The 56,144-nt window shown below is 72.4% G+C and carries 49 protein-coding genes and 3 pseudogenes (2 of these 52 running past the window's edge); 26 read left to right on the top strand and 26 right to left on the bottom strand.

The window, feature by feature from the left end; translation table 11 throughout:
* Nucleotides 1-1,123, bottom strand: the 5' portion of a protein-coding gene (locus OOJ91_RS30420; protein WP_266250383.1) for a family 16 glycosylhydrolase. It extends 134 nt beyond the left edge of the window; the window shows 1,123 of its 1,257 coding nt (coding positions 1-1,123); it begins with the start codon at nt 1,121-1,123; the stop codon falls past the left edge of the window.
* 277 nt (nt 1,124-1,400) lie between these two features.
* Between OOJ91_RS30420 and OOJ91_RS30415 the strand changes: the two genes are divergently transcribed.
* Nucleotides 1,401-1,799 carry a hypothetical protein gene (locus tag OOJ91_RS30415; protein ID WP_266250382.1) on the top strand — a complete coding sequence of 133 codons (399 nt, stop codon included), beginning with the start codon at nt 1,401-1,403 and terminating at the stop codon, nt 1,797-1,799.
* Between the two features lie 65 nt (nt 1,800-1,864).
* Here the strand turns inward: OOJ91_RS30415 and OOJ91_RS30410 are convergent, their stop codons facing one another.
* Both OOJ91_RS30410 and OOJ91_RS30405 read right to left on the bottom strand, forming a co-directional pair.
* The gene (locus OOJ91_RS30410) at nt 1,865-3,313 is read right to left on the bottom strand and encodes an aminotransferase class V-fold PLP-dependent enzyme (protein WP_266250380.1); all 1,449 of its coding nucleotides are present in this window, start codon (nt 3,311-3,313) and stop codon (nt 1,865-1,867) included.
* Nucleotides 3,303-5,051, bottom strand: a complete 1,749-nt coding sequence (locus OOJ91_RS30405; protein ID WP_266250379.1) for an ABC transporter ATP-binding protein/permease — start codon at nt 5,049-5,051, stop codon at nt 3,303-3,305. Before OOJ91_RS30405 ends, OOJ91_RS30410 begins: the two co-directional genes overlap by 11 nt.
* 162 nt (nt 5,052-5,213) lie before the next feature.
* Here OOJ91_RS30405 and OOJ91_RS30400 point away from each other — a divergent pair, with 162 nt between their 5' ends.
* From OOJ91_RS30400 to OOJ91_RS30375, 6 genes are all read left to right on the top strand, one after another.
* Nucleotides 5,214-5,606, top strand: coding sequence for a PPOX class F420-dependent oxidoreductase (locus OOJ91_RS30400; protein ID WP_266250377.1), 393 nt, complete (start codon nt 5,214-5,216; stop codon nt 5,604-5,606).
* A gap of 533 nt (nt 5,607-6,139) precedes the next feature.
* Nucleotides 6,140-7,687, top strand: a complete 1,548-nt coding sequence (mmsA, locus tag OOJ91_RS30395) for a multiple monosaccharide ABC transporter ATP-binding protein (protein WP_266250376.1) — start codon at nt 6,140-6,142, stop codon at nt 7,685-7,687.
* Entirely contained in the window at nt 7,684-8,982 is a 1,299-nt protein-coding gene (gene mmsB / locus OOJ91_RS30390; protein ID WP_266250374.1) for a multiple monosaccharide ABC transporter permease, read from the top strand. Before mmsA ends, mmsB begins: the two co-directional genes overlap by 4 nt.
* A 52-nt stretch (nt 8,983-9,034) precedes the next feature.
* Nucleotides 9,035-10,138: a substrate-binding domain-containing protein gene (locus tag OOJ91_RS30385; protein ID WP_266250372.1), complete on the top strand. Its 1,104-nt coding sequence runs from the start codon at nt 9,035-9,037 to the stop codon at nt 10,136-10,138.
* 170 nt (nt 10,139-10,308) lie between these two features.
* The gene (locus OOJ91_RS30380) at nt 10,309-11,514 is read left to right on the top strand and encodes an ROK family transcriptional regulator (RefSeq protein ID WP_266251493.1); all 1,206 of its coding nucleotides are present in this window, start codon (nt 10,309-10,311) and stop codon (nt 11,512-11,514) included.
* A gap of 73 nt (nt 11,515-11,587) precedes the next feature.
* Nucleotides 11,588-11,803 (top strand): hypothetical protein, encoded by a 216-nt coding sequence (locus tag OOJ91_RS30375; RefSeq protein WP_266250370.1) that lies wholly within the window; start codon nt 11,588-11,590, stop codon nt 11,801-11,803.
* Nucleotides 11,804-11,851: 48 nt separating this feature from the next.
* On the opposite strand, the gene OOJ91_RS30370 is transcribed toward OOJ91_RS30375, so the two are convergent.
* The 3 genes from OOJ91_RS30370 to OOJ91_RS30360 are packed head-to-tail and all read right to left on the bottom strand — an operon-like array spanning nt 11,852 to nt 14,144.
* Complete coding sequence (locus tag OOJ91_RS30370; protein ID WP_266250367.1) at nt 11,852-12,832, bottom strand: transporter; 981 nt, start codon at nt 12,830-12,832, stop codon at nt 11,852-11,854.
* Complete coding sequence (locus OOJ91_RS30365; RefSeq protein ID WP_266250365.1) at nt 12,829-13,719, bottom strand: ABC transporter ATP-binding protein; 891 nt, start codon at nt 13,717-13,719, stop codon at nt 12,829-12,831. Before OOJ91_RS30365 ends, OOJ91_RS30370 begins: the two co-directional genes overlap by 4 nt.
* A gap of 20 nt (nt 13,720-13,739) precedes the next feature.
* Entirely contained in the window at nt 13,740-14,144 is a 405-nt protein-coding gene (locus tag OOJ91_RS30360) for a GntR family transcriptional regulator (protein ID WP_266250362.1), read from the bottom strand.
* A gap of 179 nt (nt 14,145-14,323) precedes the next feature.
* On the opposite strand from OOJ91_RS30360, the gene OOJ91_RS30355 reads away from it, so the two are divergent.
* A complete protein-coding gene (locus tag OOJ91_RS30355; RefSeq protein WP_266250360.1) occupies nt 14,324-15,592 on the top strand; it encodes an Nramp family divalent metal transporter in 1,269 nt (422 codons plus the stop codon).
* Nucleotides 15,593-15,754: 162 nt separating this feature from the next.
* Here OOJ91_RS30355 and OOJ91_RS30350 read toward each other — a convergent pair whose 3' ends face one another.
* Together OOJ91_RS30350 and OOJ91_RS30345 are read right to left on the bottom strand one after the other, a co-directional pair.
* A complete protein-coding gene (locus tag OOJ91_RS30350) occupies nt 15,755-15,958 on the bottom strand; it encodes a hypothetical protein (protein WP_266250358.1) in 204 nt (67 codons plus the stop codon).
* A 430-nt stretch (nt 15,959-16,388) separates the two neighbouring features.
* A complete protein-coding gene (locus OOJ91_RS30345; protein ID WP_266250356.1) occupies nt 16,389-16,598 on the bottom strand; it encodes a helix-turn-helix transcriptional regulator in 210 nt (69 codons plus the stop codon).
* 507 nt (nt 16,599-17,105) lie between these two features.
* Here OOJ91_RS30345 and OOJ91_RS30340 point away from each other — a divergent pair.
* Nucleotides 17,106-17,303, top strand: a complete 198-nt coding sequence (locus tag OOJ91_RS30340) for a hypothetical protein (protein WP_266250353.1) — start codon at nt 17,106-17,108, stop codon at nt 17,301-17,303.
* 137 nt (nt 17,304-17,440) lie between these two features.
* Here OOJ91_RS30340 and OOJ91_RS30335 read toward each other — a convergent pair whose 3' ends face one another.
* The 7 genes and pseudogenes from OOJ91_RS30335 to OOJ91_RS30310 form a co-directional block, all read right to left on the bottom strand.
* Complete coding sequence (locus OOJ91_RS30335) at nt 17,441-17,713, bottom strand: hypothetical protein (RefSeq protein ID WP_266250350.1); 273 nt, start codon at nt 17,711-17,713, stop codon at nt 17,441-17,443.
* Between the two features lie 66 nt (nt 17,714-17,779).
* A complete protein-coding gene (locus OOJ91_RS30330) occupies nt 17,780-20,632 on the bottom strand; it encodes a DUF5682 family protein (RefSeq protein WP_266250349.1) in 2,853 nt (950 codons plus the stop codon).
* Nucleotides 20,629-21,741, bottom strand: a complete 1,113-nt coding sequence (locus OOJ91_RS30325) for an ATP-binding protein (protein ID WP_266250346.1) — start codon at nt 21,739-21,741, stop codon at nt 20,629-20,631. Before OOJ91_RS30325 ends, OOJ91_RS30330 begins: the two co-directional genes overlap by 4 nt.
* Before the next feature lie 14 nt (nt 21,742-21,755).
* Nucleotides 21,756-22,817, bottom strand: a pseudogene (locus OOJ91_RS30320) (VWA domain-containing protein); the annotation flags it as partial.
* A 204-nt stretch (nt 22,818-23,021) separates the two neighbouring features.
* A pseudogene (locus OOJ91_RS34445) lies at nt 23,022-23,279 on the bottom strand (VWA containing CoxE family protein); the annotation flags it as partial.
* Nucleotides 23,276-24,667 carry a hypothetical protein gene (locus tag OOJ91_RS30315; RefSeq protein WP_266250343.1) on the bottom strand — a complete coding sequence of 464 codons (1,392 nt, stop codon included), beginning with the start codon at nt 24,665-24,667 and terminating at the stop codon, nt 23,276-23,278. The gene OOJ91_RS30315 and the pseudogene OOJ91_RS34445, both read right to left, overlap by 4 nt.
* Nucleotides 24,667-25,134 carry a hypothetical protein gene (locus tag OOJ91_RS30310; RefSeq protein ID WP_266251491.1) on the bottom strand — a complete coding sequence of 156 codons (468 nt, stop codon included), beginning with the start codon at nt 25,132-25,134 and terminating at the stop codon, nt 24,667-24,669. The genes OOJ91_RS30315 and OOJ91_RS30310 overlap by 1 nt, the downstream gene beginning before the upstream one ends.
* A 336-nt stretch (nt 25,135-25,470) precedes the next feature.
* Here OOJ91_RS30310 and OOJ91_RS30305 point away from each other — a divergent pair, with 336 nt between their 5' ends.
* The 4 genes from OOJ91_RS30305 to OOJ91_RS30290 all read left to right on the top strand — a co-directional run bounded on the left by OOJ91_RS30305 (nt 25,471) and on the right by OOJ91_RS30290 (nt 29,505).
* Nucleotides 25,471-26,595 (top strand): hypothetical protein, encoded by a 1,125-nt coding sequence (locus OOJ91_RS30305; protein WP_266250342.1) that lies wholly within the window; start codon nt 25,471-25,473, stop codon nt 26,593-26,595.
* Between the two features lie 45 nt (nt 26,596-26,640).
* Nucleotides 26,641-27,690: an NAD(P)H-dependent flavin oxidoreductase gene (locus OOJ91_RS30300; RefSeq protein ID WP_266250341.1), complete on the top strand. Its 1,050-nt coding sequence runs from the start codon at nt 26,641-26,643 to the stop codon at nt 27,688-27,690.
* Nucleotides 27,691-27,757: 67 nt separating this feature from the next.
* Nucleotides 27,758-28,858 carry a cellulose binding domain-containing protein gene (locus OOJ91_RS30295; RefSeq protein ID WP_266250340.1) on the top strand — a complete coding sequence of 367 codons (1,101 nt, stop codon included), beginning with the start codon at nt 27,758-27,760 and terminating at the stop codon, nt 28,856-28,858.
* Between the two features lie 14 nt (nt 28,859-28,872).
* Nucleotides 28,873-29,505 carry a CG0192-related protein gene (locus OOJ91_RS30290; protein ID WP_266250339.1) on the top strand — a complete coding sequence of 211 codons (633 nt, stop codon included), beginning with the start codon at nt 28,873-28,875 and terminating at the stop codon, nt 29,503-29,505.
* A gap of 40 nt (nt 29,506-29,545) precedes the next feature.
* Here OOJ91_RS30290 and OOJ91_RS30285 read toward each other — a convergent pair whose 3' ends face one another.
* On the bottom strand, nt 29,546-31,582 hold the full coding sequence (locus OOJ91_RS30285; RefSeq protein WP_266250337.1) for a glycosyl hydrolase family 28-related protein: 2,037 nt from the start codon (nt 31,580-31,582) through the stop codon (nt 29,546-29,548).
* Nucleotides 31,583-31,800: 218 nt separating this feature from the next.
* Here OOJ91_RS30285 and OOJ91_RS30280 point away from each other — a divergent pair, with 218 nt between their 5' ends.
* Together OOJ91_RS30280 and OOJ91_RS30275 are read left to right on the top strand one after the other, a co-directional pair.
* Nucleotides 31,801-32,901, top strand: a complete 1,101-nt coding sequence (locus OOJ91_RS30280) for a PIN domain-containing protein (RefSeq protein ID WP_266250335.1) — start codon at nt 31,801-31,803, stop codon at nt 32,899-32,901.
* A 111-nt stretch (nt 32,902-33,012) separates the two neighbouring features.
* Nucleotides 33,013-35,679: an AAA family ATPase gene (locus tag OOJ91_RS30275; protein ID WP_266250333.1), complete on the top strand. Its 2,667-nt coding sequence runs from the start codon at nt 33,013-33,015 to the stop codon at nt 35,677-35,679.
* Between the two features lie 65 nt (nt 35,680-35,744).
* Here OOJ91_RS30275 and OOJ91_RS30270 read toward each other — a convergent pair whose 3' ends face one another.
* On the bottom strand, nt 35,745-36,689 hold the full coding sequence (locus OOJ91_RS30270; protein ID WP_266250331.1) for a hypothetical protein: 945 nt from the start codon (nt 36,687-36,689) through the stop codon (nt 35,745-35,747).
* A 4-nt stretch (nt 36,690-36,693) separates the two neighbouring features.
* Between OOJ91_RS30270 and OOJ91_RS30265 the strand changes: the two genes are divergently transcribed.
* From OOJ91_RS30265 to OOJ91_RS30255, 3 genes are all read left to right on the top strand, one after another.
* Nucleotides 36,694-37,761: a hypothetical protein gene (locus tag OOJ91_RS30265; RefSeq protein ID WP_266250329.1), complete on the top strand. Its 1,068-nt coding sequence runs from the start codon at nt 36,694-36,696 to the stop codon at nt 37,759-37,761.
* A gap of 158 nt (nt 37,762-37,919) precedes the next feature.
* Entirely contained in the window at nt 37,920-38,141 is a 222-nt protein-coding gene (locus tag OOJ91_RS30260; RefSeq protein WP_030335934.1) for a hypothetical protein, read from the top strand.
* 281 nt (nt 38,142-38,422) lie between these two features.
* A complete protein-coding gene (locus OOJ91_RS30255; protein WP_266250316.1) occupies nt 38,423-38,590 on the top strand; it encodes a hypothetical protein in 168 nt (55 codons plus the stop codon).
* 17 nt (nt 38,591-38,607) lie between these two features.
* Here OOJ91_RS30255 and OOJ91_RS30250 read toward each other — a convergent pair whose 3' ends face one another.
* The 3 genes from OOJ91_RS30250 to OOJ91_RS30240 form a co-directional block, all read right to left on the bottom strand.
* On the bottom strand, nt 38,608-39,117 hold the full coding sequence (locus OOJ91_RS30250; protein WP_266250314.1) for a pyridoxamine 5'-phosphate oxidase family protein: 510 nt from the start codon (nt 39,115-39,117) through the stop codon (nt 38,608-38,610).
* Nucleotides 39,118-39,240: 123 nt separating this feature from the next.
* Entirely contained in the window at nt 39,241-39,768 is a 528-nt protein-coding gene (locus OOJ91_RS30245) for a DUF1062 domain-containing protein (RefSeq protein ID WP_266250312.1), read from the bottom strand.
* 275 nt (nt 39,769-40,043) lie between these two features.
* On the bottom strand, nt 40,044-40,559 hold the full coding sequence (locus OOJ91_RS30240) for a hypothetical protein (protein WP_266250310.1): 516 nt from the start codon (nt 40,557-40,559) through the stop codon (nt 40,044-40,046).
* A 97-nt stretch (nt 40,560-40,656) separates the two neighbouring features.
* On the opposite strand from OOJ91_RS30240, the pseudogene OOJ91_RS30235 reads away from it, so the two are divergent.
* Nucleotides 40,657-40,833, top strand: a pseudogene (locus OOJ91_RS30235) (IS5-like element ISMt1 family transposase); the annotation flags it as partial.
* Here OOJ91_RS30235 and OOJ91_RS30230 read toward each other — a convergent pair.
* Nucleotides 40,793-41,761, bottom strand: coding sequence for a hypothetical protein (locus tag OOJ91_RS30230; protein WP_266250308.1), 969 nt, complete (start codon nt 41,759-41,761; stop codon nt 40,793-40,795). The pseudogene OOJ91_RS30235 and the gene OOJ91_RS30230 overlap by 41 nt on opposite strands.
* Before the next feature lie 108 nt (nt 41,762-41,869).
* On the opposite strand from OOJ91_RS30230, the gene OOJ91_RS30225 reads away from it, so the two are divergent.
* Complete coding sequence (locus tag OOJ91_RS30225) at nt 41,870-42,430, top strand: PadR family transcriptional regulator (RefSeq protein WP_266250306.1); 561 nt, start codon at nt 41,870-41,872, stop codon at nt 42,428-42,430.
* Between the two features lie 136 nt (nt 42,431-42,566).
* On the opposite strand, the gene OOJ91_RS30220 is transcribed toward OOJ91_RS30225, so the two are convergent.
* From OOJ91_RS30220 to OOJ91_RS30210, 3 genes are all read right to left on the bottom strand, one after another.
* A complete protein-coding gene (locus tag OOJ91_RS30220) occupies nt 42,567-43,628 on the bottom strand; it encodes a Gfo/Idh/MocA family oxidoreductase (RefSeq protein WP_266250304.1) in 1,062 nt (353 codons plus the stop codon).
* A 100-nt stretch (nt 43,629-43,728) separates the two neighbouring features.
* Nucleotides 43,729-44,394, bottom strand: coding sequence for a response regulator transcription factor (locus OOJ91_RS30215; RefSeq protein ID WP_266250302.1), 666 nt, complete (start codon nt 44,392-44,394; stop codon nt 43,729-43,731).
* On the bottom strand, nt 44,382-45,671 hold the full coding sequence (locus tag OOJ91_RS30210; RefSeq protein ID WP_266250300.1) for a sensor histidine kinase: 1,290 nt from the start codon (nt 45,669-45,671) through the stop codon (nt 44,382-44,384). Before OOJ91_RS30210 ends, OOJ91_RS30215 begins: the two co-directional genes overlap by 13 nt.
* A gap of 164 nt (nt 45,672-45,835) precedes the next feature.
* Here OOJ91_RS30210 and OOJ91_RS30205 point away from each other — a divergent pair, with 164 nt between their 5' ends.
* The 3 genes from OOJ91_RS30205 to OOJ91_RS30195 are packed head-to-tail and all read left to right on the top strand — an operon-like array spanning nt 45,836 to nt 48,986.
* Complete coding sequence (locus OOJ91_RS30205; protein ID WP_266250298.1) at nt 45,836-46,531, top strand: SDR family NAD(P)-dependent oxidoreductase; 696 nt, start codon at nt 45,836-45,838, stop codon at nt 46,529-46,531.
* Entirely contained in the window at nt 46,525-48,159 is a 1,635-nt protein-coding gene (locus OOJ91_RS30200) for an MFS transporter (RefSeq protein WP_266250296.1), read from the top strand. Before OOJ91_RS30205 ends, OOJ91_RS30200 begins: the two co-directional genes overlap by 7 nt.
* A gap of 59 nt (nt 48,160-48,218) precedes the next feature.
* The gene (locus OOJ91_RS30195; RefSeq protein WP_266250294.1) at nt 48,219-48,986 is read left to right on the top strand and encodes a TetR/AcrR family transcriptional regulator; all 768 of its coding nucleotides are present in this window, start codon (nt 48,219-48,221) and stop codon (nt 48,984-48,986) included.
* Between the two features lie 12 nt (nt 48,987-48,998).
* Here the strand turns inward: OOJ91_RS30195 and OOJ91_RS30190 are convergent, their stop codons facing one another.
* A complete protein-coding gene (locus OOJ91_RS30190; RefSeq protein WP_266250292.1) occupies nt 48,999-49,361 on the bottom strand; it encodes a cupin domain-containing protein in 363 nt (120 codons plus the stop codon).
* 16 nt (nt 49,362-49,377) lie between these two features.
* Nucleotides 49,378-50,217 carry an MmyB family transcriptional regulator gene (locus OOJ91_RS30185; protein ID WP_266250291.1) on the bottom strand — a complete coding sequence of 280 codons (840 nt, stop codon included), beginning with the start codon at nt 50,215-50,217 and terminating at the stop codon, nt 49,378-49,380.
* Nucleotides 50,218-50,351: 134 nt separating this feature from the next.
* On the opposite strand from OOJ91_RS30185, the gene OOJ91_RS30180 reads away from it, so the two are divergent.
* From OOJ91_RS30180 to OOJ91_RS30170, 3 genes are all read left to right on the top strand, one after another.
* Nucleotides 50,352-51,269 (top strand): SDR family NAD(P)-dependent oxidoreductase, encoded by a 918-nt coding sequence (locus OOJ91_RS30180; RefSeq protein WP_266250289.1) that lies wholly within the window; start codon nt 50,352-50,354, stop codon nt 51,267-51,269.
* An 8-nt stretch (nt 51,270-51,277) separates the two neighbouring features.
* Complete coding sequence (locus OOJ91_RS30175) at nt 51,278-53,437, top strand: hypothetical protein (protein ID WP_266250287.1); 2,160 nt, start codon at nt 51,278-51,280, stop codon at nt 53,435-53,437.
* A gap of 168 nt (nt 53,438-53,605) precedes the next feature.
* Nucleotides 53,606-56,144, top strand: partial view of an AfsR/SARP family transcriptional regulator gene (locus OOJ91_RS30170; RefSeq protein ID WP_266250285.1) — the 5' portion only. Its footprint extends 941 nt past the window's final position; 2,539 of the gene's 3,480 nt are visible here — the first part of the coding sequence; its start codon is at nt 53,606-53,608; its stop codon lies off the right edge, out of view.

Below are 56,144 nucleotides of genomic sequence, written 5' to 3'. Positions count from 1 at the left end.
TGAGGGTGAAGCGCTGGGCCGGATTGCCGTTGCAGCTCACCAGGTTGACCTCGGTGCCGTTGGCGGTGCCGGCCCAGGCCGGATCCATGCACTTGCCCATCGCGCGGACGGTGCCGTCGGAGGCGAACGTCCACGCCTGCGCCGCGGTCGTGTTGCAGTCCCAGATCTGCAGCTTGGCTCCCTCGACCGGGTTGGCGCTCGGGATGTCGACGCAGCGCCCGCTCTGCGCCCCCCTGATCCGGGTGGTGCCGGGCGCCGGGTCGCCGCCGCCGGAGGTGTAGCTCGACACCCGGACGTAGTCGACGAGCATTTGCTGGGGGAACTGGGTGGAGCCGTCCGGGTAGCCGGGCCAGTTGCCGCCGACCGCCACGTTGAGGATCATGAAGAACGGGTGGTCGAACACCCACCTGTTGCCGCCGAGGCGGGCGGGGTCGACCCGGTGGTACTGCACTCCGTCCAGGTACCAGGTGATGGCGTTCGGCTCCCAGTCCACCCGGTAGTCGTGGAAGCCGTCGGCGAGCGGGCTGCCGATGCTCCGGCTGCCGGTGATGCCGCCGGCGCCGGAATAGCCGGGCCCGTGCACCGTGCCGTAGACGGTGTTCGGCTCTCGGCCGATGTTCTCCATGACGTCGATCTCGCCGGCGTCGGGCCATCCGCCGCCGGTGCCGAGCATCCAGAACGCCGGCCAGATGCCCTGGCCGCGCGGGATCTTGATGCGCGCCTCGAAGCGGCCGTACGTCTGGGTGAAGGTCGCCGCCGTCAGCAGCCGCGCCGAGGTGTACTCGCAGCGACCGTAGTGGCACTGGTAGTTGGCCGGGTTCTCCCGGCGGGCGGTGATGACGAGGTTGCCCTGGCCGTCGTGCACCGCGTTGCTGGTGCTGTTCGTGTAGTACTGCCGCTCGTTGTTGCCCCAGCCGCCACCGCCGGTGTCGAAGCGCCATCTGCTCTGGTCGACGGGTGTGCCGGCCGGGGCATTGAACTCGTCCTGCCAGGTGATCGGGCCGATGGCGGCCTCGGCCCGGTCGGACTGGCCCGGGAGGGTGAGGGAGGCGAGGGTGGTGACGAGGGCGACCGCCGCGAGGGCGAGGGGCCGCAGGCGGCGTGCGGGACGGGCTGTGAACACGGGAGGCTCCTCAGCGGGCAGGTGGCGGAGGTGGCGGCGCCGGAGAGACAGAGAGCGCTCTCTATAACGAAGCATGTCGATTTAACGGGTTTCTGTCAAGAGTGTTTCCAGTGCGGCCACGGTCCGTTACCGGCGGATCACACCCCTCGATAGCTGTCGAATCGACCCTTCCTATTGCCGTGGAGCGTCCACGCGGGACAGGATGACGAGGTTCGCAGGAAACCTCCCCGTAACCTGCGTACTGCTGGTCTCTGTCACAAGGAAGTGGGAGTCAGTCATGAGCGACGCGTCGGCGGCGTTGGGTGTGCGCCTCTACCCGGACCTGGTCGAGCGGGGTGGCCTCGCCCCCGCGCTCATCGAGACCGCTGCCCGTCACCAGCTCGACGTCGGGCGGGTGACGGCCCCCGAGCAGGGGCGCGGCCGCTTCACCTGCGCCGAGCTGCACTCCGAGCAGGGTGTGGTCTGCGTCGGGCTGGGCTCGCAGGCCCGATACTTCATGATCGACATCCGGGCGGCGGAGGAGGTTCTCGCACGCGGCGACTGCATGGACCTCGTCCAGGTCGCCCAGGTGGCCTCGGCCTGGCGGTCCGGGCTGACGCTCGCCGAGCTGACCGCCCGGTTCGCGTTCATGGAGGAGATCAAGCACCGCCCGGCATCGGTGGCGCAGGCCGTCTAGCCCCCTGGCACGTCAGCGGCGCGGGCCGTCTGGCGCGTGCGTCAGCAGTGCGGGGCCCGGGCGCGTCAGCAGCGCAGGCGGGGAGGCAGCGGCGGTGCGGCGCTGACGTCCCGGTCGAGGTAGGACGCCTCGACGAAGGCGAGGAAGCGTTCCGCGTCGGAGGCGTTCGAGGCCAGGCCGAACGAGACCCGGACCGCGCCGCCGGTCGGCAACCGCAGCGCGCCGAGATATTCGTCGATCGTGTCGACACGCGCGAGCAGCCCGCGCCGCAACGAGGTCTCGCTGATCTCGAACGCGCCCTCGCCGGCGCCCGGGTTGCAGAAGCAGCCGGTCCGCAGCGAGAAGCCGGCCGCGGCGGACTCGCGCGCGACGAGCCGCTCGTCGACCGGGGCGCCGTCCGGGCGCAGGACGTTGAACGTCACGGTGCCTCCCCGACCCACGCCCGTCGTCGGCCCGTACACCCGCACCAACGGTTCGCCGCTGCGGTGCCGCAGCGTGGTCAGGCGGCCCAGCAGCCACTCGGTGAGCAGCCCGACCCGGGTGTGCACGAGGTCCACGCCTATCGAGTCGAGCCACCGCAGTCCGAATTCCACGTCCGGGATGCTCAGGAAGTTGAGGGTGCCGTCCTCGAACGCCGACTCGTCGTCCATCGAGCGGTGCCAGTCGCCCTGCACGCTCACCGCGCGGATGGTGCCGCCGGCGAACCACGGCCGGCGCAGCCGGGCCAGCGCGTCGCGGCGGGCCAGCAGCGCGCCGACGCCAGTCGGGTAGCCGAAGAGCTTGTACCAGCTCAGGCAGACGAAGTCGGGTCGAACGGAGCGCAGATCCAGCCGGTTCGTCGCGGCGAACGCGGCGGCGTCGAGCAGTACGTCGTAGCCGTGCCGGTGCGCCAGCTCGACCCAGTCCAGCGGGTGCTGCACGCCGGAGAAGTTGCTCTGCGCCGGGTACGCGAACAGTCCACGGCGACCGGAGGGCCCCCGCCGCTCGGCGTCGAGCACCGTGACCAGGTCGGACTCGGCGACCCGCAGCTCCGGCCCGCTCAGCGGTACGTACCGCACCGGGGCGCCGGCCGCCCGGGCGTACTCCCGGATGCCGTTTACCGAGTTGTGGTTGTCCCAGGTCAACGCGAACGGCGCGACCTGGCCGAAGTCGTACGCCTCGCCGACCAGCCGACAGGCGCCGCTGGCGTTCGGGGTGAAGACCACCGCGTACTCGGCCGGGTCGGCGTGGAAGAAGTCGAGCACCGCCCGCCGGGTCGACTCGACAAGCGACCCGGCCGCCGCGCTGGTGGGGCTCTCCGAGTGCGGGTTGCCGTAGAGGCCGGACAGCAGTCGGTCGTGGTGCGCCCGCACCTGGGCCTGCGCGGTCACCCCGCTGCCTGCGTAGTCGAGGTAGACCTGGCCGTGCCTGTCGAGGTGCCGGTACTCGGTGGCGCGCAGCTCGTCGATCCGGGCGGTGCCGGCGTACCCGGGCAGGGTCACCGGGGAGGCCGCCGGGGTCTGCTCAGGACGCACGACGGGCCTCCCGGCGCACCAGCACCGCCCAGGTCGCGGCGAGGAAGAGCAGCACGAACCCGCCGAGCACCAGCCAGTCGACCCAGACCGGCCGGGAGAAGCTGTCGCCGTACGTCTGCAGCAGCGGCGGGCCGAGCGGTGAGCCGCCGTCGCGCCACAGCCCTTCCACGCCTGCGATGTGCCCCAACCCCTCGAACGCCCACCGGTTCGACATCGCGTAGCTGAGCCACCGCCCGCCGGCCGCCATGGCCGGCACCGGCAGGATCGCCCCGACGAACAGCACCTGCGGGAAGCACAGCATCGGCAGCATGAGCGTCGCCTGGGCGGCGTCGGAGACGGCCGCCGAGCAGAGCAGGCCGAGCGCGAGCGCGGCCGCCGAGGAGAGCAGCAGGGTCGCGTACAGGGCGGCGAAGTCGCCGCCGTTGACCGGGGGCAGCCGGTCCATGCCGCGCAGCACCCCGAGCAGGGCCAGGTCCACCACGGCGAGCAGCGGCAGCAGCACCGCGACCTTCGCCAGCAGGTACGGCAGCAGACGGACACCCGCCAGCCGCTCCCGACGCAGGATCGGCAACTCCGTGCAGATCTGGAGCAGCCCGTAGGTCAACCCGAAGAAGAAGCCGCCGAATGCGATCCAGAACAGGATCATCACGGTGACGGTCGGGCGGGGGTCGGCCGGGTCGAAGGCGCCGGGGCGGAACAGCAGCGCGAACATGCCGAGCACCATGAGGGGCGAGCCGAGCAGGATCGCCAGCGTCAGCCGGTTGCGGGCGACGATCTCCGCGTTGCGCCCGGCCAGGACCAGCCACTGGCGCAACCGACCGACCCGCCGCCGACCAGTCCCGCCCGGGCCGACCGTCCCGCCCGGGTGGTCCGTCGCTCCCGGGCCGTTCCCCGAGGCGGGCGGGTCCGCGGCAGCCGGGTCGACAGTGGCGTCGGACGGGTCCGCGTCGCGGTACGCGGCGAAGCGCTCGGGCCACCCGGCCGGGTCGGACTCCTCGTCGAGCCGCAGGTGCACCTCCGCGAGAGAGCGCAGGCCGAAGAACTCCCGGGCGGCGGCGGGCGTGCCGGCGTACGCCAACCGGCCCTGGCGGGTCAGCACGACGACCCGGTCGCAACGGTCCACGTCGGTGACCTGGTGGGTGGTGAGCACGACTGTGGTTCCGGCGTCGGCGAGGGTACGCAGCACCCGGAGCAGCTCCACGGCGATCGCCGGGTCCAGCCCGGAGGTGGGCTCGTCGAGGAAGAACACGCCGGGTCGGGTCAGCAGCTCGACGGCGATGCTGGCGCGCTTGCGCTCACCTCCGCTGAGGCGGCCCACCGGCACGTCGGCCCGCTCGGTGAGCCGCAGGTCGGCGAGCACCTCGGCGACCCGACGGGACGCCTCGGCCGAGCCGGTCCCGGAGGGCAGGCGCAGCCACGCCGCGTAGTGCAGGGTGCGCGCCAGCGGTAGCTCGCGGTGGATGATGTCGTCCTGCGGGACGAAGCCGACCGCTTCGGGCGCGGCGCTGCCGTCGTACGCCAGGGTGCCCGCCGCCGGTCGGCGGACGCCGGCCAGCGTCTCCAGCAGGGTGGTCTTGCCGGCGCCGCTGACCCCGATGATCGCGACCAGCTCGCCCGGCGCGACGGTCAGCGAGATGTCGTCCAGGATGCGCTGTCCACCTCGGACACTCTGGCCCAGGCCGTCGGCCACGATGGCGACGCCGGTACGCGATGGTGCGGCGGTCTGCTCGGTCGTCATGTCGAAGGTGCCCGATCCGGTCGGTGACGTGGTGCGCCTGACATCGTGCCTCGCCGATGCTACGTCGCGCCGGGGGTGCCGCCGGGGCCCTCGATCACGACGTGCGACCGTTGTCGGTGGCGACCAGCACCGGGTTGGACGCCACCGAAGAAGGACTGGCACGTGAACCTGCCCGACGACCTGCTCGCGCTGCTGCGCGCGCCGAGCACCTGCTACGTGACGACGCTGATGCCGGACGGCTCGCCGCAGCTCACCCAGACGTGGGTGGACACCGACGGCACGCACGTCCTGATCAACACGGTGGAGACCCACCAGAAGACGCGCAACGTCCGGCGGGACCCCCGGGTCGCCGTGGCGATCTCCGACCCGGACAAGCCGGGCCGCTACCACGAGGTGCGGGGTCGGGTGGTCGACAGGCGCACCGAGGGCGCGGCCGCGCACATCGAGCGGCTGGCCCAGCGCTACCTCGGCGGGCCCTACCCCTGGTTCGGCGGCCGCGACCAGGTTCGGGTCATCCTCGTCATCGAGGCCGACCGGGTCCGCTCGATGGGCTGACCGGCCCGGGCATCGGGCCCGTGGGGTCCGATCCGCACTTAAGGGACGTTAGGTCGCCGACCGGTCCGCTGGTGGTGGACGTGACCAGATGGCAGTTGTCGATACGTTCGGCTCGGAGAGGCGTGGGTCACACCGGCGGCCGAGGGTGGTCGTCGGGCCCTCGACGGGGTGCTGGTATCGCGGCTTGATCAAGATCCGCCGATAGTTTCGTACTCGCGGGTAGACTTTCTTTCGTCCCGCTGTCCCGGATCGTGCCTGGTGACGGGCCTGGTGGCAGCGACCGGAGCTGATCATCCCGTGATCCCGCATTTGACAACGTTGCCACGGACAGGCGATCGTGCCAGGAGGGGTCGCGGGGGCGGCTGTGACGGGCGAATACTCTGCTTCGTCTATATTGCCGGATTGTTACATTTTCAACAGGCTCTCGCCTTGCGGATGGCCTCTTCGCCGCAATACGTTGCCGTCAACAACAAAACCAAGTGAAGGTTCAACCTTCCGGAGGCAACGATGACGTTGGCGAGGTGGTACGAGCGATGAACGACGTGCCCACCCTCCTTGAGATGCGCTCCATCACCAAGGAGTTTCCCGGAGTCAAGGCCCTCTCCGACGTCAACCTGGTGGTTCGCGCCGGCGAGATCCATGCCATCTGCGGCGAGAATGGTGCGGGCAAGTCCACGCTGATGAAGGTCCTCAGCGGTGTCTACCCGTACGGAAGCTACGACGGCCAGATCATCTACCAGGGGTCGGAGAGCAGGTTCTCCGACATCCGGGCCAGTGAGAACGCCGGAATCGTGATCATCCACCAGGAGCTCGCGCTCATCCCGGGCATGTCGATCGCCGAGAACATCTTCCTCGGCAACGAGCCGCGCAAGCACGGCGCGATCGACTGGAAGGCCGCGAACCGGATGGCGCTGGACCTGATGGCCCGGGTCGGTCTCCAGGAGGACCCGGACACCCTGATCAAGGACATCGGTGTCGGCAAGCAGCAGCTCGTGGAGATCGCCAAGGCGTTCGCCAAGGACGTGAAGCTGCTCATCCTGGACGAGCCGACGGCGGCGCTGAACGAGGCGGACTCCAAGCACCTGCTGGACCTGCTGCGTGGGTTCCGCTCGCGCGGCATCACCTCGATCATGATCTCGCACAAGCTGAACGAGATCGAGGCGATCGCCGACCAGATCACCATCCTGCGCGACGGCCGGACCGTGGAGACCCTCGACGTCAAGGCGGACGGGGTCGACGAGGACCGGATCGTGCGGGGCATGGTCGGACGCGAGCTGGGCAGCCGGTTCCCGGACCACACTCCGAAGATCGGTGAGGTCTTCTTCGAGGTCCGCGACTGGAACGTCCGGCACCCGATCTCCGCCGAGCGCCAGGTCTGCAAGAACGAGAGCTTCGTGGTGCGTCGTGGCGAGATCGTCGGCTTCGCCGGTCTGATGGGCGCCGGCCGCACGGAACTCGCGATGAGCATCTTCGGCCGCTCCTACGGGGTCTTCGAGTCGGGCACGATCATCAAGGACGGCAAGGAGATCGTCCTGAAGTCGGTCGCGGACGCGATCGACAACGGGCTCGCGTACGTCAGCGAGGACCGCAAGGCGATCGGCCTCAACCTGCTCGACGACATCAAGTCGTCGACGGTGGCCGCCAAGCTGTCCAAGATCTCCCACCGCGGCGTCCTGGACGAGGTCGAGGAGTACCAGGCTGCCGAGTGGTACCGCAAGGAGTTGCGGACCAAGGCCCCGACTGTCGACGAGAGCGTCTCCAAGCTCTCCGGCGGCAACCAGCAGAAGGTCGTCCTGGCCAAGTGGATGTTCACCGACCCGGACCTGCTGATCCTCGACGAGCCGACGCGCGGCATCGACGTGGGCGCCAAGTACGAGATCTACGGCATCATCCAGCGGCTCGCCGACCAGGGGAAGGGCGTCATCGTCATCTCCTCGGAGCTCCCTGAGCTGATCGGGCTCTGCGACCGCATCTACACCGTGTTCGAAGGCGCCATCACGGGCGAGATCGCCCGGGCGGACGCCACCCCGGAAAACCTCATGAAGCAGATGACCTCGACGAAGAAGTTGGCCTCCCGATGAGCCGTATCAAGGACCTTCAGAAGAATCTGTTTGGAGGTACGACCTCCAACGCGCGCCAGTTCGGGATGATCTTCACCCTGGTGGCGATCGTCCTGATCTTCCAGATCTGGACCAACGGGCTGACGCTGCGCTCGGACAATCTGATCGCGCTGTTCCAGCAGAACTCGTACATCCTGATCCTGGCCATCGGCATGCTCATGGTGATCGTCGCCGGGCACATCGACCTGTCGGTCGGCTCGGTGGCGGCCTTCACCGGCATCCTTGTCGCCAAGTCGATGACCGAGTGGGACCTGCCGTGGCCCGCCGCCATCGTGTTCGGCCTCGCCATCGGCGCGGCGATCGGCGCCTGGCAGGGGTTCTGGGTGGCCTACATCGGGGTGCCGGCGTTCATCGTCACCCTGGCCGGCATGCTGCTCTTCCGCGGTGGCAACCAGTTCATCGGCAACGCGCAGAGCATTCCGGTGCCGGAGGGCTTCCGGGACATCGGCTCCGGGTTCCTGCCCGAGTTCGGGCCGGACACCGGCTACAACAACGCGACGCTGCTGCTCGGCCTGGCCGCCGCGGTGGCAGTGGTGTGGCGCGAGCTCCAGGCCCGTAAGACCCGTCGGGCCATGGACGCCGACCCGGCGCCCATGTGGATCTCGGTCCTGCGGATGGCCGTCATGGTCGGCGTGATCGCCTTCGCGGCGCTGCGCTTCGCCAGCGGTCGAGTCGGCACCAGCTTCCCGATCTCCGGGATCATCCTGCTGCTGCTGGTGATCGCGTACTCCTTCTACACCCGCAACACGGCCGGTGGCCGGCACATCTACGCGGTGGGCGGCAACGCCCGGGCGGCCGAGCTGTCCGGCGTGAAGCTCAAGCGGGTCAACTTCTTCGTCATGATGAACATGTCCGTCCTGGCCGCGCTGGCCGGCATGATCTTCGTGGCCCGTTCGGCGGCCTCCGGTCCGCAGGACGGCAACGGTTGGGAGCTGGACGCCATCGCCGCGGTCTTCATCGGTGGCGCGGCCGTCGCCGGCGGCATCGGCACCATCAGCGGCTCGATCGTCGGTGGTCTCGTCATGGCCGTGCTCAACAACGGCCTCCAGCTCGAAGGTGTGGGCACCGACAAGGTCCAGATCATCAAGGGCCTGGTCCTGCTGCTGGCCGTCGCGATCGACGTCTACAACAAGAGCCAGGGGCGCTTCTCCATCATCGGGAGCCTGATGCGGCCGTTCCGCCGCGACGACTCCGTCCCACCCGCCTCACCGCCGGACGCGGAGCGCGAGCCCGCCAAGGCAGCGGTGTCCGGCTGACGGTCACCGACCTCTCCACCCCGTTCCACTTCCAGAAAGGCAAGTCCTCACCATGCGTAAATTCTTCGGCACGTCGGTGGTCGCTGTCGGCGCCGCCGCCATGCTGGCCCTCGCTGGCTGCGGCTCCGGCCGCGACGGCGACTCCGGCAGCTCCGGCGGCGAGGCCAAGGGCTTCGCGGCGAACTCCCTGATCGGTGTCGCCCTGCCGGCCAAGACCTCCGAGAACTGGGTTCTCGCCGGTGACCTGTTCACCAACGGCCTCAAGGAGGCCGGCTTCCAGGGTGACGTGCAGTACGCCGGCGCGTCGACCACTGTCGCCGACCAGCAGGCCCAGATCACCGCCATGGTCACCAAGGGCGCCAAGGTCATCGTCATCGGCGCGACCGACGCCGCGCAGCTGTCGACCCAGGTCGCCGCGGCCCACCAGGCCGGCGTGAAGGTCATCGCGTACGACCGTCTGATCAAGAACACGCCGGACCTCGACTACTACGTCGCGTTCGACAACTTCAAGGTCGGCCAGCTCCAGGGCCAGGCCCTGCTGGACGGCATGAAGGCCAAGAAGCCGAACGGCCCGTACAACATCGAGCTGTTCTCCGGCTCGCCGGACGACAACAACGCCGGTGTCTTCTTCGACGGCGCGATGAGCGTGCTCAAGCCGGAGATCGACAAGGGCAACGTCGTCGTCGCCTCGGGTCAGAAGGACGTCAAGCAGACCGCCATCCAGGGCTGGAAGGCCGAGGGTGCGCAGGCCCGCATGGACCAGCTGCTGACCTCGACCTACGGCAGCAAGGAGCTGGACGGCGTCCTCTCCCCGAACGACACCCTGGCCCGCGCCATCCTGACCTCGGTCAAGGGCGCCGGCAAGACGACCCCGATCGTCACCGGCCAGGACTCCGAGGTGGAGTCGGTCAAGTCGATCGTCAAGGGCGAGCAGTACATGACGATCAACAAGGACACCCGCAACCTGGTGAAGGAGACCATCAACATGGTCAAGGCTCTCCAGGCCGGTAACACCCCGCAGGTGAACGACACCAAGTCGTACAACAACGGCAGCAAGGTCGTCGACACGTTCCTGCTCCCGCCGGTCGCCGTCACCAAGGCGAACGCGGCCGAGGCGTACGCGAACGACCCGAAGCTCGCGCCGCTCACCAAGTAATCACGCACACGGTAGGCAGCAACGCCGATGGGTCCCGGATCTCCTCTTCCGGGACCCATCGTCGTCCGTGCCTCCTCGCCCACCCGGCACCGATCCTTTAAGGAGGTCTGACCGTGGAGACACCCGTACGGTCCAGGCCAGCCGGGGCCGGCCGTAACCCCGAATCCCCGCTGCCCCCGGTCCCCGGCGCGAGCCAGGAGGAGATCCGGCGGCAGAACCTCGGCGCCGTGCTGCGCTACGTGCACCTGCACGGGCCGACGTCCCGGGCCGAGCTGACCAGCCGTCTCGGCCTCAACCGCAGCACCATCGGCGCGCTCGCCGCCGACCTGACCGCGAGCGGCCTCGTCACGGAGGAGGCGCCGACCACCGCCCGGCGTGCCGGCCGTCCCTCCCTCGTGGTCAGCCCCCGCTCCGACCGGGTCTACGCGCACGCCCTCAGCATCGACGCTGACCGCCTGCGCGCGGCGCGGGTCGGCCTCGGCGGTCGCATCCTCGACCTGCGCGAGGTCGCCCGTCCCGGTGGCATGTCGGCGGTCGACGCCGTCGGCCCGCTGGCCGAACTCGTCCGCGACATGGAACGAAGTGTCGCCCCCGACGCGCTCCTGGTCGGCGGCGCGGTCGCCGTCACCGACACCACCCGCGACGCGGACGGCAGGCTCCGGATCGTCGGCGTCGACGAGGGCCTCAGCGTGGCGCTCGAAGCCGAACTCACCGCCGGCCCGGGGTTCGTGGCCGGCGACCTCGCCGACATCGCGGGCCTGGCCGAGCACATCCGGGGCGTGGCCCCCGGTATCGACGACCTCATCTACCTGCACGGCGACCTGGGCATCAGCGCCGGCATCGTGGTCGGTGGCCGGTTGATGATCGGCCACCGGGGCCACAGCGGCAAGGTCGGCCACATGGTCGTCAACCCGAACGGCCGGGCGTGCGGCTGCGGCTCACGTGGCTGCTGGGAGACCGAGATCGGTGAAGCCGCGCTGCTGCGGCACGCCGGGCGCGACCCCGACGACCGTGCCGCCGTGACCGAGGTGCTGCGCGCGGCGGCGGACGGCGATCCGGCCGCCCTCCAGGCCGTCGAGCAGGTCGCCGACTGGCTCGGCTTCGGCGTGGCCAACCTGGTGAACGTGGTCAATCCCGACGCCGTGGTGTTCGGTGGCTCGCTGCGCGACATCTTCATCGCCGGTGCGGACACGGTGCGGCGGCGGCTGGACGCCATGCCCCTGCCGGCCTCCCGCGAGCACCTCCGCCTGCGGGCGGCGGCGCTCGGCCGCGACGCCGTTCTGATCGGCGCCGCCGAGCTGGCGTTCGACAAGCTCCTGGCCGACCCGCTCAACGTCGGCGTCGCGGGCCAGCCCGAGGCCACCGCGCCCGCGTAGCCCGCGCTGCGCCGCCGGCCATCGGCTCGGCAAGGTCGCGGCCCTGTCGGTGAGCGCCGTTAGGCTCGGCGGCGTGGTTCCCCATCAGCTCGATCGCGCGCAGGCACGCCGGATCGCCGTGCGGGCGCAACTGCTGGCCGCCCCTCGGCCGACCGACCTGCTGACCGTGGTGCGTCAGCACGCCGTCCACGAGGACGTGCCCTTCACCCCGGAGTTGACCCGAGCCGTGCACGACGAGCTGCGCGACCTCGCGTCCTGGCTCACACTGACCGCCGAGGGCCTGCGCTGACGGGTGATCGCCGGGGCCCCCGTGGCTCCGGCGATCACCAGTCGTCGGCTACGCGATCCGACGCACCCGGCGGATGGCGAGGTAGAGCAGGAGCACGGCGAGGGCGACGAAGATGCCCGTCTCGATCCCCTGGAAGAGCCAGAACCGGTCCGCCGGCTGGTACATCTCCCAGTTGTACGCGCCCGGTTTGAGGCCCAGCTCGGCGCCGCATGCCTGGCCGGTCGGGCCCTTGCCACCCGGTGGGCACTGGATCCGCGTGTTCTCCGCGACCATCGTCCCGTCGGGGTTCCGGATTCCGACGGCGAGCACCCAGTTGCCCCGGTCTCCCTCCGGAATCCCGGGCCCCTCGATCGGGAAGGTCTGGGTGCGGGCGGGCTGGTAGTGCGGTCGGGCCAGCATCTCCACAGCTGCCCGTACGCCGATGAACCCGGCCAGGGTGATGCCCATGGCGGGCAGCATCCGTTTCCAGATGGTGCCGGCGAAGATGCCCAGCGCCACGGCGAAGAGGGTGTAGCCGATCGGCACGATGCCCTGCAGGTCGAAGACGATCACGCCGAGTCGGCCCTCGTGCGCGGCCTTGGTGAGCGGGTCGACCCACCACGACACGCCGAGTCCGTAGCAGGCCGCGAGGAGCACGACGGCCCCGCCGATCAGCCCGAACTTCACAAGCGCCCAGCGGTTGCGGCCGACGCCCTGGGTCCAGACGAACCGGTGCGTGCCCTGCTCCACCTCGCGAGCGACAAGCGGTGCGCCCCAGAACAGGCCGACCAGCACCGGCAGGGTGATCAGCAGCACCGCTACCAGGTTCAGACTGTCGTACCTGTCGCTGAAACGGCGGAGGCTCGCGTCGCAGGTCTGCGCGGCGGCCTCGCTGAGGGCGGACGGGCGTAAGCACCCCGCAAGCCCGAGGTCGGCGAACGTGTGCCGCATCGACAGGCCGATCGGCACCAGCACGGCGGCGAGCACCGCGAGCCCGAGGAGGGTGTAGAACGCCAGCTTGCGGTGTTGCCGCCAGGTCAGCCAGATCATGCCGCCACTCCCCACTCGCTGTGACTGGTCTGCGTGACGCCGTCGGCCAGGTAGGCCAGGACGACGTCCTCCAGGCTGACGTCGCGCACCGCCCAGGCCGGGTCGGTGACCGGCCCGTCGGTGCGCACCAGCAGCGTGGACTGCCTGTCGGTGTGGCTGGCCCGGACCACCTGCGCGACGCCGCCGATCGGACCGCCGTCGTGTCGCGGGCCGACGAGCTGCCGGTGTGCCGCCACCAGGTCGTCGACCGAGCCGGTGAGCTGCACCTGGGCGGCGTTGAGCACGATCAGGTAGTCGCAGACGCGCTCCAGGTCGGCCAGCAGGTGCGAGGAGAGCAGAACCGTGGTCCCGGAGTCCGCGACGCTGCCCATCAGCGACTGGAGGAACTCCCGCCGGGCCAGCGGATCGAGGCTGGCCACCGGCTCGTCGAGCAGCAGCAGCCGGGGTTGCTTGGCCAGCGCCAGAGCGAGCGCCACCTGTGCCCGTTGCCCGCCGGAGAGTTTGCCGACCGGCTTGTCGGGCGGTATGCCGAGCTGCGCCAGCCGGGTCCGGGCCAGCGTGGCGTCCCACCGCCTGTTCAGCTTGCCGCCGGCGACGACCAGCTCGGCGGCGGTGAAGTCCCGGTACAGCGGGGTGTCCTGCGCGACGAACCCGATGTCGGCAAGCCCTTCCGTGTCACCGTACGGCGACCTGCCGAACACCCGCACCGCGCCCTCGTCGGGCTTGAGCAGTCCGACGGCCAGGTGCAGCAACGTGCTCTTGCCCGCGCCGTTGGGCCCGACCAGCGCGGCGATCCGGCCCGCCGGCAGGTGCAGCGAACAGTCCCGTAGCGCCCACGTTCTGCCGTACCGCTTGCCCAGCCGGTCGGCCTCCAAGACCATGTCCATCCTCTGTCCTCTCGTACCGCTCACGCGGGTTCTTTCTGGGTGTCGTCGGTGAGGGTGGCGCGCAGCGTGGTCTCCACCAGGGCGACGACGTCCTCGGCCGTGAGGCCGGCGGCCTGCGCCCGGTGCAGCCACGCCACGAGGTCGTCGCGCAGCTCGGCCTGGTTGGGCAGGGACGCGCCGGCCAGGGTGCGCTGGACGAACGTGCCCACCCCGGGTCGGCCGCCGACCAGACCCTCGATCTCCAGCTCCCGGTACGCCTTCAGCACCGTGTTCGGGTTGATCGCCAGCGACTGGGCGACGTCCCGGACCTTCGGCAGCTGGTCGCCGGGCGCGAGCAGGCCGACCCGCAGCGCCTGCTTCACCTGCTGCACGAGCTGCATGTAGGTGTTCACCTTCGACCGGCTGTCCAGCACGAACTCGATCACTCGTGATGATCCTTCCTGTTGTCCTACGACAGTAGGACTAATAGACAGCTTGGTGCGGAGCGCGCCGACTGTCAAGCGGCTCGGCCGCCCTGACACCCCCGGGCCAGGGATTGGCACCGACGGGTCACCAGTCCGGGAAGAGAACGGGCACGCGATCCGTGTGGAGGGGGAGGTGCTCGATGGTCACCAGCGAACTCACGACGCCGACGGCGACGCCGTTGCAGGTCGCCCGCGCCCGAGGTCGGGTACGCGGGCGGCTGATCCTGCTCGGTCCGGCGTTCGTCGCCGCCGTCGCGTACGTCGACCCGGGCAACTTCGCCACCAACTCGGCCGCCGGCGCCCGCTACGGCTACCTGCTCGTCTGGGTCGTGGTCGTGGCCAACCTGATGGCCATGCTGGTGCAGACCCTCACCGCCAAGCTGGGCCTGGCCACCGGCCGCAGCCTGCCCGAGCTGTGTCGTGAGCGCCTGCCCCGCCCGCTGAACCGGATGATGTGGGTGCAGGCCGAACTCGTCGCGATGGCCACCGACCTGGCCGAGGTGATCGGTGGCGCTGTCGCCCTGTACCTCCTCTTCGGCATTCCGCTGCTGCCCGGCGGGCTCATCATCGGCGGCGCCGCGTTCGTCGTGCTCGCGCTGCGCTCGCGCGGGTTCCGCGCGTTCGAGATCGCCATCACCGTGCTGCTCGGCGTCATCGTGCTGGCCTTCGCGGGCAACCTGCTCGCCGCCGGCTCCGATCCGGGATCCGCCATGGCCGGCCTGGTGCCACGGCTCCAGGGCACCGACAGCGTGCTGCTGGCCGCCGGAATCCTCGGCGCCACAGTCATGCCGCACGTCATCTACGTGCACTCCGCGCTGACCTGCGACCGCATCCCCGCGACCGACGACGCCGAGCGTCGTACCCTCTTCCGCGGCCAGCGCACCGACGTGCTGCTGGCCCTGACGGCGGCCGGCGCGGTCAACCTCGCCATGCTGCTGATCGCCGCGGCCAGCTTCCGGGGCGGCGGCCCGGTGGGCGCCGACAGCCTGGAGGGGGTGCACGCCGGCCTCGGCCAGAGCATCGGCACCGCCGCCGCGTTCGGGTTCGCGGTCGCCCTGCTGGTCTCCGGGCTCGCCTCCACGAGCGTCGGCACCTACGCCGGTGAGGTGATCATGCAGGGCTTCCTGCGCCGCCGGGTCCCGCTGCTGCTGCGTCGACTTGTCACCCTCGTGCCCGCGCTGGCAGTGCTCGCCATCGGCCTCGACCCCACCCGCGCCCTGGTGCTGTCACAGGTCATTCTCAGCTTCGGCATCCCGTTCGCGCTGATCCCGGTGGTCGCCTTCACCCGCCGCCGCGACCTCATGGGCAACCTCGTCAACCACCCGCTCACCACCGCCGCAGCGGCCCTGGTGGCCGTCCTGGTCGTCGCGCTCAACGCGTTCCTGCTGTGGCAGGTCGTCGCCGGCTGACCCGGCCGGTGACGTCGCCGCCGGTAGCGGCCCCACCAGGGCGCGACCGCTCCACTTTCAACGGGTGAGCGTTGTCGACGCAGCGAACGCCGTGCTCGGGATGCCGACGTGACCGACGAAATGAGGCCCTACCTGCAGAGAGCGGGGGTGTGCGGCTCGGCCTCACTCATCGCGCCGCATGACGAAGTTATACGAGAGGATCACCACGGCCAGCGCGCCACCGAACGCGGCACCTGCGGCGATGACGGCCTCACCCGTGCTCTGCTTGGTGGCCCAGTTGATCCAACCCACTGCCATGCCGACCAGGCTCGCCGCCAGTACGGCGACGACCAACAGCAGTACGCGGGTGGCGACGTTCTTGCCCATCGAGGGGTGTACCTCCGTGTAGACACAATGATCCCTTATGGATCCCGCGTCCCCTACGGGAAGGCTTCGCCTTGCTTCGCAAGATGTCAGTCGCCAATGGTCGGTGTCAAGCGTTTGCGGCTATCGCCAACAAAGCTCCGACCAGTCGCCAAGGGGGTGCGATAGGTCCCTTCGGGCGAGTCGGTCCCGCCCGAACAGCGTCGAATGCGGGCAGGGGCGGATCAGCGAGGCCGCTCGTTCTTGCGGGCCGAACGCCAGGAAGCCCCCGCACTCGTCCGAGTTTTCCCTCTTGGTGAGACTTCGCGAGGCCGGGAGGCCACGCCTGCCAATTCGCAACCGATTCACAAGAAGCCGGACGAACTCCGCGACGGTGCAGTGCCGGGCCGGGCCTCTTTCGTGTCACGGCGACCACGGGGACGGGCGGACGCGGCTACTCGTCCTCGTCCACCGGGCGGGGGCGTCGGTGTTCGGCGATGTACTTCTCTACATCAGCCTTGAGCCAGATCGAACCGACCGACAGCCGGGCGTACGGAGCCGGGAAGTGTGGCGACTGCTGGATCTGGCGGAACCGTGAGCGGCCCACCCCGAGCATCGTCAGGACCTCGCCCGCCGCGACAAGTTCGCCCGGTCCATTTGCCATGCGAACGAAGGTAGACCGGCCCTGGCGGGTTAACATGAGCGCGCTCAGGTAAGCGCGCTAAGGTTGACAGGGGGAAGCGTTCAGGGTGAGATCCGATTACGCCCCGTCGCCGCTGGAGGCGGACCGGCGGCGACGGGTGCCCCATCCGACACCACCCTCGGAGGCTGGAGTGGAACAGGAACAAGAGGTAGAGCGGTTGAGCCAGCTTGAGGCGTCACTCCTGGTTGCTCGGCGAGGGCTGTTCGACGCCCGGGGCCGGCTGGCCGCCATCGCGCGAATGACCGAAAGACTCGAGCGGGTCCGACGAGCACCTGGCGTCATCTTCGGAACCGTCAACTCGGTCATTCACATCCAGTCGACGGCCCTACGCTGGCCTGGCCCATGGTCGCCGGTCCGCTACCGGGGGGTTCAGCAGTGAGCGGCCAACGGCATGCCCCGGTCCGGCCGTTCTGGTTCTGCGCCTCCTGCGTGCGCCCTTGGCCGTGCGAGCAGGCGAAAGTCGAACTCGTGGCCGACTACTCGGACGAGCCGAAGCTGCTCGGGGTGGACATGGCCGACTGCCTGGCTGAGGCGAGCCGGGACCTGACCGACCTGTACTGGACCGGACCCGACCCGGTGGAGCATTACGTCCGGTTCTTGGGCTGGGTCAAGCAGGCGTTGGCCGCCCACCCACCCCGTGACCCCGGTGAATCCCACCGGTTCTGAGCGACGGGCCCCACCCGTCGGTCGGGGGCACCGCCGTATGCGGCAGGCAGTCCCCAACGGCGCAAGGGCGCGACCGACGGGTCGGGTGCGGCTGGTCGCGGGCGGAGTTCCTCAGGCGGGGTGTCACCGGCGCGCGGTCAGGTGCGGCGACCCTCGTCGCGCGCGGGGATCTCCTGACGCTGTTCGAGGGCGTCCGCCGGGTTGGCGTCGGCCGGCAGCGACGTGACCTCCTCGAGCGTGCCCGCCGGCAGGGCGCCCTGCTCGGCGAGGTCGGCCTCGGACGCCTCCGGGTCGACGTCGCCGGACACCCGGTCCGGTGGGCCGACGTCGAACGCGTCCTGCCGCTGCTCGGCGGCGTCCGCCTCCGGAGGGGGAATCGGGTCGCCCTGATCATCCCGGTACGTGCTCATTGAAAGCCTCCTGCCCGGCGGGCGTCGACATGTCGCCGGGCCGCTGCCTACCCGCCGTCGTCGCGCTCACGCCTGCCCCACCACCCAGGCGGCCACGGCCTCGACCGTGTCGGGATGCGTCGCCAACAGGGCTGCCGCGCCGCTCGGAGCGGCGGGGGCGTCGGCGACCGGTGACCAGCCGCCGTCGTGGCCGAGCAGCGCGGCGATCGCGTCGACCGCCTCCGGATGCCCGGCGAGGAGGACGCCCACCCGCCGGCGTGGCGCTTCGACGGCGCGCTTGTCGTCCACCCCCGGGCCAGGCGGGGAGGCCGCCCACGGCGGCACCCAGGAATCCAGCTCCGGCAGCGTCTCCGGAAAGGTGCGCCCCGCTTCGCGGATCAGCAGCGGGACCAGCTCCGGCCCCTGGTCCCGCAGTGTCGTGATCAGGGTCGGCAGCCACGGCAGCAGCACCGGGTCGGGTAGCCGGGCGAAGGCCGTGGACATCGTCTCGACGACGAACGGCGCCAGCGCGGGCACCGGCTCCAGCGCGTGCACGAACCCGGCCAGATACTGCGGGAAGGCCGGCACCACAAGCGGGTTGGCCAGCAGCTCGGCACACCGGGCCCGCAGCTCGGCCAGCGGCAGCAGGCCGAGCTGGTGTCGGCCCGCCCAGAGCAGGGCGACCTTCGCGGGTGCCGTCGGGTGCGACTGCCCGACGGCCAACTCCAACTGGGACCGGTCACAGCCCAGCGACAGCGCCAGACCCTCCATCGAGAACAGGAAGCCGAGCATCGCGCCGACCTGCCGGACCCCCGTCTCCTCGGCGACGACGGCGGTCGGCAGCAGGGTGCAGTAGTGCGCGTACCCGGTGGTCACGAACGCCGCGCACCACTGCGGAAGGGACGGCGCGGTGGCCCGGTAGTGGGCCAGCAGGCGCCGGATGCGGCGCAGCACGTCCGGGGCGTCGTCGACGGTGCGCTCGGCGGCGAGCAGGTCCACCGCACGCGCCCCCAACTCGTCGACCAGGCGAGGGCTGTCGAGCAGCCGGATGGCGTCCTCCACGGCGGCCAGCGCGCCCGAGGCGGTGGCGTCGGGGCCGCGTACCGCACGCCGCAACCGCTGCTCCAGGACCTGCTCGACGGTCACGCCCTCGTAGCCCAGCTCGATGAGCGCCCGCTGGTGGCGGCCGAGCGCCAGGTCCCAGCTCTCCTGGACCGAGCGGTGCCCGAGCCGCCGTTCGCCCATGATCGGGCGGACCGCGGCCGGTGGCAGCAGGTGCCGCAGGATCCACAGCAGGTCCGAACAGCGGCCCAGTTCCGGCTGGGCGGCCAGATCCAGCAGCGCCCGCTGCACCGTCCGCTTCTCCAGGGCCAGGCCGAGGGGCTGGAGCCGATCGAGCACGTCGCGGGCCAGCGGCGGAAGGGCGTCGTAGCCGACCTGACCGATCCGGTCGCCGCCCAGCAGGATCTCGCAGAGCCGCCGGACGTCGCGGCGGCCGGGCACCACGTCCTTCTCGATGCAGGTGACCGCCGCGTCGGCGAAGTCGTACGGGGTGGGCCGGGCCCGGTTGCGCAGGCCGGCCAGCAGGACCGAGGTCTCGAAGACGGCGATCGCGTCGGCGGTGCTGGCCAGGTATCCGTTGCGCCGGGCCAGCCGGACGATGTCCACGCACCAGCCGCGCAGCTCCGCCTCGTCCAGGCCGTCCAGGTCGGGCGCCGCGGCGAGGAAGCCGGTGAGCCGGTCGCTGACCGGCCCGACGGGGGAGGGCGCCGTCGTGGTCCGGCCCCGCCGCCCCCGGGTGGTCGCGGAACGCTGGCCGTCCAGCCGGTACGGGGACAGCCCGTGCCGGCTCACCGCCTTCGTCCAGGTCGCCGCCGCGATCGACACCGAACCCGGCGCCAGCCCGAACTGGGCCTCGATAGCGGAGTGGCTGGACGGGATCAGCCCGTACCGCCAGCGGGTGTCGGTGCGCGGCGTGATCTCGAAGTCGGCGGCTGTGGAGTCCAGCCCGAACTGCTCGACGCGGCTGGCGGCGTGGAACGCGCCGCAGACGTAGAGGCAGTCGGCCGGATCGACGCCGGAGGTGGCGAGGTGCTGACGCATCCGCGTCCACATGTACCGCTCGCGGTCCTCGTCGCGATCCCGCCGATCCGAGCCGGTCGGGCGCAGCCGCCGGAACAGGCTGCCGATCAGCACCATCACCTGCCGGTAGGTGTCGTGGTCGGCGTCGGCCAGTGGACGTTCCACGTACTGGTCCCACCACTCCGACCAGTGCCGCACCTTGCCGTGGTGCAGCAGGTACGCCTCCAACTCCGCGAACCCGGGCCGCAGGTCGCCGATCTCCACCCCGACGGCGTCGCCGTGCAGCCCGGACTCCTCGCCGGTGGCGGTCGGCCCGATCGCACCGCCCTCGTCGGCCGGTTCGGCGGCGCCGCTCCCAGCTGTCTGCTGGTCGCGCGGCGACCACTGGAAGACGTGGTCGGTGGAGCGGTCGACGAGCACCAGCTCCACGCCTGGGGTCTCCAGCGCGTACGCGATGGCCTGGTATTCCGCCGACGCCTCGGTGACCGGCGCGACGACGCTGAGCGGCCCCCAGTCGGCGGGAAAGCCGGACAGCTCCGAGGCGAACGCCTGCACCGCGACGGGCAGACGGCAGTTGCGCAGCTCCCCGAGCAACGGCTGAAGATCTTCGCACAGCTCCAGGTAGATCACCCGGGGCTGCTTGGCCCGCAGCCGGCGCACCATGGCCAGCGCGGAGGCCGGTGAGTGGTGGCAGACCGGGAAGATCTCCAGCCGTTCGCCGAGCGCCCGGTCGACGTCGTCGACGATGCCGGCGAGGATCGCGCCGAGCGCGTCGGCGGAGCCCGTGAACGCGGCAGCCGCGTCGGTCAGCTGCCCGCGGAGCGCGCCGAACGGGCCGGCGACTGTGGACGCGGTCACGACAGGGACGCGATCGCCTGACGACCGCCGTCGAGGAAGCCCGCCCACCCGTCGTCGTCCTTGCGGGCCCGCGGCTCCACCACGCCGTGCAGGTACTTGTTGAGGATCGCCAGGTCCTCCGGGCTGCGCCGGGCCAGCGACCCGACAAGCGATCCGGCGAGCGTCGCCGCGCGCAGCGTACGGTCGCCGAAGAACTGGCTGTGCAGGATCGCGTCCTCCAGCACACCGATCTGCTCGGCGGTGGACAGCGCCGACTCCAACTTCTCGTCGTCGCTTGTCGCGGCGGCGGCGCCGGCACGCAGGTCGGCGAAGCTCTGCAACAGGATGTCCAGGAGGGTGGGCGGCACGTCCAGCTCGATGTGGTGCCGGCGCAGCAGCTCCTCGGTGCGGAACCGGACGATCTCCGCCTCGCTGCGCTTGTTGGTCACCACCGGAATCCGCACGAAGTTGAACCGCCGCTTGAGTGCCGAGGAGAGGTCGTTGACGCCCCGGTCCCGGCTGTTGGCTGTCGCGATGATCGAGAAACCGGGTTGGGCGAAGACGATGTTGTCCTGGTCCAGCTCGGGGATGGCGACGTACTTCTCGGACAGGATCGAGATCAGGGCGTCCTGCACGTCGCTCGTGGAGCGGGTCAGCTCCTCGAAACGCCCGACCACCCCACGTTCCATCGCCGTCATGATCGGCGATGGGATCATCGACTCCCGGGACTGACCCTTGGCGATCACCATGGAGACGTTCCACGAGTACTTGATGTGGTCCTCGGTCGTGCCCGCCGTGCCCTGCACGACAAGTGTCGAGTTGCGGCAGATCGCGGCGGCCAGCAGCTCGGCCAGCCAGCTCTTGCCGGTGCCGGGATCGCCGATCAGCAGCAGGCCCCGGTCCGAGGCGAGGGTGACGATGGCCCGTTCGACGAAGCTGCGGTCGCCGAACCACTTCTGCGGGATCTCCCGGGACAGGCCGTCGGCCCGCTCCGAGCCGAGGACGAACAGCCGGACCATGCGCGGGCTCAGACGCCACGAGAACGGCTTCGGGCCGGTGTCGACCGACTCCAGGAAGTCCAGCTCGTCGGCGTACGTGACCTCGGCAGGGGCGCGCAGCATCTCGGACATGAGGGGTTGCTCTCCTAGGTGAGGAAGTTCTTCAGCTCGACGACGAGCTTGCGGATGTGACCGGAGATGACCGGGGTGCCCTGGTCCTTCAAGCGTTGCCGGAACCAGGGGTTGACGCTCTGCTGGCCGGAGCTGCTGACCGAGCCGACCGGAATGACCTTGACGCCGGAACGGTGGACGGCCTGGAGCCCCTCGAAGACCGCCTGGTGGTTGACCTCGTAGAAGTCGGAGATCCACACCAGCACCGTGTTCTTCGGCTCGGCGATCTTGGGCCGGGCCAGCGCCAGCGCCGCCGTGCCGTCGGTGCCGCCACCCAACTGGGTACGCAGCAGCACCTCGAACGGGTCGTGCACCCACGGCGTGAGGTCCAGTGCCCGGGTGTCGTACGCGACGAGATGCACGTCGACCTTCGGCAGCCCGGCGAAGATCGAGGCGAGGATCGTGCAGTTGACCATCGCGTCGACCATCGAGCCGGACTGGTCGACAACGACGATGAGCCGGGACGGCGTCGTACGCCGGGCGGTGTGCCGGTAGTAGAGGCGGTCGACGTAGAGCCGCTCGTCGTCCGGGCTCCAGTTGGTCAGGTTCTGCCAGATGGTCCGGTCGAGGTCAAGGTTGCGGAACACCCGCTTGGGCGGCACCGACCGGTCCAGCGTGCCGACGCTTGTCTGTTGCACCTGCGTCCGGAGCACCTCGGCGACCTCGTCGACGAAGCGCCGGATCAGCGCCTTCGCGTTGGCAAGCGCCACACCGGACAGGTTGGCCTTGTCGCGCAGCAACTGCTCGATCAGCGACATGCTCGGGGTCAGCTGGCTGGCCAGCGCGGGGTCGGCCAGCACCTCCCGCAGGTGCATCCGCCGGACCAGGTCGCCCTCCAGCCCGGCGAGGGTGCCGCCCAGCCCGCCGCCCTGGCGGCGCAGCTCACCGGGCTCGCAGCCGAGGGCCTGCTCGAACCAGCCGGCGTCGGACTGCCAGCGGGCCAGCTGGGTGGCGCTGACCGGACCGGATCCGGTGGCGAACACGTTCAGCAGCACCTTCGACACCAGCGCCGCCCGGCGCACCTCGGCCGCACCCGGCCGGTAGGCCGAATCGTCGCCCGCCCGCCCGTCGGGCCCGGTGCCCGCCGGCTCGTCCGGTCCGGTGCCACCCGGCTCGGCGGCGTGCGCCTCGCCGACACCCGGCTCGGCGCGACCCGAATCGGCGGCGTGCGGTTCGTCGCCATCCGACCCGTCGCCATCTGGCTCGCCGGTGTCCGGCTCGGCGGCGTGCGGCCGGCCGTCGGTCGGCCGGGCTTCGGCGGAGGTGAGCAGGCCGCGTAGCTCTGCCGCGAGCCCTGGGAAGCGCTGCACGATGGTGTCCACCGAGACCGACGGGTCCAACAGGGCGGCGGGCAGCCCGAGGTCGTCGACCACCGCGACACTCGCCGACTCCAGGCCGGGCTGCTCGTCGCGGTCGAAGAGGCGGGACAGCAGCCGCCAGTAGAGGACCTGGCGGCGGTTGGCGTCGGCGAACCCGCCGGTGGGGATCGGCGCGGTCATCGGCGCAGCAACCGTCCCGCGCGCTCGCGCAGCACGGCCACGGCGTCGCCCGCCCGGGCCTCCTCCTTGGCGGTCTTCGGATCGGTGACGCCGCACGCCCAGTCGCCGTTGTGCGCCTGCACCGTCCGCCGCTTGACGGTGGCCCGCACCCCCAGCGGCTGGAGCAGCCAGCGGCCGTCGTCCCAGCGCAGGAGACCCAGGCAGGCCGACGCGGCGGCGACCAGGTCGGCGGTCAGCGGGCCGGCGGCCGGCAGCCGGTCGACGGCCAGGGCGACCCGTTCGCCGTCCACCTCGACGCGGAGCGTGCCGTCCTCGTCGCGGACCGCGGCACCCTCGACGAGCACCGGCTCGGCGATGCCCGTCGGGTGCCTGTCGAGTGGGTCGCTCGCGACGCTGCTCGCGACCGGCAGCAGCACCCGGGCGGTGGCGAACGGGTCGGCCGGCTCGTCGAGCTGGACCCGGTCGTCGACCCAGCCCAGGTCGCCACCGCGCAGCGGCAGATCGGTCACTGTCAGCGCCCGCCGTTCGGCCAGCGCGGTGAGCAGCAGCGGGTGTGCCGACAGCAGCCGCCAGATCGCCGGACCGACTATCGTGTCGACCTTCGCGGCGGCGACCCCCGTACGGACCAGCAGCGCCGGCCCGCCGTCCGCCGGCTCCAGGACGGCGTGCACCTGGACCTGCACGGCGGTGTCGTGGCTGTGCACGTCCACGCCGAGCGGCAACAGCCGCCCGGAGACCGTCGATGCCTCGCCGGTCGGCGGTGTGCCCTGGGTGAGCAGGACGCCGCGGGCCCACAGGTCGGCCCAGCGACGGGCTGGCACCTGCGCCATGGTGGCGACCGGCACGCACGCCCGCAGCTCCGCGGCGAGGCCGTCGAGCAGCACCGCGATCCGGCGCAGCTCCGGCACGGCCAGGCAGGCCTCGACCACCCCGGCGGCGGCGGAGAGCAGCTCGTGGTCGACGCCACGCCAGCCGGTGACCGCCACCTCGTGCCACCAGGCCCGTGCTCCGGCGAGCGCGGGCGGCGCATCGGAGGGCCCGGCGGTCGGCGTCGTCCACGGCGACCTGGGGCGGCCCGACGCCTCGTCGAACTGCCCGAGCAGGGCGTCGTGTGCCGCGCCGAGCAGCGCCGAGCGTGCCCCGGCCAGCGCGGCGAGGTGCTCCGGGTCGGCCGATCCGGCGGTGACCGCGTCGACAGCGGCGGTCACCGGCCCCGCCAGTGGCGTGCCGGCCAGCGCGTCGGCGAGCGCGGCGAGCGCCGCGCCGCCGCGCTCGCCGATCCGACCGAAGCCGTCGGCGAGGGCGTCGTCGAAGCCGGCGACCACGTCGAGCGCGTCGCTCAAGCCGGCCGGAACCGTGTGCAGGCGCGCGACCTGGGCGCCGCGCATCAGCGGCCCGCCCCGGTGGCCGGGAACCAGTGCAGCTCGGGCAGCGCGACAGTGCTGACGGGCAGCTCCAGGTAGGAGAGGTGGCGCAGGAAGCGACTGAACACCACCGCCGCCGAGGCCGGCTCGGGCTGGCCGTCGAGTCGGGCCAGCAGCTCGGCGCCGTCGGCCAGCCCGTCGCCGACGTCGACCCGCAGGTAGCGGGCCACCCGGTCGACGCCGTACTGGAGGACCGCCTCGTCGGCGAGCGCGTGCAGGTGCTTGCACGGCATCCCGCGCAGGCCGCCGCACGGCCTGTTGTTGTTGGTGCTGCACTGGTAGGCGTGGGTGCCGGCGGCGACCGACGAGACGTAGACCCGCTCGACGTCCGACCCGCTGGAGACCACGCCCTGCAACCGTCCGTTGGCAAGCTCGACGAAGGGCACCTTGGCCAGCTTGCGCGGGCGGGCGGGCGGCATCACCGCCACCACGCTGCGCCGCCGCCAGTCGGCTCCGTCGGCGTTCGTCACGTCACGGCCTCCCACATCGACAAGAATCCAGGGTGGTACGCACGCCGGCCGATGCCGGCGGCGCTACGACGACACGATCATGGACCACGGGTACGACAGATCCGGTGGCGGTGCCGGCCCCCGAGAACCCTTCAGCGCAACATGCGCGGCGGGGGCCGCGGGCTCGACGCCGGTCCACCGCACGCCGGGTCGGCGGCGCGGATGTCGTCGGGTCCGCGCGGATGGTCGTCGCCGCTGGTCGCGATCGGCCAGGATGGGCGGGACGGCCGGGCCACGGCCGCGGCGAGGAGGCGGGCGATGCGGGTACGCGGCTGGGTGACCCGGGGGCGGCACGTCCGCGCGGCAGCGACGCTTGCCGCTCTCGTGGCCGGCGCGACGCCGCTGGCCACGGTGCAGTCACCGGCCTCGGCGGCCGCCGCCGTGGCGTCGGCGGGGGCACAGGTGTGCCAGGTCCGCGACGACCGGCTCACCGAGATCTCCGGGATGGTCGCCACCGACGACGGGTACGTCGTGGTCAACGACGGCGCCGACGACGAGGCCCGCCTCCGGATCTTCTTCCTCGACCGGCGCTGCGCGGTGACGCGAACGGTCAGCTACCCCTCCCGGCCGCGTGACACCGAGGACCTGGCCCTCGGCCGGGACGGCACCATCTGGGTGGCCGACACCGGTGACAACGACCGCAACCGCGAGACCATCGGGCTCTGGCGGCTCGCCCCGGGGGCGGATCGGCCGGTGCTGTACCGGATGACGTACCCGGACAATCCGCACGACGCCGAGGCGCTGCTGCTCGACGCGGCCGGCCAACCGTTGATCGTCACGAAGGGCGGCAGCGGCACCGTCGTCCTGTACGCGCCGGCCACCGCGCTGAAGCCGGGGGCCACGACACCGCTGGTCTCCGTCGGCAAGGTGGTCCTTCCGTCCACCACCACGAGCAATCCGTTCTCGTTCCTCGGGCGGGCCGTCGTCACCGGTGCCGCGAACGCCCCGGACGGCAGTCGGGTGGTGCTGCGCAGCTACGCCGACGCGTTCGAGTACGACGTGGCCGGCGGCGACGTGGTCGCCGCGTTGACAAGTGGCACCCCGCGGGTCACGCCGCTGCCCGACGAGCCACAGGGCGAGTCGATCACCTACAGCCGCGACGGCCGGTCCCTGCTCACCGTCTCCGAGTCCGCCGACCAACCGGCCGGCAGCCGCCCGACGATCCTGCGGTATCCCGCCGCGACGGCGACGACGGCCCCCGCCCCGCACCCGGCGGAGTCCAGCACTGCGGCCCCACCGTCGCCCCCGGCGGCCCACCCGGCGGCACAGACGGCCGGCATCGGGGCCGGTCGGACCTGGCCGCTGGCCGCCGGCGCCGGGACGCTGCTGGCGCTCCTCGCCGTGGCCGGGGTGCTGTGGCGGCGACACACCGACCGGCGCTGACCGACGGCAGGCCGAGGCGTCGGCGCCGTGCGGCAGGATTGGTGGATGTCCGTGCTGTCCGAGCTGCGCCACCCGATCGTCGCCGCCCCGATGGCCGGTGGTCCGTCCACCCCGGCCCTCGTGTCGGCAGTCTCCGCCGTCGGCGGGCTGGGATTCCTGGCCGCCGGCATGATCGACACCGCGCGGTTGGTCGCGGACATCGCCGAGGTGCGCGCGCGTACCGAGCGGCCGTTCGGGGTCAACGTCTTCCTGCCCGGCGACGGCACCGTCGACGAGGAGGCCATCCGGGCGTACGCGCGGCGGCTCGCCCCGCAGGCCGACCGCCTCGGTGTGCGGTTGGGCGAGCCGGTGGGCGGCGACGACGCGTACCCGGAGAAGCTGGCCGCGCTTCTCGCGGACCCGGTCCCCGTGGTGTCCTTCGCGTTCGGGCTGCCCGACCGGGCCGTGGTGACTGCCCTGCGGGGGCGCGGCACCGAGGTGTGGGCCACGGTCACCGGCCCGGCCGGCGCCACGGCCGCCGCCGACCTGGGTGTGGACGCCGTCGTGGTGCAGGGCACCGAGGCCGGTGGCCACCGGGGCGGGATCCCGGACGACGACGACTACGCGCTGTTGCCGCTGCTCCGGTTGGCCGCCGCGCGGTGTGACAGGCCGCTGGTGGCCGCCGGTGGTATCGCCGACGGCCCCGCCCTGGCGGCGGCGCTGGCCGCCGGGGCGCAGGCCGCCCAACTCGGCACCATGTTCCTGCGCTGCCCGGAGGCGGGCAGCTCGCCCCTGCACCGGCAGGCGGTGGCCAGTGCCGCGCCGACGGCGTTGACCCGGGCGTTCACCGGCAAGCGGGCCCGTGGCGTGGTCAACGACTTCCTGCGCGCCCATGACGCGGCGGCGCCGGCCGGCTACCCGCAGGTGCTGCACCTGACCCGCCCGCTGCTCGCCGCCGCCCGGCGCGACGGCGACGCCTCGGTGGCCAATCTGTGGGCCGGGCAGGCGCACCGTCTCGCCCGGGACGTGCCGGCGGCCGAGCTGGTCGTCGAGGTCAGCGCCGACGCCCGGGTCGCGCTGGCGGCGGCGGCGCAGCGGGCGACCCGCTGGGGCTGACCGGGCCACCGGTCGTCGGCTCGGGCGGGCGGAACGCGCCGGACGCGGTACCCGTTAGAGTCTCGCCGTGATCGAGATCGGCGCGTACGTCGACCTGTCCCACCCGCCCGACCGGGTCTGGCTCGCACTGACGGACCGGGAGCTGCTCGGCCGCTGGTTCGCCGAGGCGGACATGGTGGAGGGTGTGCCGGACCGGCTGCTGCTGCACACGGCCGGCCTGCCCGGCTTCGACGCCGACGTCGAGGTCGAGGTGACCGAGCGGCGGGTGCCGGAGCTGCTGTCGCTGCGCTGCGACGAGGCCGGTCGGCTCACCGAGCTGACCTGCGCCGTCGCCGCCACCAAGCAGGGCAGCCGGTTGACCGTGCGGGAGGTCCCGACGCACGGCTCCTGGTCGGAGGAGCAGCACGAGTCACGCGAGCAGCAGCTCCGGCAGGCGTTGACCGTACGCCTGCCGGCGATTCTCGACTGGCTCGCGTTCCAGCAGGTCGACCTGCGGCGCGGCGAGGCCGGGATGACGACCGAGCTGCCGGTGCTCGGCGCGGCCGGCCCGGCGCGGGCCCGGCGTCGTCGGCGTGCGGCGGTCGCGGGGTTGGCCGCGGTCGTGCTCGTGGCGGGGCTTGTGGCGTGGCTGACGCTGTCCGGCGAACCGGGCCCCTCCGCCGCCGCGCCGAGCCCGTCCCCGACGCCGACGACACAGTCGCCGAGCATGGCGGCGGCCGCGCCGACCGCCGCACCGAAGGCGACACCGTCGGCGCGGCCGTCGCGCAGCGCCACGCCGACCACCACCGCCCGTCCGAGCCGCACCCCTTCCGCGAAGCCGTCGCGTACGTCCACAGCGGCGCCGCCGCCGCCCCCATCGCCGCTGGCGGCGCGCTACGACACCGACTCCAGCCGGCTGTTCGGCTACACGGGGGAGGTGGTGGTCGACAACCCGGGCACCGCGCCCGCCGACCAGTGGGTAGTGGTGGTGACCCTCGCGGAGGGCAGCAGCGTCGACGACGTCGAGGGGGCGGACTGGCGACAGGACGGGCAGGCGATCACCTTCAGCGGCCTGGCGGTGCCTGCCGGCGGGACGCGGACGATCCGGTTCGACGTCCGTGACAGCCGGCCGAAGGCCCGGGAACCGGAGGGCTGCACGGTGGGCGGCAACCCGTGCGCGGGGCTCTGACTAGGCTCTTCGGTATGGCACTGCTGCACCGGGCGACGCTGCGCCCCACGAAGCTCGAACTGCTGACGACCTGGCTGCCCGGCCGACAGTGGTGGCAGGGGCCGGCCGACGTCGAGGCGGTGAGCCGGGGCGCGTACCGCTTCGACGACCCGGCCGGCGAGGTCGGCATCGAGACCATCCTGGTCGCCGCCCCCGACGGGCCGGTCCACCAGGTTCCGCTCACCTACCGCGCCGCGCCCCTCGCCGACGCCGACGAGTGGCTGGTCGGCACGACCGAACACTCGGCGCTCGGCCGTCGCTGGGTGTACGACGCCTGCGCCGACCCGGTCTACGCGGCGGCGTTGACCCACGCCATCCTGGCCGGCCCGGGTCAGGCGGAGCAGTACTTCGAGGTCGACGGCAGGCGCGAGGTGCGACCGCCGACGGTGACGATCGAGGTCAGCGGCGACGGCGGGGCCGTGCCGGCGGTCGACGCCGTCCGGCAGGTCGTCGACGAGGTCGACACGGTCATCGTCACCGACGCGGTGGAGCTGGTCGTGGTCCGCCGGCCGGTCGCCGGGGCGGTGGAGGCGCGCGGCGCCACCCTGAGCGGCGCCTGGGAAGGGCAGCCGACGCCCCTGCCGCTGGCGTACGTCCGCAGGCTCTGACGGCGGTGGGCGGCCCGACCGGTCGGGCCGCCCACCGCGTTCACCACTGGGCCGGAGGCGGTGGCGGTGCCACCGGCGGTCGGTCGTCGCAGGTGATCGTGTTGGGCAGCAGCCACGGGGCGAGCCAGCCGCCGTCGTTGCCGCCCAGGTCGGTCAGTGTGAACTCCGACCCGGCCGGGGTGAAGTGGAACGATCCGCAGTTGTTGACGCCTACCGCTCCCACGTTGCGGGCGTCCACGTTGGCGAACGAGGCCGACCCGGCGGAGCGGGCGCTGAGCACCGAGGTGCCGGTGCCGTCGACCCGGATGTCGCGGAAGCGCACGTTGCTGATCGAGTAGAGGTCCTTCACCGGCCAGTCGCTGACCAGCATGATCGCGTTGTAGGTGCTGTCCAGGTACGCGTCGCCGGTCACCTCGACGTTCGCGTCGATGCTGCGGTCCAGTGCGAACATCCAGATGGCGCCGAGCCCGATGTTCCAGTTCAGCTCGTACGTGCCGGCGCGGGCTGTGGTGTTCTCGGTGAACCGCAGGTGCCCGGCGAACGGCTCCGCGCCGAAGCGGGCGCCGGCGTGCAGACCGCTGCCCTCGCGGACCGGGTCGGCGACGAGGTTGTGCGAGACGGTGGTGTCGGTGCCGCCGTAGATGGCGATGCCGTTGGCCAGGGTCGGTGACTGCACGGTGTTGTGGTCGAACGTGTTGCGCGCGTTTGCGGTCTTCTCCGACCACATCGCCAGGCCGTCGTCGCCGGTGTTGCGGACGAAGGTGTGCGCCACGAGGGAGTCGGTCACGCCGGTGTGGAAGTTGAGCGCGTCGGCGATCTGGTCGACGACGATGGTGTTGGTGACCCGGACGTTGCGCATCGGCCCGTCGAACCACAGGCCGGCCTTGGTGTGCCGCAGGTGCAGCCCGTCGATCGTGGAGTCGGTCATCGCCCCGCCGACCGCGTTGACCTGGTCGGTGTCGATGCGCTCCCGCACGTCGCCCTCGATGGCGAAGCCGGAGAGGTGCACGTTGCGGCTGCCACCGTCGGCGGCGTCACGGCCGTAGAAGCCGACGCCTGTGTGCACCGAGCCGTCCGGCGCGGGCGTCGGCAGGGCGACCTCGCGGCCCTTGAAGGTCGTGTACCAGTTGCCGGCGCCCTCGATTGTCACGTCGTCGACGATGATGTGCCGGTTGACCTGGTAGGTGCCCGGCGGAACGTAGACCTTCAGGTGGGTACGCCTGGCGAAGGCGATGGCCCGGTCCAGGGCGTCGGCGGAGTCCCGCCGGCCGGTGGGGTCGGCGCCGAAGGCCAGCACGTTCGCCGCGAGCAGCCGTACGCGCGGCGGTGCGACCAGTTCGGAGTCGAGCAGGTCGATGACCGTCCACGCGGCGGCGCTGCCGGCCGGCGCGGTGAGCCGGACCTTGTCACCGGCCCGGTAGGTGCGTCCGAGCAGGAGCCGCTGTTCGTCGTAGAAGTGGGTGGGCCGGAACGGCTTGTCGATGCTCGGGGACGGCGTGGTGGCCGACGGCACGCACCGGCACTCGGTGATCCACCAGTCCGGGTGCAGCAGCCCGGCCTGCGGGTCGTTGGTGAACGGGTACTGGTTGTAGAGCCACGAGTACTGCGAGGTCAGCGTCATGGTGCGGAGGTGCGTGCCGTTGACGGCCACCCGCAGGGGCGCGGTGATCCCGCCGCCGGTGGGCGCGTCCGGGATGCTGTACCGCACGGTGATCCCGTTGGCCGCGCTGGGCAGGACGAATTCCACGTACTCGCCGGGGGTCAGCCGGACGGCCCGGCGGCCCGACGCCTCGGCGGGAAGCGTGTAGGCGGCCCGGTCGGGGCCGATGACCTCGCCTGTGGTCCGGGCGTTCTCGGCCTCCTGTTCGAGGAAGTCGACGTCGGCGCCGCGTCCGGCGACCAGCGCCGGGTCGAGGGCGGCGCGGGTGACCACCGGCCGCGCGGTGTCGGACGCGGACGGACCGGCGACGGCGACGGCGGGCGCGGCGGCGAGCACGGCGAGACCGGTCGCGAGCGCGAGCGCCGCTGTGGCCGGCCGGCCGGGGCGTCCCCGTGGCGGCAGAATGCTGCGAAACATCTGTGACCCTCCTGGGTGGATGGTGGTGGAGGTCCGCCCGGCGCCCCCGGCGCCCGACATTGATCTGCATGATGCAGCACCGAACAGCCCGCTGCAAGACGACAATCGAACTACGAAAAGAGGCGACTGCAAGGTCGCAAGAAATGGACGATCGGCGAGTTGAGGTGTCGCGCGTCGCCTGCGCCCCGACGGCCCACGCCCGGCGTACGCTGGGCCGCGTGGATCAAGAAGACCGGATCGCCCTTTTCCTCGACTACGAGAACCTGGCGTTGGGAGCCCGCGACCACCGTGGCGGCGCGGCCTTCGACTTTCGGCCGATCGCCGACGCGCTGGCCGAGCGCGGACGGGTCGTGGTGCGCCGGGCGTACGCCGACTGGTCGTACTTCGACGAGGACCGCCGGATGCTCACCCGGTCCCACGTCGAGCTCATCGAGATCCCCCAGCGCATGGGCGCGTCCCGTAAGAACGCCGCCGACATCAAGATGGCAGTGGACGCGATCGAGCTGGCGTTCGAGCGCGACTACATCTCCACATTCGTCATCTGCAGCGGCGACAGCGACTTCACGCCCCTGGTCCACAAGCTCCGCGAGCTGAACAAGCGGGTCATCGGTGTCGGCGTCGAGGGGTCCACGTCGGCGCTGCTGCCGCCGGCGTGCGACGAGTTCCTCTACTACGACCGGCTGGAGGGCGTCGACATCCCGCCGCCGCGCGGTCGGCGCGCTCGTCCCACCACCCGCCAGGCCGGCCCGGACCAGCGCCCGCCCGAGCCGGAGCGGGAGCACGAGCCCGAGCCGGAGGTGGACCGCCGGCCGGCGGGGGAGGAGCCCGGCCGCGACGTGGACGCGCTCGCCGTGCAGGTCGCCCAGACGGTTGCCGGGTTGCAGGGCAGCGCCAACGGTGAGGTCACCGCCTCCCGGCTCAAGCGCACCCTCCTGCGCAAGGATCCGACGTTCAGCGAGTCCGACTACGGCTTCCGCACCTTTGGCGAGCTGCTGCGCCACCTCGGCGAGCGCAACGTGATCGAGCTGGCCGAGGGGCCCGCGAAGGGCGACCCCGAGGTGTCCCTGCCCGAGCACGGCGACCGGGAGGTGGCGTTCGGCCTGCTCCGGGGCGTCGTCGCGGACCTGGGCAGCAGCGGCAACCCGGTGGCGTTGTCCGGGCTGAAGAACCAGGTGCGCCGGGCCCGCCCCGACTTCAGCGAGAAGAAGCTCGGCTACCGCAGCTTCCTCCAGTTCTGCAAGGCCGCCGCCACCGCAGGCATACTCGACCTGCGGTGGAGCCCCGAGGCCGACGACTACCTGCTCACCACTGCGGGGTGAACGCCGCAGCCCGGTAGCCCGGGCCGGCCATCGACAGCTGTCGAGCGGAACTGCCGGGACTGCCCATAGGGTGGACGGCAGGGCTGCCCCGAGGGCGAGGTGAGGGTCGGCATGTCGGGACGTGGCGAATGGACACTCGTCGGCCGCGACGACGAGCTGAAGACCATCGAGGACGTCGTGTCGGCGCGGGCGCCCGGCCTGGTGCTGGTCGGCGACGCCGGGGTGGGCAAGACACGGCTGCTGCGTGAGGCGCTGGCGCGGGCCGCCGAGGACGGCGTGGAGTGCCACTGGGTCTCCGCGACCGGCGCGGCCCGCTCCATCCCGTTCGGCGCGGTCTCCCACCTCATTCCCGCCCCCAATCGACCGCGCGCCGACCCGATGAGCCTGGTCGTCACGGTGGAGCGCGACTTCGCCCGCCGCAGCGCCGGCCGCCCCGTCATGATCGGTATCGACGACGCGCACCTGCTCGACGACCCCTCGGCCGGGCTGCTGCACCAACTCGCCGTGCACGGCCTGGCGGTGGCGGTGGCGACGGTCCGCGCGGGCGAACCACTCTCCGACGCCCTCACCTCGCTGTGGACCGGCTCCGGCCGGCGGCTGGAGGTGCGTCCCCTGCCCGCCACCGCCGTGGACCACCTGCTCGACGAGGCGGCGCCGGGCCCGCTCGACGCGCTCAGCCGCCGCCGCCTGCGCCAGCTCGCCGACGGCAACCCGCTGCTGCTGCGCGAGCTGCTGGCCGACGCGCTGGACACCGGCGGGTTGCGGGAGTCGCGGGGCGTCTGGCGTTGGCGCGGCACCGCGTCGGGCAGCCCTCGCCTGGCCGAGCTGGTCAGTGCCCGGCAGCGCGCCCTGGAACCGGCCGCCCGTCAGGTGTTGGAGGTGGTCGCCTGCGGTGAACCGCTCTCCCTCGCCCTGCTGGAACGGTTCGTCGACCCGGCCGCCATCGAGGCCGCCGAGCGCAGCGGCATGGTGGTCGCCGAGCGCTCCGGCGCACGGACGGCGCTGCGCATGGCCCATCCGCTCTACGGCGAGGCGTTGCGCGCCAGCATGCCCGCCAGCCGGTCCCGCACCGTGTTCGGGCAGCTCGCCGACGTGCTGGCGAGCATGCCGCTGCGCCGCCGCGACGACGCGCTGGTCGCCGGCGTGTGGCAACTGCGTTCGGGCAGCGTCCGGCATCCCGGTATCGCGCTGGCCGCCGCGCGGCAGGCCATCGACCGGTTCGACATCGACCTGGCCGAGCGGCTGGCCCGCACGGCGTACGACGCCGGGCAGGGCTGGGAGGCGCAGTGGCTGCTGGCCCGGGTGCTGCAGTACCAGGCGCGCAGCCAGGAGGCGTTCGACATGTTGCCGCCGGCGCCGCCGCCGGGCAGCAAACGCCTCGCCATGTGGGCGATCACCCGGGCCGGGCTGCTCTACTGGGGCCTGGACCGGATCGACGAGGCGCACGAGACGTTGCGGATGGTGCCGGCCGGCTCACCCGGGCACGACCTGGCCGAGGCCACCCGGTCGTGGGTGCTGTTCTACGACGGCCGGTGCGAGGCGGCGCTGGCGGTGGGCCAGGCCGTCCTGGCCAGGGCCGACACCGGCGTACGCGCGGCCAGCTGGGCGACCATGGGCGCCGCCTCGGCCGCCGGGATGCTCGGCCGGCTCGACCTCGCGGCGGAGTTGGCCCAGCGCGGCCGGGCGGTGCTCGCCGCCGAGCCGGAGCATCTGCCGTGGAACGAGGCGCAGGTCGGGCTGGGGCTCTGCTACGCCCGGTACGCCGCCGGCGAGCTGTCCGGGGCCGTCGAGCTGGCCGACGAGGGCTACCGCGCGGCGGTGGCCAGCGACGCGCGGGGGATGGTCGCCGTGTGGGCCGGGTTCCGGGGGATCATCGCCAAGTCCCAGGGGCGGCTCGACGGCGCCGAGGCCGACCTGCGCGAGGCCGTCGCCCTGGTCGAGGAGAACGACCAGTACCACCTGGTGCGGACGTACTGGGCCGAGCTCGCGGGCGTCCGGGCCCTGGCCGGTGACCTGCCCGATGCCCGCCGCTGGCTGGCCGCGGCGGACGCGCGGGAGCGGACCGCGAACCGGATCTTCCACCCCTGGGTGGAGCTGAACCGCGCCTGGGTGCAGGTGGCCGAGGGCGATCTCACCGCTGCCATCCGGACCGCCCGGCACGCCGCCGACCTGGCCCGGGGCAGCGAGCAGCCCACCATCGAGGCGGTGGCGCTCTACGAGTGCGCGCGGCTGGGCGCCCCCGAGCCGGTGCGGGACCGGCTGACAGCCCTCGGCGACCTGCTCGGCGGGTTGGCGTCGACCCTCGCCGGCGCGGCCGACGGTCTGCTCCGCGACGACGGGCCGACCCTGGAGGCAGCAGTGGACGACCTCGTCGCCCGCGGCCACACCCTGCTCGCCGCCGAGGCGCTGGGCGCCGCCGCCCGGGCGTACGCCCGCCGTGGTCGACCTCGCCTGGCGGTGGCGCAGCGCGCCGCGACGCTGGCCCAGGCCTGCCAGGGCGTACGCACACCACTGCTGGCCGCGACCGCTCCGGGTGCGGAGCAGGCGACGCTCACCCGCCGCGAGCGGGATGTCGCGCTTCTCGCGGTGGCCCTGTCCAGCCGCAGCATCGCTGACCGGCTGGGACTGTCGGTCAACACCGTCAACAACAACCTGGCCCGCGTCTTCACCAAGCTTGGCGTCCGCAACCGCCGGGAACTCGCCGTGGTGCTCGGCCACGACCGGCCGGACGTACGGGAGACAGGTCACCGCGAGCGATCCAGCCTCGACAGTAGGTAAGGGCGACTGATCTACCGGGTTACCGCGCGCCTCCCTACCGTGCGGTAACACACCTACCGGTGCACTCAGTCCCTGGAGGACGGCATGAGCCAACTGGATCCAAGCGGACCGCCAGGACGGCGACCCACCAGGTCGTTCCACGTCCACAATGTTCTGTTCGCCGCCGGGATGGCGGTGGCGGTGGCCACTGTCACCGCGGTCGTCGCCCCGGCCGCCGGCGGCGCCTCGACCACCCCGGTGAGCGCCGCGCCAGCGGCGGTGTCGTACGACGCGCCGCCCTGCACCCGTGAGCTGGAGGGCACCACCTGGCTGCTCGATCCCTGCGTGAAGCCGGGCGGAAAACTTCCGGTGGAGGTCGAGGCGCGGCTCGCACAGATCCGCACCCAGAACGCGGCGGCCGCCGCCGACTGCCCGGACCCGACGGATTCGCCGTCGGCCTCGACGTCGGCCACGCCGACCCGCCAGACCCGGCCGCCGGTGACGGCTGAGCCGGTCGCGCAGCGGGCCCCCGCCGCGACCGCGACCGCACCCACCTCGACGGCATCGCCAAGCGGTTCGCCCTCCGCGTCGGCGTCGCCCACCGGCTCGCCCTGCCCCTCGGGCAGCGCATCCCCCTCCGGGAGCGCGTCGCCGTCGGGCAGCGCGTCCCCGTCGGGCAGCGCGTCTCCGTCGGGCAGTTCCTCCCCGTCGGGGAGCGCGTCTCCGTCGGGCAGCGCGTCCCCGTCGGGCAGCGCGTCTCCGTCGGGCAGCGCGTCTCCGTCGGGCAGTTCCTCCCCGTCGGGCAGCGCGTCTCCGTCGGGCAGTTCCTCCCCGTCGGGCAGCGCGTCGCCATCGGGCAGCGCGTCGCCGTCGGGAAGCTCGTCCCCCTCGGGCAGCGCCTCGCCCAGCGGCTCGTCATCGCCCACCGACGACCCGACCGACCCGACCGACCCGCCGACCGGGCCCACCGGGACGCCTCCGCCGCCACCCCCGCCGCCGACCGGCTGCCCGCAGGTCAACGGCAACCCCACCCTGGTGGACGCGAACAAGGACCGCATCCGCTGCCGCGAGGTGCAGACCGTCGAGGACGACACGGTCCTGACCCTCACCGGGGACTCGATCAGCTCCTCGCACCACCAGTTCGGCTTCGGCGTGGGCCCCGGCTGCCCGATGACCTCCTTCGACGACCGCGGCATGCCCGGCAACAACGGCGTCTACAGCTACGGCCGCCGCTACTTCGACATGGACGGCAGCATCGTCGACTACGACAACTACGCGCGCACCGGGTACGGCACCGGCGACATCATCTTCGGTCGCGCCGGTCCCGACGCGTGCGGCAACGGCTGGGGTCGGGTGGCCAGCCCGCTCGGCCTCGCCACCGCTCGTATCGCCAAGGCCAAGGCGGACGGGCACAACGCGTACCACGCCACCACCGGCGGAGTGAACAACACCAACTGGACCACAGTCCTGACCCGGCTCGGCATGTGCCGGGGCCTGGAGTTCGCGGCCGAGGCGCTGGACCCGTACGGCGTGTTCCGCTTCGAGTGGGCGGCCGTGGGCGGCAAACAGGGCATCGTCACCAACGGCGGTGGTTGCAACTTCTGGCTCGACCTGCCGGTCGGCGAGGACTACTACATCAACATCGGGGTGCCGCGCTACGACGGCCCGGCCCAGTACGCAGGCATCACGGCCGACGCCACCACAATCGTCAACTCGCTGCTGGGCGCCGGTGCGGACAAGGTGGTGTGGATGCTGTACTACGACATCACCCCGGCGAACCTCGACGTCGGCCAGTACGGCTGGGCCAAGCTCAAGTCGCTGCTGCCGACCGGATTGCAGTCCTACCTGCCCTCGGCGCCGGTGTCGACGCTGCAACCGCTCATCGATCCGCTCTGGGTGGGCACCGTACGGGGTGTGATCAGCGACCTCAACTGGGCCATCCAGCTCGGCGTCCCGTTCGACCCGGCCGTCCGGGTGGCGTTTGCGCCTCCGTTCACTCCGGGTGACATTCAGGTCACCGCAGAGGGAGGATCGCCGCATCCCAGCCCCTCCGGGCAGGACAAGTTGGCCAGCACTTTGGCGGGCGTCCTCAGCGGTATGTGACGTCGGCCTGATTCATCGCTCAGGACGGGGAGGAATCGCCGATGCGGTTCCTCCCCGTCGCCCGCACAGGTGGAACTGTGTCGGAATTGCGGCTATCACGGCGGTTCATGCTCACCTGCGCCGTACCCCCAGCACGAAAATTGCGTTACGGTCGGCGAATGAAGGTGGAGGAACACTGGTGGAACGGTGACACGACCCCGCGCGGGCGCCGGGACGTGTACATCCGTACTGACGGGCAGGGTTGGGAGGTCCGCGCCCAGATCGGTGGGGCGTCGGGTCGTGAGCGGGTGCAGCAGTGCCCAAGCCGGGCCTCGGCGGCCATCCTCGCCGACGCCTGGCGCGGCACCCACCCATCCTGGCGCGAGCTGAAGCAGCGCTGATCCGGCACCGGGCCGGGCCGGCAACGCTCCTGGGCTCCCCGCCCGGTGCGCCCCGGCCCGCCCGGTGTTCACCTTCCGCCGCCAGCGGTCCTCCCGGCGCCTGGCGACAGTGCGCTCTGAGGTCAACCGACCGCCTCCTTTGATCACGTGCTGAATAGTAGGTCGGAGAGGACTCCTGGACCTGTTTCCCATCACCTGATCGAGGGCTGGTCCGCGCATCCCCGTGTTCCCCGCGGCAGGCCGGGTACGCGGGGGTGGTCCGCGCCCGATGGAGGTCGCCCATGTCGCAGGCTCCCGACGAGGAGAACCCGAGGCTCGCCGAGGAGGTCCGGGAGGCCGAGCGCCGGCTCGCCGACCTCGCCAGCCCGTCGGACGACGCCCTGACCGACGACGACGCCCGGACGCCGGACGAGGCCCCTTCCGAGCAGGACAGCGACCAGGCAGGGTGATCGCCGGAAGAGGCGCCTCAGCGACGCCAGAACTGGCGGGGCGCCAAACCTTCACGTCGCAGCCAGTGCTCGGTGTAGACGATCCGCTCCGCCTCAACGACCACCAGGGTGTCCTCGGGTGGCTCGGACAGCGGTCGCCCCCGCTCGGCGTGCTCGTTCTCCCATCGGAACGCCTCCCAGTAGTGCGCACGGTCCGGATGTCCCGGGTCGAGCACCCGGGCGGCGCCGAACACCTGAGCCCCGCGGCTGCTGGCCAGCCCGACCAGCGGCGCGAAGATCCCGACGGACACCCGTGGATCGGCAGCGATGTTGCGCATCTTCGGCGAACGGGGCGCGGCCGTGAACAGCACAGTGAAGTCGAGCGAGTAGTACCGCACCGGGGTGGCCAGCGGACCGTCCGGACCCGTGGTCGCGAGCACGCACATGTTCTGCGACGACAGCAGGTGGAGAATGCGCTCCTCAAGCCGTTCGCGATCGAGTCGTCCAGTCGGCGTGGGGCCGGCCAGCCACGGATTCGTCAACGGCATGCCGCCTCCTCGATCATGGCGAGCACCTTACGGCCGGGCCGCTCGGCTACCAAGATCGGCAGGGCGCGCCAACGGGCCTGCCCGGCGAAACAACGCCGGCCAGGCCCGTGGACCCGAGGAAACTCAGGGCTTGAACGTGAAGGTGAAGTCGCCGGACAGCTTGCCGCTCAGGCGCACTGTCGACACGAGCTTCCCCTCCTCACTCATCCTGTCGACCTCGGCTCGTGACAGGCCGAAACCCGCTGCGATCAGTCGTGCGGGCCGGACGGGGATGCGCGCCGCGAAGCGCACCGCGACCTCGACGATGTCGCGGTCCAGGTGCGCCGATCCGTTGGTGTCGAGACGCCAGGCGTTGTCCCAGTCCAGGACGAATCGATTGCGACGCTGCACGATCGGATCCTGAAGCAGCTCGGCGATCAGGCGACTGTCGTTGTCGTGCAGCCGGTCGAGCAGCTCAGCTGGGATGGAGCGCACGGTCGTCCGCTCCAGGACCTCGAGCTTCACCGTGTCACCGCATCCGGTGCAGAGCGCGAGGAGCCAGATGTCGATGAGCTTGTGGTTGGCGTTGACGCGGAATCTGCCGCTCGGCCGGAAGTGTGCGGACGCGCACACATGGCAACGGCGGCGGATTATGGGCAGGCAGGTGGGCACGACGGCCCAGTTGATGAGCACAGAGGTACACCGGTTCCAGTGAGAAGTCCGCAGCAAAAAGGAGCGCGGCGCACAGGCGCGACGCGCGAATCAGCGCTCGGGAGGTCTCACAGGGTGTACAACGGCACGTCCTCGCCTAGACGACAGTTCGGCAGCACGGTAACGGCGCGGCGCGGTGCCGCTCCACTGTTTTTCTGGCACCACAAAGGACCCCGGCGGCCAGGGCGTGTCCTGCCGATCACGACACCGGCGACGGCGACGACTGTTGGAGCAGGTCAGTCCTGCTGCTTGCGGTGCGGCCGGCGGCCGTGCGCTCCGCCCAACGACGTCGACAGCGGCCCCTGATGCCGTCCGACGGATCGGCGCATCGCGTTGACCAAGGCCAGTTGCGCTCGGGCCGGTGCCGCCATCGCCTGCTCGAACTCTTCCTGCGAAAGTGGTGCTGTCGTCGTGTCCACCCCGGCGGCGACATCCAGGAATCGCTGCACCGCGTGGCCGAACCTGTCGATCTCGGTGGCGACCGGGTTCGGGGCGACGAGGCTGGCCGACATCAGTGCGGCGCTCCACACTGCCCAGTCATAGTCCCAGCCCGTACGCGCCAGGTGAGCGCGCCGCATGATCATCGAGAAGGTGGCGTACTCACGCAGGAGGTCCTGGTAGGCCACGAGTTGCCGGTCCCGCAACCAGTGTCGGTCCTGTGCCTGGCGGGTGAGCACCCCGCCGACGAAGACCCCGACGGTCGCCGAGAGCGCGCCGCCGACAGTCGTGACGACGATATCCAGCAACGCCATGCACCCTCCCCGTGACCGCCGGGGACGAGCATCGGTGATCGCGGCCTCCGTCGTCAACGCACGGGACGAGTCGCCGGGCGCGAGCCGACGGCGGCCGTCGCGCAACATCCGACACGTCATCCCCGAACGCAGCGACCAGGTCGCCCGCCGCGCCGCCAAAGGCAGCGCCGGCGGGCGACCCCCGGCCTTCGACAAGCAGGTCTACCGCAAACGCCACGTCGTGGAACGCTGCTTCAACCGGCTCGAACAACGGCGCGCTGGAGTTGGTCCTCGCGGCGGTCGTCCGCGCGGCGCCGATGGGTGGCGATGAGGTCTCGGATGGTGTGGAACGCGGGTTTGGGCGTGTAGTCGTCGTGGAGCAGGCCGAACCGGTTCTTCCAGGTCCCGTTTGTCAGGCCGTCGCGGAGGCCGAAAAACTCATATGTGGTGACGCCGAGGTCGGAGTCGAGGATCGTCCTGGCCACGGTGGAGAGGACGCGGGCCTGGGTGGCTTCATCGCGTTCGTCGTCGGTGGGCCACCCTGTCTCGGTGATGTGGATGGGAGTCCGCTCGGGCACTCCTGCCTCTGCGGTGACCCGCCGGAACGCCTCCACGAGGAAGATGACCGCTCCGGGGAGCTGTTCCTCGGGGATGCGGCGGAACACGTCGGGGAAGGCGTCGAGGCCGATGTAGTCCAGTGCGCGGAGGCGATCTGGACCCAGAGCTTCGGCCATCTGTCGCCAGAACTGAGGATCGGCCATCCCCGCGGAGTTCACGCCGACCCGCACCGGAGCGTTCAGGCGCGTGCGCTCATCGAGAGCAGCGGCCACTCCGGCGGCGATCGCATCGAGACAGCCCGGAGAGCCGCCATCTTGCGGGGCGGGCATGTCGGGTTCTTCGCCAACCTGAACGTTGCCACCGCCCCACGTTGCGACGTCTCGGACTGCCTGGCGAACGAATGACGCGAACCCGTCGGGGTCTGGCGCTGGGCTCTGATAGCAGGCGACGAGGTCGATCCGCCTGCCTTGGCCGACGTACCTGCCCGGATCGCTGGGTGTCTCAGCCGCGTGGCCGCGGTCACCGGCCTGCCGGCCGAAGTGTCTGTAGCAGCGGATCAGAAAGTAGGGCGCATCGCCCTGCAACTCCTCGATCGCCCGGACCGCTCGCTCCGGATCTTCGGGAGGGCACTCCAACGGGCGAAAGTCGACGAGGTCGGCGTCCACAACGCCAGGCCAGACTCCAAAAATCACAAGCAACTCCCTGGTAGCCGTATACGGTCACCACAGTAGGCCGGATAGCCGTATACGGTCAAGTTCGGGTAGCCTGTGGCCGTGCCCACGAACGCGCTCGTCAACCCCCTCGTGCTTCCGATCCTCGGCCTGCTCGTCGAACAGCCCCGCCACCCATACGGGGTGTTCTCCGAGCTTCGCCACCGGTACGAGTACCTGCGGGTGCGAAGCGCCACGATCTACACACTGCTGAACACCCTGAGCCGGGCGGGCTGGGTGGAAGCGGCCGAACAGCAGGATCCACCTGTCCTGTCCACCACGGAGGCAGGGCGTGAGGCACTAGCAGAGCGCGTGACCACGGGACTCCGGAGCAGCGCCCTCTCCGGCGACACCACGTTCATGACGGCGCTGGCCTACATCGGCATCCTGGGTCCGAACGAGGCGATTGACATGCTCCAGGCTCGCCTGGATCGCATCCGAACCGAACAGGAGCGAGTAGGCGACATCCTCGACCAATCGGACGCTCTCCACCTGCACATGATTGAAGCGCACTACTACCTCGACAGGCTCCGCAACGACGCCGCATGGATCGAGAACACGATCGGCCAGATCGAGGATGAGACTCTCGCCTGGCCGCGACAGGGCAGAGACGATTCGCACTAGCAACCGTCGACTACCCATCCAGCGCACGACTCTCGCCGAGCGCCTCCGGGCTCACCATGCCCACGGCCTCGCGGGCAGACCAGGGCATCCCGCCGGGACTCCCGCAACCCATCTGCTGCGCCGTCGGCCTGCGCGGTCAGGCGGTCGGGACCGGCAGCACCACGCCCTCGGCCGCCGAGCGGTGCGCCAGCTCGATCAGCTCGACGGTGGCGACCGAGTCGCGCGGGTCCACCGGCAGCGGCGTGCCGTCGCGCAGCGCCGCCGCCACCTGGGCGTAGAAGCTCTGGTACGCCCCGGGCACGGTCGGCGTCGGGCGCAGGTCGCCGTCGACGCCGAGCAGGCCGTACCGCTCCGGCGGCACCTCGCCCCAGCCGGGCTGGTCCGGGCGACCGCCGTCGTGCAGCGCCGCCTCCTGCACGTCCAGCCCGTAGGTCGTGTAGCCGGCCCGGTCGCCGAGCACCCGCAGCCGCGGCCCGAGCTGAGCGGTCACCGCACCCATCCACAGGTGCGAGTGCACGCCGTTGGCGTGGGTCAACGCCACGAACGCGTCGTCGTCGACCTCGGCGCCCGCGCGGCGGCGGTCGACCTCGGCGTAGACCCGCTCGACCGCGCCGAAGAGCTGCACGGCCTGGTCGATGAGGTGCGCGCCCAGGTCGAACAGTGCGCCACCGGCCTCCTCCGGCCCGGCAAGCTCCCGCCAGCCCGGCTTGATCGCCGGGCGGAACCGCTCGAACCGGGACTCGAAGCGCAGCACCCGCCCCAGCTCGCCCCGCTCCACGAGCCCGCGGGCGGTCAGGAAGTCGCCGTCCCAGCGGCGGTTCTGGAACACCGTCAGCGGCACCCGGAGACGGTCGGCCTCCTCGACCAACGCCCGGGCGTCGGCGGCGGTGGGGGCCAGGGGCTTGTCGACGACGACAGGCAGGCCGGCGGCCAGCGCCGCCCGCGCCATCGGCACGTGCTGCCGGTTCGGCGTCGCGACCACCACCAGGTCCAAGGCTTCCGGGGTACGCCACAGCTCGTCGGCGTCGTCGACCAGGCGGGCGTCCGGGAAGTGCTTGTGCGCCTGCTCGCGACGCTGCGGATCGCGGGTCACGATGGCGTCCAGCCGCAGCCCGGGTGTCGCGGCGATCAGCGGCGCGTGGAACACCCGGCCCGCCAGCCCGTACCCCAGCAGACCAACCCGCAGCGCCTCCGCCATGCCGTACTCCCATCTCCTGGCCCGCGCCCTGGACCGGCGGCGGTGCCGGTGCTCGAATCTACGCCGCGCGCCGCAGGGCCCGATCCGGGCCCGGCGCTGGTCAGCCCACCGGGTCGGCGCGCAGATAGGTGAGCACGGCGAGCACCCGGCGGTTGGTGTCGTCGCTGGGCGGCAGGTCGAGCTTCAGCAGGATGTTGCCGACGTGCTTGCCGACGGCGGCCTCGGTGACGTGCAGCCGGGCGGCGATCGAGGCGTTGGAGCGACCCTCGGCCAGCAGCGCCAGCACCTCCCGTTCCCGGGCGGAGAGCGCGGCGAGCGGATCGCGGGGGCGGTGCAGCAGTTGCCGTACCACGTCCGGGTCGATGGCGGTGCCGCCGGCGGTGACCCGGCGCAGAGTGTCGACGAACTCGGTCACCTCGGCCACCCGGTCCTTGAGCAGGTAGCCGACCCGCTGGCCGTCGCCGCTGTCAAGCAGCGCCGCCGCGTACCCCGTCTGCACGAACTGGCTGAGCACGACCACCGGCAGGCCGGGCCGCTCGGCGCGCAGCGCGACTGCCGCGCGCAGCCCGTCGTCGCGCCGACCGGGCGGCATCCGGATGTCGGTAAGCACCAGATCGGGCTCATGTGCGCGGGCCGCCTCCAGCAGGTCCGGCGCGGAGCCGACGGCGGCGCACACAGTGAAGTCGAAGCGGGTCAGCAGCGCGACCAGGCCCTCGCGCAGCAGCACCTCGTCCTCGGCGAGCACCACCCGGGTCAGCGGCGACATGGCAGCTCCACCCGGACCAGGGTAGGCCCGCCGGGCGGGCTGGACAGCAACAGCCGTCCGTCGGCGGCGGCGACCCGGTCGGCGAGACCGGTCAGGCCGGTGCCCCGGGCCGGGTCTGCGCCGCCGCGCCCGTCGTCGGACACCTCGACCACGAGGTCGCCGCCGACCCGGGACAGGCGCACCTCGGCACGTGTCGCCCCGGCGTGCCGGGCCACGTTGCTCAACGCCTCGGACACCACGAAGTACGCGGTGGTGTCGACGATCTCCGGCAGCGCGCTCTCGATGTCGGCGTGCACGGTGACCGCGACGGGAGCGGCGTCGGCCAGCTCGCGTACCGCGCCGGCGAGTCCGAGGTCGGTGAGGGTCTGCGGCCGGATGCCGTGCACCAACTGCCGCAACATCACCATCAGCCCGCGCGCCTGGTCGTGCGCCACGGCGAGGGGCCGGGCGGCGGGGGAGTCCTCGGGCACGTCCAGCCGGGCCAGACCGAGCTGGAGGGTGAGGCTGGTCAGCCGGGGCTGCGCCCCGTCGTGCAGGTCCCGCTCGATGCGGCGCCGTTCCGCCTCGTACGCGCCGACCAGCCGGGTGCGGGAGCGTGCGACCTCGCGCAGCGCGGCCGCGTCGACAGGCGAGGTCAGCGCCCACCGGGCCACGGCGGCCTGGCCGGCGGCGAGCAGCCCCACCCCGTAGCAGAGCACCGGGAGGAGGAGCACTCCCACGATCGCGTACGGGACGGCTTCGCCGGTGCTCTCGATCGGCTGCCAGATCACGACCGGTTCGCTGTCCCCGGCCAGCCAGGGGCTGGTGACCATCCCGACGTCGAGCAGCACCAGCACCAGGAACACCCAGTACGCGACAGGCACGAAACCGCCAAGCCAGAACAGGTACGCGACCTCCCGCCAGGTAGCGGCGCTGCGGTAGCGGGCGGCCAGGCCCGGCCACGGCGACGAGGGCAGCGGACGGTTGTCGACGAGCCGGACCCGCCACCGCTCGACGACGCCCACCGCGAAGCTCACGATCGGGGCCAACGCCACCAGGATGATGCTGCCGGTGATCAGGAACAGCATCAGCGCGATGCTCGGCGGTCGGCCCTGCCGCCGGAGCGTGCTGACGACTGGCAGCAGGGGCGCGCCGACGACGAGCAGCCCGACGGTGAGCACGCCGGCGATCGGCACGGTGCTGACCAGGTACGCCAGCGCGCGCCAGGGCCAGGCGGAGAGCAGCCAGCCGCGGCGGCGCAGCGACGCGGCCAGGTGGGAAGGGTGTTCCGAGGTCATGCCGCAGACGCTAATCGCCGGCCAGGAGCCGCCCCAGCCGTCCAGATCCCCTTTCCGGGGTATGCCCAGCACTACCGGCCGGGCGGGTGTGCGGGGTCGGGAAAGGGGAAGAACGCGCCGTCACGCGTTCCGCGTGAGCTGGTGGTGTCGGCGGCTGGAGAGACATGGGTGCCAGAACCTTCGTGGTGGTGGGCGGTACCAGCGGGCTGGGTCTCGCGGTGGCCCGACTGCTTGTCGACGAGCACCAGGTCGTGGTGTTCGGCAACGAGCCGGCCGAGGTCGCCGCGACCACCGACGAGCTGGGGTGCGGCGGCGCGGTCTGCGACGTCTCCTCCTACGAGCAGGTCCGGGACGCGTTCGCCGAGGTGGTGGGGCGCTACGGCACCGTCGACGGGGTGGCGGCGTGCGCGTCGATGTGGGCGGGCGGCGACCTCGGAGACCTGTCCGTGGAGCACATCCGCCGGGCCGTGGAGATCAACGTCCTGGGTACGACCTTCCTGCTGCGGGAGGCGCTTGAGCATCTGCACCGGCAGGGCTACGGGAACGTGGTGTACATCGGCGCGATGGCGCTGGCGGCTCCCCGGCCGGGCATCCCGATCTACCGGGCGACCAAGAGCTACGGCAGCAGCCTGGTCGAGTCGCTGGCCCAGGCGCAGCACAGCAACCGGGTCAAGGTGATGCAGTTGCATCCCGGGCCGATGCCGACCCGCCTGCAGGAACGCGTCGGCGCCGAGTTCCTCGACGAGGTGTACGCCCTGCCCGAGCAGGTCGCCGCCGAGGTCGTCCGGCTGCTGCTGCTGCAACCCGACGACCTCTACGTCTCCGGCGAGCGCGTGTTGCGCGCGGACGGGCGGTGGTGACGGCGGCAGCCGGATCGGGGGACCGGCCGGCCTCCGCGTGGGCGCCGCTGCGCGGCGCCGTCTACCGCAATCTCTGGCTGGCCCTGCTCGCCGCCAACATCGGCACCTGGATGCAGACCGTCGGGGCGCAGTGGCTGCTGATCCACCACTCCAACGCCTCCACGCTCGTCGCGCTGGTGCAGACCGCCAGCCTGCTGCCGGTGCTGCTGCTGGCGCTGCCCGCCGGGGTGCTGGCCGACAACTTCGACCGCCGGCACCTGCTGATCGCGGTGCAGTTGTTCCTGGTGGCGGTCGCGGTGGCGTTGACACTGCTCACCCTGACCGACCGGATGCCGCCGGCCCTGCTGCTCACCCTCACCTTCGCGTTCGGGGTCGGGCAGGCGCTCACCCTGCCGGCCTGGTCGGCGGTGATCCCGGAGCTGGTGCCGCAGGAGCAGTTGCGGTCGGCGTCCGCGCTCGGCTCGATAAGCGTGAACGTGGCGCGGGCGGTGGGGCCCGCGGTGGCCGGTGTGCTGATCGCCCGGATCGGCGTCGCCCCGGTCTTCGGGCTCAACGCGGTGGCGTTCGCCGTCTTCGCGTACGCGCTGTGGCTCTGGCGGCCGGGCACCGCCCGCGCCGTCGAGGTGCCCGAGCGGTTCACCGCCGCGCTGCGGGCCGGTAGCCGCTACGTACGCCACTCGCCGATCGTGCGCCGGCTGCTGCGCCGCGCGTTGGTCTTCGTGATCCCGGCCAGCGCGCTGTGGGCGCTGCTGCCGCTGGTGGCGGCACGGCGGCTGGGGCTGGGCTCCGGCGGGTACGGGCTGCTGCTGGCCGCGCTCGGAGTGGGCGCCATCGCGGGCGGTGTGCTGCTGGCCGTGATCCGTACCCGGCTGTCGGCCAATCAGCTCCTGCTGATCGCCGGCGCGCTGTTCACGGTCGCGCTGGTGGTGCTCGGCACGGTACGGGTGGTGCCGCTGGTGCTCCTCGCCCTGCTGCCGGCGGGGATGGCCTGGGTGACGGTGCTGGCCAACGTCAACGCCGAGATGCAGCTCTTCCTGCCGAGCTGGGTACGGGCCCGGGGGCTGGCCGTCTATCAGGTGTGTTTCGCCGGCGGGCAGGCCGTCGGCGCCCTCGCGTGGGGTCTGGTGGCCGAGATGGGTGGGCTGGTTCTCGCCTACCTCGCGGCGGCGGCGCTGATGTTCCTCGGTACCGTGACGAGCCGGATCTGGCCGCTGCCGGACCTGCGGTCGGTGAACCGCGAACCGTCGGCCTACTGGCCGCAACTGCACCTGGCGCACGAGCCGGACCCGGGCGTGGGGCCGGTGCTGGTGACGGTGCAGTACACGGTCCGGCCGGAGCGGACGGAACCGTTCCTGGCGGCCATGGACGTGGTGCGCGGCGCCCGGCAGCGCACCGGGGCGATGCGCTGGGGGCTGTTCCGGCCCGCCGAGACGACGGACCGGTTCGTCGAGGTGTACCTGGTGCCGTCCTGGGACGAGCACCTGCGCCAGCACGGCGGCCGGTTGACGGGCGAGGACCGCGAGGCCGAGGCGCGGGCGCGGGAGCTTACCGACGGCGACACGGAGGTACGCCATCTCGTGCCGGCCGCCGCCGGGCCGGCGCTGTCCGACGACCGCGAGGAGGTGTGATCAGGCCGGACCGGCGGCCGACGTACGGCGTACGACCGCGTTGTTAGGATGGCCGCACCATGGCGAGTGAGCGCAAGGCGACAGCGGATCCGGCCCGCAGCCTGGCCATCCTCTGGCGCACCCGGGAGCCGACCAGCCGCAGCGCCGGGCAGGGGCTCAGCGTCGACCGGATCGTCCGCGCGGCGATCGACATCGCCGACGCCGAGGGCCTCGACGCGTTGACCATGCGCCGGGTCGGTGAGGCGTTGGGTGTCGGCACCATGTCCGTCTACACGTACGTGCCGGGCAAGTCCGAGCTCGTCGACGTCATGGTCGACACCGCGTACGGCGAGATGCCGCGTTCGGCCGTCGAGGGGGACTGGCGGGCCCGGCTGGAGCGGATCGCCCGCGACAACCTGGCGCTCTACCAGCGCCACCGCTGGATGCTGCGAGCCGAGACGACCCGCCCGGTGCTCGGCCCGCACCTGGTGGCCAAGTACGACCACGAACTCGGCGCGGTCGCCGACATCGGGCTCACCGACGTCGAGATGGACGCGGTGCTCACCCTCGTCCTCGGGCACGTGAAGAGTTCCGCGCGCGCCGCGTCCGAGGTGGTCGACCTGGAGCGGGAGACAGGCATGACCGACGGCCAGTGGTGGCAGTCGCACGCGCCCTGGCTGGAGACGTTCCTGACGGCCGACAGCTACCCGACCGCGTCCCGGGTCGGCACCGCGGCCGGTCAGCAGCACGGCGGGGCGTACGGCCCGGAGTACGCGTTCGAGTTCGGCCTGCAACGCGTCCTCGACGGCATCTCGGTGGTGGTCGCCGAGCGGGCGGCCACCCGGTAGGCCGAACCCAGGTCAGGGGTACTGCGTCACCAGCGGCTCGTCGGCCTCGACGAAGTACGTCGAGAGCATCATCGTGGTGGTGTCGTCGGTGACGTTGCGGGCGTTGTGGATGGTCCGGGGTGGGATCAGGAACGGCTCACCGGCGTGGATGGTGAGCGTCGGCCGGTCGTCGAACTCCATGTCGACAGTGCCGTGGATGAGGAAGCCCACCTCCTCGCCCGGGTGGCTGTGCCGTCCCGACGCGAGCCCGACCGGTATCTCGAAGAGCGTCTGCACGATCAGGCGACCCGGCACGGAGGCCTGATGACGCTGCAGTTCGGTGCGCTTGACGCTGGGGGCGTCGCCGGAATTGTTCGCCACAGGCTCCTCCTCCATGTCGCTATAGGGGATTTTAGTGGTCTTTGTTCGTGTCGGGCGTTGAAACGGCCGCATCCAGCCGGGCGAGCGCGCGGTCGGACGGGCTGCCCGGCTCGGCGTGATAGACGACCACTGACTGACTCGTACCGTTGATCGTCAGCTTCTCGTAGCGCAGCTCCAGCTCGCCCACGACCGGATGCCGGAACACCCGTAGCCCACCGCCCGCGCGGACGGCGACGTCGTGCCGGGCCCACAACCGCCGGAACCGCTCGCTGCCGGCGGACAACTCCTCGACAAGCTCGGTGAGCCGGGGATCATCCACCTCGACGCCGACCTGGGCCCGCAGGCCGGCCACCGCGTTGGCCGCGACCGCCTCCGCGGCCGGGTAGAGCGCCGGCACGCTCGGGTCCAGGAAGACCGCGCGCAGCAGGTTCACCCCGACCCGGTAGATCGGCGCCAGCGCGGTCGCCATCGGGTTGGCGAAGAGCACGTCCAGGTGCCGGCCGTGGACGAACGCGGGTGTCCGCGCCCACGAACCGACCAACTGTCGAATGCCCACCGGGACCCGCTCCGGGCGTCGTACCTGCCGGCCGGCGGGTGCCTGGCCGCCGAGGCGACGCAGGTGCGCCGCGGTCTCCGCGTCGAGCAGCAGCGCCCGGGCCAGCGCGTCGAGCACCTGCCCCGACGGGTGCCGGTCGCGGCCCTGCTCCAGCCGCAGGTAGTAGTCGGCGCTGATGCCGGCCAGCAGGGCCAGTTCCTCGCGGCGCAGGCCGGGCACCCGCCGCCTGCCGTGTGCGGGCAGCCCGACGTCGGAGGGGCCGATCAGGTCGCGCCGGGCGCGCAGGAATTCGCCCAGCGGGCCGGCCGTGCTCACCCGCCCATCGTAGGAGGCCGCCCGGCCCCGCCCAGCCTGGTCCTGCCACTACCAGGAAAACCAGGAACCCGGATAACGGGCGATGCCCGGGTGACAGTGTTTGGCAGGAAGCGTGCTCGAGACAGGGGCTAGAGATGACTGAGCGAATCAGGACGCCATTCGGTTTCGCCTCGACCGCCGACGAGGTCCTCGCCGGAGTCGACCTGAGCGGTAGGCGGGCCATCATCACCGGAGGCGCCGCCGGCATCGGCGTCGAGACCGCCCGCGCGCTGGCCGCCGCCGGGGCCGAGGTGGTGCTCGCGGTACGTCGGGTCAGCGCGGGTGAGCAGGCCGCCGCCGACATCGCGGCAAGCATCGGCGCGGACCGGGTCACGGCCCGCGAGCTGGACCTGGCCGACCAGGATTCGGTACACCGATTCGTCGCCGGCTGGGACCAGCCACTGCACATCCTGGTCAACAACGCCGGGATCATGGCGCTGCCCGAGCTGGAGCGCACCGCGGAGGGCTGGGAGATGCAGTTCGCCACCAACTTCATGGGGCACTTCGCGCTTACCGTCGGCCTGCACGACGCGCTCGCCGCGGCCGGCGGCGCCCGGGTGGTGTCGGTCAGCTCCAGCGGCAACCTCTTCTCGCCTGTGGTCTTCGACGACCTGCACTTCGCGTTCCGGCCGTACGACCCGCTGCTCGCGTACGGGCAGTCCAAGAGCGCCGAGGCGCTGCTTGCCGTCGAGGCGAACCGCCGCTGGTCCGGCGAGGGCATCCACACCAACGCGCTGAACCCCGGCGCGATCGCCACCGGCCTGCAGAAGCACACCGGCGGGCTGCGGACGCCCAAGGAGCGGCAGAAGACACCGCAGCAGGGCGCCGCCACCTCGGTGCTGCTCGCCGCGTCCCCTCTGCTGGAGGGCGTCGGCGGTCGCTACTTCGAGGACTGCGCCGAGGCGCCGGTGGTCACCGAGCGGCCCGCCGACTACAGCGGCGTCGCGGCGTACGCGGTCGATCCGGGCAACGCCGAGCGGCTCTGGACCGTGGCGTCGGACCTCCTCGCGTAGCGGTCCCGATGTCGCAGGCAGCGCCGCGCCACGGCGACCAACCGCGACGCGACGACGTGGTGGAGTTGCGGGTGCACGGCGTGTCGGGGGCGCGGCCCTCGGTCATCCTGGGCGCGGAGCGGGTACGGCAGGTCGCGGGCGACGCCCGGGGAGGCTTCCACCGTCGCGACGGGCCGGACGGCGCCGACCCGGGCGGGGTGACGCTTGAGGCGTACCGCTGGGGCGATCTGCCCTCCGGGACTGTGGCACGGACGCTCGCCATGGTCATCCTGCTGCCGTTCATGCTCAGCAACGCGGCGGTGTGGATGCGGCCCACCGGCAGCGGCGCCGCCGCGGTCACCGTCCTGTGCCGGCTCCTCGCGCTCAACCTCACGGTGGTGTACGTGGTGTCCATCGCCGGGGTCGCCCTCGACCTGCTCGCCTGGCGGTGTCTCGGCGCGGGGGCCTGCCGCGCGCCCTTCGACACTCTGGCCGGGCTCGACGGCCGACCTGTCGGGCAGCGGCTTGCCGTGTCGGCGCTGCTGCCGATCGTCGCCGTCGGGGTCCTGCGGCTGCTCGGCACCCGCCGCTCCCGCCCGGCCGGCAACCCACTGTGGGCGGTGGAGCCGCTTGTGGTGCGGCTGCGGGCGATCCACGTCGCCGCCGCGCTCGCCGTCCTCGACGTCCTGCTCCTCACGGCCCGTCGCAGCGGCGGCGCGACGCCGGGGACGACGCTGCTGCTGGCGCTCAGCGCGGCGGTCCTGGTGGCAGGCGTCGGCCTGCTCGCCGCCCCGGGGCTGATCGACCGGGCCGCGACCGCCCGCACCGCCACGGTGACAGCCCGCGCGGTGGGCGTGCTGGCGGCGGGTCTGACGGTGGCGACCCTGGTGGCCGTCGCGCGCGACACGCGCGGCTGGCCCACGTCGGCGGGGCTTCCCGGCTACGACGGGATCACGAGCGGCGCCCTGCTCGGCCAGATGGTCCTGCTGGTGCTGCTCAGCGGCGTGGTGCTGTGGCACCGTGGTCGCTCCGCGCTGCCCCGGGGGCTGGGCGCGGCGCTCATCGCCGCCATCGCTGTCGGTCTGGCCGGCGCGCTCTCCGCCGGTCTCGTCTACCGGACGGGGATCCTGCTCGGTGGCTACCGCGGCGACGAGGGGCCACCGCTGCCGTACCGCTGGACGCTGCTGGCCTTCTTCCTGCACGTGGCCGCTGCGGTGCTGCTGTGCGGGGCGATGACCCTCCTGTCGCGGGGCCGCCGACGCCGCGCCGCGGAGGCGATCACCGCCCGGGACTTTCCCGCGCCGCCGCCGGAGGCGATCGGACGGCTGCGGCGGGTCACGAAGACCGTGGCGCGGGCGCGGTTCACCGAGTGGCTGGGCCTGCTGGCGGCCACGTACGCGACTCTCGCGGTGGTCGGGCTGGCCACGATTCTGCTCGGGCAGTTCGGGCGAGAGCCGGACGAGCTGGCGCGGCAGTTCATCGGGCTGCCGGCCGGAGCGGTCGGGATGGGGCTCGCGGTCAGCACCTCCCTCCTCGCCGCGGTGCTCCTCGCGTTGGTGTTGGGCGGTGTGTTCGCCTACCGGACGGCGTGGTTCCGCCGGTACGTCGGGATCCTGTGGGACCTGGGCACCTTCTGGCCCCGGGCCGCTCACCCGTTCGCGCCCCCGAGCTACGCCGACCGGGCGGTGCCGGAGCTGGCCGACCGGATCGGCCACCTGACCGAGCGGCACGCAGGGGTGCTGCTGTGCGGGCACAGCCACGGCTCGGCGTTGCTGGCCCTCGCGGTGCTGCGGCTGCCCCCGACCGCGCGTCGGCGGGTCGCGCTGCTCACCTACGGCTCCCCGCTGGGCCGCCTCTACGCCCGGCTCTTCCCGGCGTACCTCGACGAGACGGTGCTGCGCGAGGTGGGGGAGCGGGTCGGATGGCGGTGGCTCAACCTCTGGCGGGACACCGACCCGGTCGGCGGTTGGATCTTCGCCGCGCACTGGCCCGGCGATCCGCCTCCGGAGGCAGCCGATCCGGCCGGCCGCGTCGACCGGCGGCTGCGCGATCCTACGAGCCTGCTGCCGTCACCTGGGGAGCGTCGACCGCCACCGGTGCGCGGACACCACCCGGGCGAGTCCGACCCCGCGTTCCGGGCGGCCGTCCGTGACCTCGTCGGCCGGCTGCGCTCCCCGGACGGCCGTTGAGCGTCGGGGGAGCCGGCCGATCCTCGGATCAGCGCAGCAGCAGGTCGCGCAGCGCCCGGACGACAACTGGCTTGTCGCCGTCGTACGTCATCGAGGCTGCCCGGTGGTGATCAGCGGACGGCCAGCGCCGGATCAGTGCGGGCCGGCACGGCCGCCTAGATTGGTGCCATGACCAGGCAACCGACGCCACCGGTGGGGGTGACGTTCGGCGTGCTCGGGCCGGTGACCGCCACCACCGCGGGCGGTCCGGTCCCGCTGCGGGGGCACCGGCAGCGCCTGGTGCTGGCCCGGTTGCTGATCGCCCACGGCCGGGTGGTGCCTGTGGAGCGCCTCGTCGACGACCTGTGGGAGGCGCCGCCGGACGGCGCGGTGGGCGCGATCCGTACCTTCGTCGCCGACCTGCGCCGGGCGTTGGAGCCCGACCGGCCACCCCGGCAGCCACCCCGCCTCCTGGTCACCGAACCCCCGGGGTACGCGCTGCGGGCCGCCCCGGACACGGTGGATGCCGACCGCTTCGAGGCGGCCGTCGGCGAGGCGGGACGGCTGCTGACCGGGAACCTGCCCGCGCCGGCCCTGACCGTGCTGGACGAGGCGCTCGGGCTCTGGCGGGGGCCCGCGTACGCGGACTGCGCGGGCGACCTCTGGGCCGCTGCGGAGATCAACCGCTTGGACGAGTCGCGGATGCTCGCCGTCGAGCGGCGTGCGGAGGCGCTGCTCGCGTTGGGTCGTCCGGACGAGGCCGCCGCCGACCTGCCCGCCCACCTCGCCAGCCATCCGCTGCGGGAGGACGCCTGGCGGCTGCTCGCGCTGGCCCGGTACCGCGCCGGTCGGCAGGGCGAGGCGCTGGCAGCGCTGCGCGAGGCACGCGACGTCCTGGTGGCGGAGCTGGGCCTGGACCCGGGGCCCGAGCTGCGCCGGCTGGAGGCGGACATCCTGGCCCAGGCGCCACACCTGACCCTCACCCCGGCCGTGGCCGTCCCGGACCGTGCCGGACCCGTTGGCGACGGCGGGTCGCGACCCGTGCCGCAGCGGCCGTCCGTCGGGCGGGACGCGGAGCGGGAGCGCCAGCGGCCGTTCGTCGGGCGGGACGCGGAGCGGGAGCGGCTGCGGCACGCCGGCCGGGTCGCCACCGGGTCCGGTCGGCCCACGCTCGCCCTGGTCAGTGGGGATCCGGGGGCCGGCAAGACCGCCCTGGCCGAGGCGCTGACCCGGCAACTCGCCGCCGAGGGCTGGACCACGGCCTGGGGTCGCAGCCCCGAGTACGAGGGCGCCCCGGCCGCCTGGCCGTGGACCCAGATCACCGACACGCTCACCGAGCCGGCGGGGTCGAACGGGCTTTCCGGATCCTCCGGCGGGCCTTCCGGGCCTGGCGGGCCTTCCGGGCTCGGGGAGCCTTCCGGGCCGGGTGAGCTTTCTGGGCCTGCCGGGCCCGGCGGGCCGGTGGACGGTGGCGGGACGGCCGGGATCGGCGGCGCGGCCGACCCCGCCGTGGCCCGGTTCCGTCGGCACCGCGCGGTGGCGTCGTTGGTCTCCACCGCCGCCGACCGGACGCCCCTCCTACTGGTCCTCGACGACCTGCACCGCGCCGACGGCGACACGCTCGATCTGCTCACCGCCCTGCTCACCGGGCCGCAGCCGGCCACCGGGCCGGTCCTGGTCCTGGGCACCTACCGGGCCACCGAGATCAGCCCGGAGCTGACCGCCGCCCTGGCCCGCTCGGCCGGGCTCGAACCGGTGCGCGTGTACCTCGGCGGCCTGTCTCCCGAGGCGACAGGCGAACTGGCCCGCGCCCTCGCCGCAACGGAGCTGGACCCGCCGACAGTCGGGCTGATCCACCACCGCAGCGGCGGCAACCCGTTCTTCGTCCGGGAGCTGGTCCGGCTGTACGTCGGCGCGGGCGGGGCGGCACTGGCGGAAGTGCCGCCCGGGGTGCGCGACGTCATCCGGCACCGCCTCGCCCAGCTGCCCGCGGCGACCCGTACCGTGCTGCGGCAGGCGGCGGTGCTCGGCCGGGACGTCGACCCCGAGGTGCTCGGCGCGCTGACCGGCGACCCGGCGGCGCTGCTGGACGCCGTGGACCGCGCGTTGCAGGCCGGGTTCCTGACCGAGCAGGAGCCGGACGGGCGGCTACGGTTCACCCACATCCTGGTCCGCGACACGCTCTACGCCGACCTGTCCGCGCCGCGCCGCGCGGCCTGGCACGCCGCCGTGGCCGAGGCGTTGCAGCGGCATCAGCCCGTCGATCCCGCCACGCTCGCCCACCACTTGCTGCGCGCCGGCGGGCCGGCCGCCGCCCGCCGGGCCGCGGGATACGCCCGTACCGCCGCCGAACAGGCCGAACGCGACGGCAACCCGCACGAGGCGGCCCGGCTGTGGGCGCAGGTCGTCGACGCGTACGACCGGGCCGGGGGGACCGAGCGACGCGATCGGTTGAGCGCGGTGCTCGGTCTGGGGCGCGCTTTGGCGGTGACGGGCCGGTTGGCGCAGGCGCGGGTGTACCGCGCCGAGGCGATCGCCGACGCCGAGGCGGTCGGTGACCCCCGGCTGACGGCGGAGGTGCTGGCCGGGTTCGACGTGCCCGCCATCTGGACCCGCAACGACGACGACAGGCTCTCCGAGCGGATCGTCCGCGCCGCCGAGCACGCCCTGACCGGCCTCGGCCCGACCGGCTCGGCGCAGCGCAGCCGGCTGCTGAGCACGCTCGCGC

The sequence above is a fragment of the Micromonospora lupini genome, assembly GCF_026342015.1.
Lineage (GTDB): Bacteria > Actinomycetota > Actinomycetes > Mycobacteriales > Micromonosporaceae > Micromonospora > Micromonospora lupini_B.
This window is presented reverse-complemented; position numbering and strand designations above follow the sequence as displayed.

Coding starts and splice junctions, on each gene's coding strand:
- OOJ91_RS30415 (WP_266250382.1), top strand. CDS start 1,401: ATGAGCGACGCGTCGGCGGCGTTGGGTGTGCGCCTCTACCCGGACCTG.
- OOJ91_RS30405 (WP_266250379.1), bottom strand. CDS start 5,051: ATGACGACCGAGCAGACCGCCGCACCATCGCGTACCGGCGTCGCCATC.
- mmsA (WP_266250376.1), top strand. CDS start 6,140: ATGAACGACGTGCCCACCCTCCTTGAGATGCGCTCCATCACCAAGGAG.
- mmsB (WP_266250374.1), top strand. CDS start 7,684: ATGAGCCGTATCAAGGACCTTCAGAAGAATCTGTTTGGAGGTACGACC.
- OOJ91_RS30385 (WP_266250372.1), top strand. CDS start 9,035: ATGCGTAAATTCTTCGGCACGTCGGTGGTCGCTGTCGGCGCCGCCGCC.
- OOJ91_RS30370 (WP_266250367.1), bottom strand. CDS start 12,832: ATGATCTGGCTGACCTGGCGGCAACACCGCAAGCTGGCGTTCTACACC.
- OOJ91_RS30365 (WP_266250365.1), bottom strand. CDS start 13,719: ATGGACATGGTCTTGGAGGCCGACCGGCTGGGCAAGCGGTACGGCAGA.
- OOJ91_RS30355 (WP_266250360.1), top strand. CDS start 14,324: ATGGTCACCAGCGAACTCACGACGCCGACGGCGACGCCGTTGCAGGTC.
- OOJ91_RS30350 (WP_266250358.1), bottom strand. CDS start 15,958: ATGGGCAAGAACGTCGCCACCCGCGTACTGCTGTTGGTCGTCGCCGTA.
- OOJ91_RS30345 (WP_266250356.1), bottom strand. CDS start 16,598: ATGGCAAATGGACCGGGCGAACTTGTCGCGGCGGGCGAGGTCCTGACG.
- OOJ91_RS30335 (WP_266250350.1), bottom strand. CDS start 17,713: ATGAGCACGTACCGGGATGATCAGGGCGACCCGATTCCCCCTCCGGAG.
- OOJ91_RS30325 (WP_266250346.1), bottom strand. CDS start 21,741: ATGTCCGAGATGCTGCGCGCCCCTGCCGAGGTCACGTACGCCGACGAG.
- OOJ91_RS30315 (WP_266250343.1), bottom strand. CDS start 24,667: ATGCGCGGCGCCCAGGTCGCGCGCCTGCACACGGTTCCGGCCGGCTTG.
- OOJ91_RS30305 (WP_266250342.1), top strand. CDS start 25,471: ATGCGGGTACGCGGCTGGGTGACCCGGGGGCGGCACGTCCGCGCGGCA.
- OOJ91_RS30300 (WP_266250341.1), top strand. CDS start 26,641: ATGTCCGTGCTGTCCGAGCTGCGCCACCCGATCGTCGCCGCCCCGATG.
- OOJ91_RS30290 (WP_266250339.1), top strand. CDS start 28,873: ATGGCACTGCTGCACCGGGCGACGCTGCGCCCCACGAAGCTCGAACTG.
- OOJ91_RS30285 (WP_266250337.1), bottom strand. CDS start 31,582: ATGTTTCGCAGCATTCTGCCGCCACGGGGACGCCCCGGCCGGCCGGCC.
- OOJ91_RS30275 (WP_266250333.1), top strand. CDS start 33,013: ATGTCGGGACGTGGCGAATGGACACTCGTCGGCCGCGACGACGAGCTG.
- OOJ91_RS30260 (WP_030335934.1), top strand. CDS start 37,920: ATGAAGGTGGAGGAACACTGGTGGAACGGTGACACGACCCCGCGCGGG.
- OOJ91_RS30255 (WP_266250316.1), top strand. CDS start 38,423: ATGTCGCAGGCTCCCGACGAGGAGAACCCGAGGCTCGCCGAGGAGGTC.
- OOJ91_RS30250 (WP_266250314.1), bottom strand. CDS start 39,117: ATGCCGTTGACGAATCCGTGGCTGGCCGGCCCCACGCCGACTGGACGA.
- OOJ91_RS30240 (WP_266250310.1), bottom strand. CDS start 40,559: ATGGCGTTGCTGGATATCGTCGTCACGACTGTCGGCGGCGCGCTCTCG.
- OOJ91_RS30220 (WP_266250304.1), bottom strand. CDS start 43,628: ATGGCGGAGGCGCTGCGGGTTGGTCTGCTGGGGTACGGGCTGGCGGGC.
- OOJ91_RS30215 (WP_266250302.1), bottom strand. CDS start 44,394: ATGTCGCCGCTGACCCGGGTGGTGCTCGCCGAGGACGAGGTGCTGCTG.
- OOJ91_RS30210 (WP_266250300.1), bottom strand. CDS start 45,671: ATGACCTCGGAACACCCTTCCCACCTGGCCGCGTCGCTGCGCCGCCGC.
- OOJ91_RS30205 (WP_266250298.1), top strand. CDS start 45,836: ATGGGTGCCAGAACCTTCGTGGTGGTGGGCGGTACCAGCGGGCTGGGT.
- OOJ91_RS30195 (WP_266250294.1), top strand. CDS start 48,219: ATGGCGAGTGAGCGCAAGGCGACAGCGGATCCGGCCCGCAGCCTGGCC.
- OOJ91_RS30190 (WP_266250292.1), bottom strand. CDS start 49,361: ATGGAGGAGGAGCCTGTGGCGAACAATTCCGGCGACGCCCCCAGCGTC.
- OOJ91_RS30180 (WP_266250289.1), top strand. CDS start 50,352: ATGACTGAGCGAATCAGGACGCCATTCGGTTTCGCCTCGACCGCCGAC.
- OOJ91_RS30175 (WP_266250287.1), top strand. CDS start 51,278: ATGTCGCAGGCAGCGCCGCGCCACGGCGACCAACCGCGACGCGACGAC.